We start from the raw sequence: 46,144 nt of genomic DNA on the forward strand, positions 1-46,144 counted from the left end.
TCTTGAAAATCAAGAAAGCATTCGTGATTTTCAAGATCAAGTAGGTTCTTTACGCGCAGACATTGGTGCGGGTATTAATGCAATACAAGCCAATATTAATTCATCTTTGCAAACTAGTATCAATACAAAAGAAGCCGAGTCTAATTTACAAAATAACGACTTAGCACAAAACATCAATGACTTTAACGCAAATTATCTTAAAGAAAATGCGGCTTTATTTGCAAATGCACATTCAAATATCATGCTACAAACTAAACTAGCAAGCTTACTTCAATAACAACAAAACTCCCACTGGGAGTTTTTCAAGGAAAAATATGCAAGATAATGCTTTGACAAAGCAAGTTTTAAAACACCCTTTATATGAAAAAATTCAAAAACTTAGCACAAAAATTCAAATTTCAAACTACCAAATCAATGATAGTTTTGATATATATTGTGACACAAATTTAACTAAAACCATCAAAGAAATCGCTTTAGATTTAAAACCTTGGCGTAAAGGTCCTTTTAAAATCAATGATTTATTTATCGATACAGAATGGCAAAGTTTTGTTAAATTTAATATTTTAAAAGAACATATGCCATGTATTGAAAACAAGGTTGTTGCCGATATTGGCTGCAATAACGGCTACTATATGTTTAAGATGCTTGAATTTAACCCTTTAAAACTAATAGGTTTTGATCCTTCGATTAAATATTATTTACAATTTTTATTACTTAATTCTATCGCAAAAACTCCTATACAATATGAACTTTTAGGGGTGGCTGATGTGCCAAATTATAGTATAAAATTTGATGTAATTTTTTGCCTGGGGGTGATTTATCATCGCAGCGATCCTATAGCAATGCTAAAGCAACTCAAACAGTCTTTAAATAAAGGTGGTGTAGTTTTTTTAGATACCATGTATATAGAAGATGAGAGAGAAATTGCACTCATTCCTGAAAAAACTTATTCAAAAATACCAAATATTTTTTTCATTCCGTCGATATTGGGTTTAAGAAATTGGTGTTATAGAGCTGGGTTTAGCGAATTTGAAGTCATAGCAACCAAACAAACTGATCTTTTAGAGCAAAGAAAAACAGAATGGATTGACTCTTATTCTTTGGATCAATTTTTGGATCAGCAAAATTCAAATTTAACCTGCGAAGGCTATGAAGCACCAAAAAGAGTTTATGTTAAATTAAAGGTGTAGAAATGGCAAGAACTGCAAGTGCTGTTAGTATAGAAGAATTAATAGACCCTGAAGAATTAAACCGTATTAAATCAGAACTTATCACTTGTCCTGGTATTAACAATACCCTAGCAGGAAGTATTTCACACATTGAAAAAAACTACGCTAAAGGCATTTTGATCACAACACATGAAATGGCAGTAGATGAGCTAGGCTTGGTGCATAGTGGTTTTGTTTTTAATGCGGCAAACTATATAGCTCAAGCAGCAATCAATAAAGAATTTAGCGTCTTAATAGGCTCAAGAAGCTTCTTTTATGCACCCTTGAAAGTTGGAGATATTTTAAACCTTGAAGCAAGTGCTTTGTTTAGCGATGACTCTAGAAAAAGAGAAGTAAAAGTAGCAGGTTTTGTTAATGAAATTAAAATCTTTGATGCTTCTTTTCAAGTTGTAACTACAGAAGATCATATATTTAAACTCAAGCAAACTCAAGCAGCAAATAGTCAAAACCAACAAGAGCCTGCTAAACAAGAAGCATCACAAGAGGAATTAAATGCTGTTTTAAAAGGAATCGGGGGTTAAGGGCAAATCCACCCAATTCTTTGGGCATTCTTTATGATAAGTCCCGCTTGCGTCATAGTATTCTTTGCAATCATCATAAAAGCGATTAGACACCCCTCTTTCATTTACAAAACATCCATTTAAAAACCAAAACACACAACCTAATAATAATACTTTTTTTAGCATTTTACACCTTATTTTAATCTAATTTGTTTTCGCCATTTATAAGGCTCTATAGGATCCTCATCCACCCATAAACCTTTTTTATGCTCTTTAGCATAATTTTGCTCATCTAGATACAAATCGCTATAATACTCATAAGCCCAAGCAAAGCCATTTTTAACCATAACCTGATTAATATCTTTGTCGTTTAAATATACAATTGCTAAAATTCTACCATATTTATCCTCATCTTTCACGCTTAAAGTAACCTCCTTTTTTAGCACAATAGCACTTAAAAACTGCGTTGCCATTTTTCCATAAGCTTGATCACTCTCAGGCGCATCTATACCAAAAAGTCTGATTTTAAGTTTTTCATCTTTATAAGTAGCTTCAAGTGTGTCTCCATCTATCACGCGCGTAATTTTGGCTTGAATATAAGCATTCTCATCATAGTTTAAAACATAAGCAAAAGCAATCAAAAAAAGTGCTATTAAAAATTTCTTTGGATCTTTTAAAAGCATTATTAGTAAGTCAATTTGCTTTTTAGAAATTTTCATTTAAACCTCATCTAATAAAAATATGCCATAATATATCAAAAAGGAGAAAGTATGCAAGAAATTATACAAAATTTTAAACAAATTACTCAAATACCGCATTGTAGTTTTAATACTCAAGCGCTGAAAAATTTTCTTGTTGATTTTGCCAAAGAACATAACTGCCATGTAAGTATCGATGAAGCGGGTAATATCCATGCATACAAAGGTAAGCCTAAAATTTGCCTACAAAGCCATTATGATATGGTTTGCATGGGAGAAGCACCTAATATACAAATGTACGAAGATAATGGATATTTAAAAGCTAAAAATTCAAGCCTAGGTGCAGATAATGGCATAGGAGTTTCTTTAATGATGCAAGCCTTAAAAGACTTTGATAATATCGAATGTCTTTTTACCAACGATGAAGAAGTGGGGCTTTGCGGTGCAAACAACCTCAAACATACTTTAATCGCAAACAAACTTTTAAATTTAGATCATGAAAGCGATAATGAAGTAGTTATAGGCTGTGCAGGTGGTGTTGATATTTTTGCGAGTTTTGATTTAGAAATAGATGAAAAAGAAGGAGAGTGCTACGAATTAGAAGCGATTAATTTCAAAGGTGGGCACTCAGGAATTGACATCATCAAAAACATCAAAACTTCCATCAAAGAAGCAGGATATTTTCTAGCTAAAAACAAAGCAACTATTTGTGAATTTAAAGCAGGAGAAAGGATTAACTCCATACCAAAACACGCAAAAATCATAGCTTTTTTTGACACTCCTCCAAAAGAAAATGAGCATTTTAAGATTAATTATTTAGGTAAAATCAAAAGAAAATACTATAAAAATTCTCAAAAAATTTTAGATCTTATCAATGCTTTTGCACAAGGCGTTAGAACTTTTAATCATCGGTTAAATTTAGTTCAAACAAGCATTAACCTTTCACTAGCTTATGAAAAAGATGAAAAATTTCATTTTGAACTTTTTGCAAGATCTAATGACTTACAAGAACTCCACCATATTGAACTTGAAACTTTAACCTATTTTAAAATGCAAAATTGCACTGTCTCTAGTGCAAATTTTTATCCACCGTGGGTGAATAAAGATACGCAATTTGGTGAAGAAATTTTAAGTTATTTTAAAAAAGAAAATCCAAATGCTAAACTTTACACTATACATGCAGGTTTAGAATGCGGTATCATCAGCGAAAAGCAACCTTTAGAATGCTGCTCCATAGGTCCAAATATACATAGCCCACATTCAACAGATGAAAAATGTGAAATAGCTTCTATTGAAAAAATTTCCACAATCTTGTTTAATATTTTAAAAAAATACCAATAAACTTCGACCAATATTTTAATTTATTAAAAATATTGGTAAATATTTATTTAAAAAACTAAATAATTTATTTATTATTAATATACTTTAGATTATACTCTCATGATTTGACTATAAAGGAGAAAATCATGGAGGTATTAACAAACCTTAGCGAAGGCATTCAATTTAGCATTCAGCTTATTGTTGTTCTCGTTTGTCTTTTTTATGGAGCTAAAAAAGGCGGAATAGCCTTAGGTTTGCTAGGTGGTATAGGTTTATTGGTTTTAAGTTTTGGTTTTAACGTAGCGCCTGGAAAACCATCTATTGATGTAATGCTAACCATTTTGGCAGTAGTTATTGCTAGCGCAACCTTGCAAGCAAGTGGCGGCTTAGATGTAATGTTACAAGTTGCAGAAAAAATTCTGAGAAAAAATCCTAAATTTTTAACCATTTTAGCGCCTTTTGTCACCTGTATTCTTACTATGTTGTGCGGAACTGGTCATGTTGTTTATACTATGATGCCTATTATTTATGATATTGCGATCAAAAATGGTATTCGCCCTGAAAGACCTATGGCAGCTTCTAGCGTTTCATCTCAACTTGGCATTATCGCAAGCCCTGTTTCAGTTGCTGTTGTAAGCTTAACCGCACTACTTCTTAACCCAGAAATCAACAAACACCCTTTAGCAGGATTTGATGGTTATGTTGATTTGCTTGCTATTACCATACCTTCTACTTTAGTAGGTGTTTTAGCTATAGGTATTTTTTCTTGGTTTAGAGGAAAAGATCTTGATAAAGATGCGGACTTCCAAACTAAGATCAAAGACCTAGAGCAAAAAGAATACATCTATGGTGATAGCAAAACCCTTCTTGGACAAACACTTCCAACCATACAATGGGTGGCGATGTGGATTTTCTTAGGTGCTATTGCTATAGTAGCTATACTAGGAGCTTTTCCTGAACTTAGACCGCAATTTACCTCCAAAGGTGTTAGCAAACCTATGAATATGGTAGCAACAATACAAATTTTTATGCTTTTAGCAGGTGCTGCGTTAATCATCTTTACCAAACTTGATACAAGCAAAATAGCCAAAAACGAAATTTTTAAATCGGGTATGATCGCTTTGGTGGCCGTTTTTGGAATTTCTTGGATGGCAGATACTATGTTTGCAGTACATACTCCTATGATGAAAACATTTTTAGGTGACATCGTAAAAGAACACCCTTGGACTTACGCACTCATGTTGCTTTTAATCTCTAAATTTGTCAATTCTCAAGCAGCAGCAATCGCGGCTTTTGTGCCACTTGCTTTAGGTATTGGGGTTGAACCAGGTATCATCATTGCTTTTGCAGCAGCTTGCTATGGATATTATATTTTACCAACTTATCCAAGCGATCTTGCTACTATACAATTTGATAGATCAGGCACAACAAAAATAGGCAAATTTATCATCAACCACAGTTTTATTTTGCCAGGTTTAATTGGTGTTATTGTTTCTTGTATTGTGGGATATTTTTTAGCCTTAAATGCAGGTTATCTGTAAGTAACAAAAAAGGGCTTAAAGCCCTTTTTTTCACCAAAATGCTTTTATAAGATCAATAGGCATAGCCTGATACCCTGTACTTGCTCCACTAAAACGAATTTGCACAGAAGGTTCTTTAGCTCCCCATTTAAACTCATCAATTTCAGGTTTAGGCTCGCCTATTGCAATTCCTTTATTAAGATCAAAAGTCATTCCTGCATTTGCGCTATACACCACAATGGAATTTTTATCTTTGTGATATTCAGTTAAAGAAGTAACAGGTGAAAACCATTCATTACCTCTTTGTTTTCCATACTCCCAAATTTGCTCTACGGTTTTATTTTTTTGGTCTATTTTGTATACCACTGCTCTTGAGTATTTCATCGAAGCAAAAACAGGTTGCTCTATACCCCTTGCATCGCCATTATCAAAAGCTGTGATGTAAACATATCTTTTATCAGATTTTTCATCTATTCTAAAAGCAGTGTGTTGTGTCCATGTGAAGTCAAATCCACCTTCATCATTTTTATAGCCTGGACATTTACTATACTCGTCTTCACAAACTATCTTTTTGCCATTTTTATCAATAGGTTGTAAAAGTGCTTTTTTATATTTTTCCATCCATCCTTTGTGCGCTCCTAGTATCCATTTTACTTTTTTATCACGTCCTATTTTTATAATAGCACTTTGATGGCGACTTGAAATGATGATACTATCATCACTTGGATCATAATCTACACTATTTACATGCGCCCAGTTGCGACCTACTCCAGTACCTGCTATATCGCCAAAAGAATCACTCACATCCATTTTAGCCAAATCCTCATTACTCAAAGTAACCCCTGCTTTACTCGCATCTATATTTAAACAAACTGCACCTTGATCTAAAGCTTTTATAATATTTGATCTGTATGGATCTAAAATTTCAAACAATCTCCACTCATCTACTACATTGCCATTTTTATCAACTTCCACTATCACATCACGCACCGAGCGTACATTTTTACCATCAGGGCGTTTTACATTAGCAGAAGCCACCCTTAAAAGATAGTTTCCATTTTGCATATCATCCATAGAGTGTGAGTAGTCAATATAAGAAGAAGGTAAAATACGGTTAAAAATTTCTCTACCCATTAAGTCATATTTTACATATCTTTGTCCAAAACCCCAAGTTAAAGCCCCATCATCATTTTGATGAAAACCCATCATAATCCCGCGGTTATAAATGTTATTCCAATCCATTAATTTATCGCTATCTAAATACCAACGAATTTCACCCTTAGTATCAATGATAAATGCATTTGAATTCTCATCCCACTCCATTGCACCTCCGGCAGGGTTGTTCCATACAGCTTGTGAACCTTTTCCACTTTGTCTTCCTGGTGCATTGTTTACTAAGTATAGCCTATCTTCAAAACCCTTATCTACTTTAAGCACTTCTACCTTTTCAAAAGGCACACCTCTTTGCATAAGACTTCCGCTAGCTTCTATATTTACTCCACCGGTTGCTATTTTATATACCTCATCTACTACTTTTTCACTTTTACCAAAAGTCGTTTTAGTGTAACTAACTTTTACTGTATTTAAATATGATGGATAAAGTCCAAAAATAGGAATTCCTCCATAAGTTTTTACTTTGCTAGGACTAACCTTATAAGATATAATCTGCCCGTTTGGCTTTGGCACTATCATCACGCTAACATCACTTAGCTTATATCCACCATCCATGATCACCGCACTAAGTGGAGATAAGCCATAAGGATTTATCTTAATAGCTCCTATCTTTCCCTGAATTTCCCAATCGATCTTTGCACCACTAGGTCCGCCCATAGCCAAAGAAACACTAGGCACTATCACAACCACGCTACTAGCAAGCAAAACACTGCTTACAATTTTACTTATTTTCATCATTTTCCTTTTAAAAACCTAAAACTTATTTAGCAGAAAGTTCCTTAACTATACGGATTAAGTCTTCTAAAGAAGTGATATACTCAGGGTTGATTTGATATTTTCCATTTACTACAAAAGCAGGTGTGCCGTAATTTCTTGAAATTTCATTAGCTACATCATAAGCAGCTAAAAGCTCTTTAGCTTCCTTAGTTTGTAAAAATTTTTGCAACTCTTCTTTGCTAGCACCGATAGCATTTAAACCTATTTTGTAAAACAAATCAAGATTATTCAAATTTAACTTTTGTTCAAAATGACTTACAAAATACACATCAGCAAGCTTATAAGTAAGACTTTTTTCACTAGTTACATCTAGCCCCAATGCCTTTTGCTTAAACGAAGCTAACGCAAACATTTCATTTAAAGCCCCGCCATACTCTAACATAGAACTTACCGAAAAAAGATCATATTTTAAATTTGGCAAAGCCTCTTTAACCTTTGCTAAAGTGTGAAATTGATGATGGTTATAACAATGAATACAACGATAAGAAAAAATTTCTATCAGTGAATTTTGTGCATTTGGGATGGGTGTTTTTAAGGTGATATACTCTTTACCCTCACTTAACGCATTGGCATTTACACTAAAAACAAAAGCTACAATAGCTAACAATTTAAACATTTTTTGCAACACTTGCATGATTTTCCTTTTTTAATGATTTAAAATACAATTTTAACATAAGATATAAAATCAAGAATGTTTTATGCTTTTCTTATAGCATTTTAGATAAAATTTATATTTTATTAGATACACAAAACAAGGCAAAATAAATGCAAAAGATTCTAGAATCTTATGGTATATTAGCACAGGAAAACATCAAAGATATAAATGTAAAAATAAATGTAAATACAATAACTATTCGCAACTCTAACATTAGTGAAATTGATTTAAACATTCTAAAACAAGAAAAAATAAATAAAATCGCTATAATAAACTGCGAAATCGACTATATTTATTTTGCAAATGATAATAATATAGAATTATTTTTTTCAGACTGTGTTTTTAAAAATCAAATCATTGCTAGAGGATTTAGCTTTCATAGAAAAGTTAGTTTTGAACAATGTGTTTTTGAAAAAAGAATTGACTTTACAACTGCGATTTTTAATAGTCAAGTTGATTTTAATTTAACAAAATTTGAAAATGAAGTTAGATTTATACAAACAAAATTCTTAGCTGAGTATACAAATCAAGAAATCATAGAAAATAATTTTAGAGAAGCGGTTTTTAAAGGTAAAACTTCTTTCACTAGAGCAAAATTTAAAGCTAGGGCGAGTTTTAATATAGCACGCTTTGAAGGTGAAGCTAGATTTATACAAACAAAATTCTTAGCTGAGTATACAAATCAAGAAATCATAGAAAATAATTTTAGAGAAGCGGTTTTTAAAGGTAAAACTTCTTTCACTAGAGCAAAATTTAAAGCTAAGATTGATTTTAATGTAGCACGCTTTGAAGGTGAAGCTAGATTTACAAACACTTCTTTTTTTAAAAATACAATCAAATTTAGTGGAGTAGAATTTAATAATGTTAAATTTATTTCCAGTAAAAAACGTAATACAACTAATACCAATGATACAACAAAACAAATATACCATTTTCAAGATATTACTTTTAAAAGCATTGTCAATTTTGAAAACATACATATAGAGTATTTAAATTTTAAAAATGTAATATTTAACAATATCGTAGTTTTTGACAATGGCACTTTAGATAACAAACCAAAATTCATAAATTGTACTTTTTCTAATCAGTTTAACATAGAGCATGATTACATACAATACAACCATGAAGAATTAGAAGAAGAAATAGAAAAAAATCATTATGATGAATTTTTAAATTTAAGAGATTTATTTAGAAAATTAAAAAGCAACCGCATAGCTCATCACAATCTAATCGATGCTTCAGAGCTTAGAGCGCAAGAACTTTATGCTAGAGAATTGGAACTAACACACAAAGAAAATAAAAATTTAAAAGATATTATCGAGCAATGGCAACTTTTCTTTTATCGCAAACTTTGCGATCATCATACAGATTTAGTTTTAAATGCAAAATGGCTAGCTACAACCATAACGGTTTTTTTATGTCTATATTTTTTGTCAAAATATGGTTTAAATTTTCAGCACTTTATAAATGAATATAATAACAATAGCATAATAAAATATATAAATATAAATTTTATATATAAATTTGAAAACTATAATGGCTTTATTTTTATTTTTTACACATATATACTTATTTTTATGCTTTGGAATGTTTTTAGAATATTTTTTTCATTTGCTGTTATTCTTTGTTGTATTATAAATCAACCAAAACTAATCTTTGGTATAGCAAATCTCATCGGAGATAACAACTATAATGCTTTTGAAAATCTTTTAATCACACTCTATACACTAATAGCAGGTTTAATCATCTTTTCCTTGCAAAAAACAGCAAGAAAAAACACTATCATACCAAATTAAAGGAGTTTAAATGCAAATGCGAATTTATTATGAAGATACCGATGCGGGTGGAGTGGTATACCATAGCAACTACTTAAAATTTTGCGAAAGAGCAAGAAGTGAGATTTTTTTTCAAAAAAACGCAAAAATTTTTGACAAAAACACAGGACATTTCCTACTTACTAAAGCAAATTGTAACTTTTTAAAACCCGCTAAACTTGGGGATCTTATAGAAGTAAAAACATATATCACAAAACTTAAAAAAGCTTCGGTTTGCATAAAACAAGAAATTTACAAAGAAAACACCAAGCTTTTTGAGGCTGATTTTACCCTAGCTTTTTTAAAAAATGAAAAAGTAGCCCCTATAGATGAGGCTATAGCTAGAGTTTTTACTGATCTTGCAAAGGAGTAAAACCTAAGCCTTGCGAGCGAATGATTTTAACCTTATAGTCAAATTGATTATCATTTAAACTCTCATCGAAAATTCTTTGAGAGTCTTTGTCTAAGTATTGTGTATAAAAATAATCAAGCCCCACGCTAGTTGCATACGCTATCCAATTATAGTTGATATTTTGCGAAAAAAGCTCGTTAAGATAGCTTAAAGTTTGATCCTCATTAGAAATGGAATTTGCTAGTAAAAGTTTTTTTCTATCGTTAATTTGCGTTAAACTTAGCAAGATAGGATTATAATTAATCTGAGTCGATAATAACACAAAAGGTTCTATATCATAAGTTCTTATTTGTGAGCTTATCAAAGCTGTTTTAATCAACGAAGTATTTAAAATGATACTAGAATCTTGAAAACTTCTATTTTGATTTAAAATACTTCTAAAATCAAACTTAGAACTATTAATGGTATAAATTTTCTCACTACCATTACCTGCATTTAAAACATTTTCATCTAAGCGATTAGCCAAGGCTGTTCCATCTGAAAAAATGATGTTTTTGCCATTGGAGTACTCTAAAAGTTTTTGAATTTGTTTTTGATAATCTATACTCCCAAAATACACATTTTCATTTTGTGTATCAAAATTTCTTTTATGCGCAGTAGGAATAAAAACTTTAACATTAGTTTCAAGTTTTTCCTTGAGTAATTTTTTAACACCTTTTTCTGTAAAACCTGCAATGATATAGTTAAATTTCTCATTTTCTGCTTGTTTAAGCGCTTTGCTTATTTTACTTTCATCTTCAGTGCCTATCAAAAACACCTTTACTTTTATCTGCGCTCTTTGTCTTAGTAAATATGCTATGCTTGAATTGATGATGGTGTTAGAATAACTTTTAATCGTTTGCTCAGGTATAATAATAGCTAGTTTTATACTCGCATTTTTTTGAATTCTTTTTTCAAAATCTACAATGGAATTTAAAAGCTTAGTATAGATGTTAACTAAAAGTTCATTTGCATTATCACTACTAAATCTTGCTAAAAAATTAAAATAAAGTCCTGTTTCTAACAAAGTAAACAAACACTCATTGTCACAGTTTTGAAACTCTAAGTTAGGATAAAAAGCATCACTTGGTTCTATGGGCGATGGTTTTTGTTCTTTAGCAAAGATGTTTAAAACCAAAACAAAACTCACCATCATACAAACTAAACTTTTTTTCATAAATAACCTTTTATTTTTTTAATATCTTCTAAAAATTCAGCATAAAAGCTAGGATTTTTGCTTAAAAAATTCAAATCATAACTTGGCATAAGCAAACAGTGATTAAAATGCAAACACTGTCCTTTATACCTTTGAAAATCCTTAAAGCCTAAACCAAAAAATGCTTCTTTACCAAGACATAAAATCATCTTTGTTTTTACAAAATCTAATTCATTGTAAAAATACGGCAAACAAAGCCTCATAGCCTGCTCATCAAATTTAAAATTACTAAAACATTTAAACATATATGAAAAATATATTTCATTTTCAGTTAAATTTAAAAGCTCTTTACAAAGCTTTAAAAGCTCTTGCTTATTTTTAGAAGCAAAAAACTTTCCACTTTCATTTTCTTCTTTATCTATAAATGCTTGATAAATTAAAATTTTAGCATTTTTGACTTCTTTTTCCATTAAAGTGTATTTTCTTAACTTAGAAAAATGACAAAGTCTGCAGTTTTTAACCCTCTCATTTAACTCACTAAAGCTTAAATTCAAATGTCTAATTTTTCTTTGTTCATTAAAATATTCAAAGCCAAAAGCTTTTAAATAGTGCAAACTACGCTTATTCATCACACCAACGCTTCTAAATTTTCACCTTCTAAACGATAAGTTCTCCATTCATTCATATGTCTTGCTTGAAGTTTAGTGTAAAATTCTATACCCAAATCATTATCATTTAAGCAAACCCATTCTAAACGCTTGAGATTTTTTTCTTTACAAATTTGTGCTAAGTACTTAAAAACTGCTTTTGCATAACCTTTTTTTCTATATTGTGGCTGTATGTAAATATCTTCTAAATATAACCCACCTAAACCCCAAAAAGATGAAAAAGTATAATAATACATAGCATAACCTACAATCACACCATCTTCTTTTAAACTCAATGCCTTTGCATACTGATGTGTAAAAAAAGACTCTTCAAGCTCTTTAGTGCTACATTTAACATCATCAAGCATATCTTCATGGATAGCAAGTTCTTTAATCAAACCCAAAATAATCTCTAAGTCTTCTTTTTTGCTTTCGCAAATTTCAAACCCCATATTTTTCCTTTAGATTTCAAAAGTAAAATCAAAATTTAGCAAAAACTTTTAAAATAACTCTTAATTAAAAGCAGATTTAAGTAAGAATTTGTTAACATACACGCTTATTATTTTGTTTTTTATTTTAAGTTAAGGAAAAAATATGAAAAGAACATACCAACCACATAAAACTCCTAAAAAAAGAACTCACGGTTTTCGTGTACGTATGAAAAGCAAAAATGGTCGCAAAGTGATCAACGCTAGACGTGCTAAAGGTAGAAAAAGATTAGCGGTATAAAAGACTTTCTAAGTATTAAAGACTTAGGAGAATTTGCAGCAATTTACAAAGAAGGTAAAAAATGGCACTGCGAAGGCGTGATCATCTTTTACACCTTAAGTGATGAAAAAAAATTTGCTGTCGTTGCTAGTAAAAAAGTTGGAAAAGCTGTCATAAGAAATAGAGTCAAAAGGCTCTTAAGATCAGCTTTTTTTCAGGTTAAAAATCAAGTTGAAAACGGAAAATACATACTTGTAGCTAAATCAAGTATTACTGAAATTCCTTTTTTAAAATTAGAAAAAAACTTGAAATGGGGTTTGAAAAAAATAGGATGCATAAAATAGCTTGTCTAAAACTTATCAGATTTTATCAACTCTTTATCAGCCCTTTTAAGCCACAATGCTGTAGATATTATCCAAGTTGCTCCGAATACGCTTTATGGCAATTTAAAAAAAATAATATTCTTAAAGCATTTGTTGCTGTTTTTTTAAGAATTTTAAAATGCAATCCGTTTTTTAGAGGTGGTATTGATTATCCTAAAATACGCAAGAATAATCTAAACTCAGGTATATGTTTTAAACCTAGTTTTAATGCTTTAAAACAACTCAACTATCTTTATATCCCTTGCAACGATAATCAATTTTTTTTAATTAAGATTATATTTCCAAAGGACAATCCGTGTCAGAAAATTTATCCCAGCAAAAACGCATACTAATTGCCGTTGTTTTATCATTCTTATTTTTTGTAGTTTATGATTATTTTTTTATCCCAAAAGCTCCACAAGTTGAGCAAAACATCACTCAAATAGAACAAAACAATTCAGCTCCACAAGCCACTGCAAATACCAACACTCAGGCTCCAAAAACTGAACTAAGTGTTAACCAAAAAGAAGAAATAGCAGTTGTTAAAAGTGAACATTTTGAAGCACATATTGACTCTTTAGGTAGAATTGCTAAATTTTATTTAAGCGATGCAAAATACAAGGATGAAAATGGCAAAAGCATCAACTTAGTAGATACTTCTTTATCGCCTATGCCATTAGAATTAAGATTTAGCGATGCAAAAATCAACCAAGAAGCATTTAACACAACATACACTGCAAGTCAAAAAACCCTTGAGGTAAATGATGATAACACCACACTAATTCTTACGCAAAATCTAAACGATCTTGTTGTGACCAAAAAAATCACATTCTATCCATACGGTAATTATGACCTAGAAGTTAGTTTAAGTAAAGATGCAGCTTACTTTATCACTCCAGGTTATCGTCCTAATATAGCAGTTGATAGCTACACAGTACATGGAGTTTTGATCTTAGATAAAGATGATAAAATCACTATGCTAGAAGATGGTGATGTAGAACATGATGAAAGCTTTTCAAATGTCACTCTTATGGCTGCTTCAGATCGCTACTACAGTGCTTTCTTTTACAACTTTGAAAATCCACTTAATGCGGTAGTTACAAAAGATAGTCATGAAAATTCCATCGTTTTTGCTAGCGCTAATAATATCTTCAAAGCAAGTGGTTATTTAGGATCAAAAGAGCATGAAATTTTAAGATCTATTCACGCTGACTTAGATGATGTAGTAGAATATGGCTGGTTTACTTTTATCGCTAAACCGATGTTTGAGTTTTTAAATTTCTTACATGGATACTTAGGCAACTGGGGTTGGGCTATTGTTGTTATGACATTAATTGTGCGTATTATCCTTTTCCCGCTTACTTATAAATCAATGATTTCTATGAACAAACTTAAAGACTTAGCACCTAAAATGAAAGAGATTAGAGAACGCTATAAAGGCGATCCTCAAAAAATGAATCTTCATATGATGGAGCTTTATAAAAAACACGGTGCAAATCCTATGAGTGGTTGTTTGCCTATACTCATTCAAATTCCTATCTTCTTTGCAATCTATAGAGTTTTACTCAATGCAATAGAACTCAAAGCTGCACCTTGGGCATTTTGGATCACAGACTTATCTGTAATGGATCCTTGGTTTATCTTACCTATATTTATGGGCCTAACTATGTTTATCCAACAACTTATCACACCAATGGCCATACAAGATCCTATGCAAGAAAAAATCATGAAATTCTTACCTTTGATTTTCACATTCTTTTTCTTGACCTTCCCGGCAGGTTTAACCCTATATTGGTGCGTTAACAATATATGCTCACTTATCCAACAAGTGATTGTTAATAAACTTTTCAAAAATCACAAAAAAGAGGAAGTAGCTAAACATGAACATAGAAGCTAAAGACTTACAAACTGCACTCATAGAAGCCTCAAAGCAACTTGAGTGCTCTGTGGTTGACTTAGAATACGAAGTCATTCAACATGCAAAAACAGGTTTTTTGGGTTTGTTTAGAAAAAATGCTATCATTTGCATTAAAGGACATAAAAAACCTCAAAAACCTCATTATGAAAAAGTAAAAAAATATCAAAATGAAAAATTAAATAAACACACCACAAAAAACTATGAAAAATACGAACCAAAAAAAGAATACAAAGAAAATCATTCATTTCAAAAACCTCTAGAAAACAACACATCAAGAGAACACTATAAAGTCAAAAATGATGCAATTTTTGATTCATTCCACAAAGAATCTCCAGAAGAGATCAATATCGCTTCTTATATTGATGAAATTCATTATTCATTAGAAAAACTACTTGCGACTTTTGATTTTGATATTAAGGTTATACAAGTGAGTGTTTGGGATGAAAATTGTGTTTTAATCAAACTTGATGGCGAAGATGCAGCCTTGCTTATAGGAAAAGAAGCACATAGATACAAGGCTTTTTCGTATTTGCTTTATAATTGGCTTAATGCTAAATATAAAATTCAACCTAGATTAGAAATCGCACAATTTTTAGAAAATCAAACCCAAGCTATTGAAAGTTATCTAAAAATTCTTATAGAAAAAGTAGAAAGCACAGGAAGAGTTCAAACAAAACCATTAGATGGAATTTGGCTAAAACTTGCCTTAGAAAAACTAAGAGAACGCTTTCCAGATAAATACGTCGCCATCAAGCAAAACGATGATCAAAGATACATCGTTGTAAATGATTTTTTGAAGAAAAATGAATGAATGATACTATAGCTGCTATTGCTACAGCCCATGGAGTGGGCTCTATAAGTATTATTAGAGTAAGTGGAGTTAAAGCTTTAGAGCTTGCACTAAAAATTACTCGCAAAAAAGAACTAAAACCTCGCTATGCACACTTATGCAAATTATACAAAAACAACAACGATTTTTTAGATGAAGCTTTAGTGATTTATTTCAAAGCACCTTTTTCTTTCACAGGAGAAGATATAGTAGAATTTCAACTCCATGGAGGCTTTTCTTTGAGTGAAATTTTACTCGATGAACTTATTTTAGCAGGTGCACGCCTTGCCAACCCTGGAGAATTTAGTAAACGGGCTTGTCTTAATGGTAAAATGGATCTTCTAAAAGCCTTAAGCATACAAGATGCTATTATGTCAAAATCAACAAGTGCTGCAAATATTATTGCTAAAAACATTAAAGGTGATTTAAGTAAATTTTTAAATACCATTCGAATTGATCTTGTTCAAACACTTGCTTTTGTAGAAACTAGTATAGACTATGCAGATGATGATCTACCGCAAGATCTACTTGATCAAATCATCACTATGTGTGAAAAAAATTCAAAACTTTTGCGTGACATCGTAGATATTTCTTTAAGTAAAAAAGGCTTGATAGAAGGCTTTAAAGTTGCAATTATCGGCAAACCAAATGCAGGAAAAAGCTCACTACTAAACTCACTTTTAGCATTTGATAGAGCCATTGTATCTAATGTCGCAGGCACAACAAGGGATCGTATCGAAGAAAATTTAAAAATAGGTTCACACTTAATTAAGATCATTGATACAGCAGGTATAAGAAATGCAGATGATGAAATAGAAAAAATCGGGGTTCATTTAAGTTATGAAAGCATTAAAGAAGCAGATATTATCATAGCTGTTTTTGACGGTTCTAGAGAATTTGATGAAGAAGATGCGCGTATTTTACAAGCTTTAGAAAATTGCAACAAAAAAATTCTTTATGTCTTAAACAAAAGCGATTTAACCACTAGATTTCAACACGAAATAAGCAACTCTTGTATACGCATTTGCGCACAAGAAAATACCCAAGCTATCAAAGAAAATTTAAGCGAATACCTTAACACCCTTGATGGCGATGGAATGCTAATTAGCAATACCTTAATACTCAATGCTTGCAAAAATGCTAGCGAAGCCATTTTACGCGCAAGAGATTTATTAAAAGAAAGCTCATTAGAGCTTTTTGCCTTTGAATTAAATTTAGCCATAGGAGAGATAGCCCAATTTACAAAAGATTTTGAAAGAGATGAAATTTTAGATGCAATGTTTAGTAATTTTTGTTTAGGTAAATAACAAGGAGGGAAAATGGATAAAGAAATTATAAAACAACACAAAATCAGCGATGAGGAATATCAAGAAATTTTAAACATACTAGGCAGAGAGCCTAATCTATTGGAGCTTGGAGTTATTTCTGCTATGTGGAGTGAACACTGTTCGTATAAATCAAGCAGAAAATACCTCAATGGCTTTCCAACCAAAGCTCCTTGGGTTATCCAAGGACCTGGTGAAAATGCTGGAGTAATCGATATAGGCAAAGGAATGGCTGCTGTATTTAAAGTAGAAAGCCACAATCACCCAAGTTTTATAGAACCATTTGCAGGTGCTGCAACCGGTGTAGGTGGAATTTTACGTGATGTTTTTACTATGGGCGCAAGAGTAGTTGCTGGCATGAATTCTTTAAAATTTGGTAACATTCATGATGAAAAAATAGGTAAACACCAAAAATACCTAGTTAAAGGTGTTGTAAGCGGAATTTCGCACTATGGTAATTGCATGGGTGTGCCTACCATAGGTGGAGAGTGTGCTTTTGATGAATGTTTCAATGGAAACATCTTAGTAAATGCTTTTGCACTTGGAACTTGTAAAATTGAAGATATTTTTTATGCAAAAGCTGAAGGTATAGGAAATCCTGTTATTTACGTAGGCTCAAAAACCGGTCGCGATGGACTTGGTGGAGCTGTAATGGCAAGTGATAGCTTTAATGAATCTAGCAAAAGCTTAAGACCAACTGTGCAAATTGGAGATCCATTTGCTGAAAAACTACTAATGGAAGCTTGCTTAGAGCTTTTTAAAACAGATTATATTGTAGGTATTCAAGATATGGGTGCAGCTGGACTTACCTCAAGTTCTTTTGAAATGGCAGGACGTAGTGGTAGCGGAATGAAGCTTTATCTTGATAAAACCCCTATGAGAGAAGAAGGCATGACTCCTTATGAGTTAATGCTAAGCGAATCACAAGAAAGAATGCTAATTTGCGCTAAAAAAGGTTATGAAGAAAAAGTAATCGAGATTTTCAATAAATGGGGGCTTGATGCAGCGATTATAGGTGAAGTTACCGATACTGGTAAAATGGAACTATTTTGGCATGATGAGTTAGTTGGTTTAATCCCTATTGAACCACTAAGCGAAAAAGCACCTATGCTTGATAGACCCGTAGCTAAGCCAGCATATTTAGATGAAATAAAAAACTATCAATTTAAACTCAATATTTCCACCCAAGAAGCATTCGAGAAACTCCTTGCAAATGAAAATGTAAGCAACAAAGCTTATATTTACGAACAATTTGATTCAAGCGTACAAACCAATACTTTAAAAAGCGATGGAGCTTTAGGAGCAAACAGCATTCGAATCAAAGAAAACAATTGCTTACTTTCTATGGCAATTGAATGCAACTCAAGATTAAACTATATTGATCCAAAAATAGGTGCAGCAGCAGCTGTTGCAAGTGCAGGTAGAAAAATAGCATGCTCAGGCGCTAGACCATTAGCAATTAGCGACTGTTTAAATTATGGTAATCCACAAAATCCTGAGGTAATGTGGCAATTTGCTCAAGGCTGCGAAGGTATCAAACTAGCTTGTAAAGAACTCAACACTCCTGTGGTAAGTGGCAATGTTTCCCTATATAATGAAACCGATGGAGTGAGTATTTTTCCAAGTCCAACCATCGCATGTGTTGGAGTCAATGAAAGCGCAGAAAATGTTTTAAAATCATACTTTAGTAAAAATACACAAGCTATTTATTTACTTGGAGAAAGCAAAGGTGCTTTTGGTGGATCTTTAGTTGCTAAAGTTTTAGATCAAAAAGTTGCAGGAGAACTTGAAGATATAGATTTTAACGCGGAATTAAAACTATGGGATTTCTTACTAAAAGCCAATGAAGCAAAATTACTTGACTGTGCAAATAGTATAGGTATTGGTGGTCTTGCTATCACTCTAGCAAAAATGAGCGCAAAGGCAAATTTAGGCATTGAAGTAAAAACTAATTTTGAAGATAAAAGTTTTATTTTTGAAGAAAGCCCAACAAGAGTTATAGTAGGTGTTAAAGATGAAGAAAAATTTATTAAATTTGTAAATAAAATGGGAATTAAATTTACAAAACTTGGAAATTTAAATGAAAAAGATTTCATTTTAGATGAAATTAAGATATCTTTAGCAAAACTACAAGCAATTTATTTTGATAAATTTAATGAATATTTAGGATAAAAATGCTTTTTGTTTTATTAATATTAGCAATTTTGGCATTTTATTGGTATTATAAAACATGGGGAAAAGATGATCTTTTGGGCTCTTTTAAAAAAGGAGCCAAAAGCTTTTCTCAAGGCTTTAAACAAGGCTACCATGAAGAAAGAATTGATGGTTTTAAAAGAAGACTAAACTACTATGTTATAGCACTTTTAGCAAAAATCGCAAAAAGCGATGGCAGGGTAAGTGAAAACGAAGCCAATATGATTTCACAAATTCTTGATTATAATGCCAAAGATTCAAAAGAAAGAGAATTTTTAAAACAGTGCTTCAATGAACACAAAAACACTTTAAATGATACTTATGAAGTAGCCAAAGAACTTATCAAAGAAGTGCCTTTACCACAGCAAGAACGAATTAATATTTTTAATGTTTTAGTTGCAATGGCTTTAATAGATGGAGAAGTCAATCATGCAAAAAAAGAAGTTTTAATGTCTATCATACGAGCTTTTGGACTAGATGCAAATTTACTTGATAAGCTTTTAAATTCCATGAAAAATCAAAATTCAAACATGAGTTTACAAAAAGCATGTAAAATTTTAGGAGTAAATGAAAATATAACATTACAAGAACTGAAAAAACGTTATAGAGAACTTGCTAAAAAATACCATCCTGATATTTTAAACGCTAATCACAGCGATGAAGCTAAAATAAAAGAAGGTGTAAAAAAATTTCAAGAAGTTAACGAATCTTATGAATTTTTAAAACAATACATAGAAAGGAAAAACTAAATGAAAGCACTCATTAGTGTAAGCGATAAAGAAGGTGTTGTAGAATTTGCAAGCGAACTTGCAAAGCTAGGTTTTGAACTTTTATCTACTGGTGGTACATATAAACTTTTAAAAGAAAACAACCTACAAGTGCAAGAAGTAAGTGATTTTACTCAAAGCCCAGAAATGTTTGAAGGGCGTGTAAAAACCTTACATCCAAAAATTCATGGTGGAATTTTATATAAAAGAGAAGATGAAAATCATCAAAAACAAGCCAAAGAACATCACATCGAAAGTATTGATTTGCTGTGCGTAAATTTATATCCTTTTAAAAAAACAACCATTATGACACAAGATTTTGATGAGATTGTTGAAAATATTGACATTGGCGGCCCAGCAATGATACGTAGTGGTGCAAAAAACTTTAAAAATGTCATTGTTGTTTGTGATATTTTAGATTATGACAAAATCATTCAAGCTTTAAAAGAAAATACCTTAGATCTTGATTTTAGAAGATCTTTAATGATCAAAGCATACGAGCATACTGCAAATTATGATGCATATATAGCAAACTACATGAATGAGCGCTTCAATGGTGGCTTTGGGGCAAGTAAATTTATCGTAGGACAGAAAGTTTTTGATACAAAATACGGAGAAAATCCTCATCAAAAAGGTGCTTTGTATGAATTTGATGACTTTTTCACACATAATTTTACAACCTTAAAAGGCGAAGCAAGTTTTAACAACCTAACCGATATCAATGCGGCTTTAAACTTAGCAAGCGCTTTTGATAAAGCCCCTGCAGTGGCGATTGTAAAACACGCCAATGCCTGTGGTTTTGCTATAAAAGAAAATCTACTTCAAAGTTACATCCACGCATTAAAATGTGACACTTTAAGTGCTTATGGCGGAGTTGTTGCGATCAATGGAACCTTAGATAAAGAATTAGCACAAAAAATTAATGAAATTTATATCGAAGTAATCATTGCTGCAAATGTAGATGATGAAGCATTGGAAGTATTTAAAGATAAAAAACGTATTAAAATTTTCACACAAAAAGCACCATTTTTAACTAGAGCTTACGACAAATACGACTTCAAGCATATTGATGGTGGCTTCGTATATCAAGATAGTGACGAAGTTAAAGAAGATGAGCTAAAAAATGCGGTTTTAAAAAGCGAAAGAAAAGCGAGCGAAGAAGAATTAAAAGACCTTGAAATAGCTATGAAAATTGCCGCATTCACCAAGTCAAACAATGTAGTATATGTAAAAAATGGCGCTATGGTAGCTATTGGCATGGGTATGACAAGTCGTATTGATGCGGCTAAAGCAGCTATTAGCAAGGCAAAAGAAATGGGGCTTGATTTACAAGGTTGTGTTTTAGCAAGTGAAGCATTTTTTCCTTTTAGAGATAGCATTGATGAGGCCAGCAAAATCGGGGTAAAAGCCATTATCGAGCCAGGTGGAAGCATAAGAGATGAGGATATTATCCAAGCAGCTAATGAATATGGCATTGCATTATATTTTAGCGGTGTAAGACACTTTTTACATTAAAAAAGGGAGATTAAAATGTTTAAAAGCATCGGTGCAAAGATATCTTTAGCAATGATTTCCACATTGCTTATTAGTTTTATTATTATGCAAATTATTTTGCAAAACGACTCTCAGCAAACAACCGATAGAATCAGTCGCGCTAATTTAGATACTCTAAGTGCTTCTGTTTTTCAAACATTAAGAATGGCGATGAACCTAGGCGATCCTGCTATCATAGAACAAGCTATTAAAGAAGCTGGAGAGATTGAAGGTATTAAAGATATTAAAATTTATCCCTCACAAAGCACCATTGAGCTTTTTGAAATGCAAAAATTTACAAAAAGCGATGATAGACTCATCAACGAACAATTTAGTAAACCTCAAGTTAGAGCGGTCGAAATCAACAATGAACAAGGGCATTATTTAAGATTAATACGTCCATTAATCGCCAATGAAACCTGTCTTGCATGCCATGCCAATGCTCAAAAAGGCGATGTATTGGGCGTAATGGATATGTACAATGACTTAAAACATATTGATGATGATCTAGCAGACTCTGCAAGAACTTATATTGTAATCTTTAGCGTTGCTTTACTTTTTACTGTATTTGCCGTGCTTTATATTTTAAAAATTGTTGTAGGAAATCCTGTCTTAGATCTTTTAAAACATGCTAAAGAATTAGCTAGTGGAGATGGGGATTTACGTGCAAGAATTAGCGTAAAAAGCAATGATGAAATAGGCAAAGCTTGTGTTTATATTAATCAATTTATCGAAAAAATTCAAAATACCGTTATTTCTACCAATGAAAGCTCTCAAATGGTAGACAAGCAATCAAAACTTCTAAATGCCAATGCACTTGATCTGGCTAATAGAACCAAAGAAGGTCACACTAAAACAGATGAATCTTACCAACTAAGTGAACAAATTCACACAGAATTACAAGATCTAGCTGTGCTTTCAAATAATGCAAACAAAGCAAATACAAAATCATTCGAAGTATTAAATGCTATGCTTGATTCGCTAGGTCAGGTAGTGGATAAAGTGAGAGTTGTTGCAGAAAATGAAGATGTTTTATCTCAAAAAGTAGAAATCATGGAAAAGCAAGCAGAGGAAATCAAAAAAGCCTCTGAAATGATGGGAGAAATTGCTGATAAAACTAATCTTTTATCTCTAAATGCAGGGATAGAAGCAGCACGTGCAGGAGAGTTTGGGCGCGGATTTTCAGTAATTGCTGAAGATGTGCGAAATCTTGCTCAAAACTCGGAAGAATTTTTGAAAAATATTGCTATAGTAACCAAGCAACTAGTAGATAGCATCAATGAAGTTTCTAAAGAATTAAAACACAATGCAAAAGAAATTAATTCACTAAATCAAGATGCAAAAGATCTAGTAGAAGGAACCAATGAAGTAAAAGTTTGCAATGAGAATGCAAGAGATTTAGCTAATGCGTGTATGCAAAAAATTTCAAGTACACAAGAGACTTTGCAATCTTTACTAGATAAAATGCAAGAAACCGTCAAACTCAGTGATAAAAACGAAGAAATTTCAAAAATTTTACTTGATGTTGCACATGAGTTAAATGTAGTCTGTCAAAATTTAGAAGATGAATTAAAACATTTCAATGTATAAAATAAAGGAGTATAAAAATGAAAAAATTACTAGCATTTGGCGCTGCAAGCGTAGCTATTTTTAGTGGGTGCTCGGTGGCGAATTTAAGTGTTGATGATTTACAAAATAAAGAATTTACTATCAGTTCTTATGAAACTAATGGAAAAACTTTTGAATCCAATACAATAAAAACTAGCATTAGCTTTGATAATAAAGACAAAAGAGTATTTGGAGTGTCAGGGTGTAATAGATTTTTTGGAAACTATAAAGATCAAGGAGATAGCATTAAAATAGAAGACAATCTTGCCTCTACTAAAATGCTTTGTGATCAAGAATCTATGAAATTTGAAGATAATTTCTTGAGATATTTTAATGGAGATTTTCAAATCACTAGTGATGATAATGGTATCATACTAGAAAATAAGAAAATGAAAGTATATTTAAAATAAGCCTTTTGGGCTTATTTTAAATGCTCTAATATATCCTCACAAACCTTTCTAGGTTCTTTTGCTTTATAAATAGGTCTTCCTACTACAATAAAATCTGAAAGATTTTCTTTCGCACATTGGATATCAGCCACTCTTTTTTGATCATCTGATTTTTCTTTAAAAGGGCGAATTCCAGGCGTCAAGGTGATAAATTTTGAATCTGTGTTTTCTTTTATTAGTAAGCTTTCATACACCGAACACACCATACCATCAAGACCACTTTCATAGCTTATTTTAGAAAATTCTTTCACCGCTTGTTTAATATCTTGGCGATATAAGCTAAAAAATTCTTGCTCATCAAAACTTGTCAATGCTGAAACAGCCAATACTAATGGTCTTTTTTCTAGAGCACTCAAGCGATCCATGATTGTACACATAGCGCTTTTTCCAGCACTTGCATGAATATTAAACATATCTACATTAAGTTTTGCAAGTTCTTCACAAGCATCGGCCATAGTATTTGGAATATCATAAAGCTTTAAGTCTAAAAAAATTTTAAAATCATCTATTTTTTTAATCGCCTCTAAAAGCTTTACACCATCTCTTAAATAAGACCTAAGCCCTACTTTTATCCATATATCTAAACCCTTTAGTTCTTTAGCCAAATGAAGACAATCATCATAACTTGCCACATCAAAAGCCACACAAAGCTTCATTGTTTTTCCTTGTTGATTTTATCTAATACTCCATTGATAAATTTAGGAGCATTATCACCTGCCATTTCCTTAGCAAGCTCTATAGCTTCGTTAATGATAATCGCTTTTTGAGTAGAAGTAAATAAAATCTCATAAGCACCTAAACGTAAAATAGCTTTTTCTATATTAGCCACCCCATCTAATTTATGCTCTTTTAAACATTCATTGATTTTTTCATCAAGAAAAGCAAGCTGCTCATTGATACCGTTGTATAAGTCTAATGTAAATTTTCTTTGATCGTTGCGAATTTTTTTCTCATCTAAAAATTCATTGATAAAGTCTTTATTTTCCTGATTAAGCTGTGCTGCATAAAGCAAGGAAACGATACTTTGTCTTACTTGATGTCTAGTAGCCATTTTAAGCCTTAATTTTTTGAATTAAATTAAGCATTTCAACTACGGTAAGCATAGCTTCAAAGCCTTTGTTTCCTGCCTTACTACCTGCTCTTTCTATAGCTTGTTCTAAAGTATCAGTTGTTAAAACTCCAAAACCTACAGGCACATTCGCCCCAAGTCCTACACTTGCGATCCCTTTAGTTGTTTCAGCTGCAACATAATCAAAATGCGGAGTGCTGCCACGTATTACCGCTCCAACACAACAAATTCCATCAAATTTTTTACTCTCTATAGCTTGTTTTAATGCAAAAGGAATTTCAAAAGCACCGGGTACTAAAATAAGATTTAAATTTTCTTCTTTACCCCCATGTCTTAAAAAAGCATCTTTAGCACCTTCAACCAAACGATCGGTGATGATGTGGTTAAATCTTGCATTAATGATTGCGATTTTCTCATCACCTTTTAAACTTAAGTTTCCTTCTATTATCTTCATATGTTTCCTTTTTAAATGATTTCTTGAATTTTTAAAAGCGTATCAACGCAATTTTTAAGTCTTGAAAGATCAAGCATATTTGGACCATCACACAAAGCCTCACAAGGATTAATATGCGTTTCAAAGAAAAATCCATCTACACCAACACTAGCAGCGGCTCTTGCTAAAGGTTCAACAAATTCGCTCTTGCCGCCACTGCTTCCTCCATTTGCCCCTGGCATTTGGACACTATGGGTAGCATCAAAAATAACTGGAGCGTATTTTCTCATAATAACCAAACTTCGCATATCTACCACTAAATTCCCATAACCAAAACTCGAACCTCTTTCAGCTACAAAAACACCATTTTCTTTTGCAACTTCAAACCCCTCTTCATCAATGCCTCTAGTTTGTAAAATTTTAGCTACACTGTATTTAATATCATCAGGATTTAAAAATTGTCCTTTTTTTACATTAACTTTTGCTTTTGTTTTAGCAGCTGCCACTAAAAGGTCGGTCTGTCTGCACAAAAACGCAGGGATTTGCAAAACATCTACAACCTCAGCCGCAATGCTTGCTTGAGAACTTTCATGAATATCGGTGAGAATTTGCATACCAAATTTATCTTTTACTTTTTGCAAAACCTCCAGACCCTTTTCAATGCCTGGTCCTCTGAAGCTATTAATACTTGTGCGATTTGCCTTATCAAAGCTTGATTTAAAATAAAAATCAATTCTATCATCTTTTAAAAAGCACTCTAGTTCTTGCGCAACCTTAAAAACAAGCTCTTCGCTTTCTATCACACAAGGACCTGCAATTAATATCATTTTTTTCATCTATTTTTCCTTGTTTTATTATTTTACTTTATTTTTTGTATTTTCTTCAAGTGGAAAAACAAAATTTAAAATAATCGCTGTAATTCCTCCTGCTGCAATCCCTGAAGAAAATAAAGTCTTAAACCATAAAGGCATAAAATTTAAAATATCAGGATTATTTGAAACACCAAGTCCTATACCCAAACTCATCGCAATGATAATAATAGAACGACGGTTTAAATTTTCTTTTGAAATAATCCTAACCCCCGTTGCAGCTATCGTACCAAACATCACTAAAGTTGCCCCACCCAAAACAGGCTCTGGAATTTGCAATGTAATATCTGCTACAATAGGAAATAATCCTAAAATCATCAGCATAAAAGCAACTATAAAGCCCACATAGCGACTTGCAACACCCGTTAAAGCTATAACGCCATTGTTTTGACCAAAACACGAATTAGGGAAGGTATTGAAAAAAGCCGAAACAAAAGAGTTAAGACCATTAGCCAAAACCCCTCCTTTTAACCTTTTAGCATAAAGCTCACCTTTAACAGGTTGGTTTGAAACTTCACTTGTTGCACTAATATCACCAATAGTCTCTAAAGAAGTTACCATAAAAACCAAAATCAAAGGTAAAATCAAATTATAATCAATACTTAAGCCATAATGCAAAGGATCGGGTAAAAAGATCAAAGGTAAATTTTCATTAAAGCTAAAGCTAAAGTTTTCAAAAGTCATAGCCACCAAAAGCCCTATAATCATAGCGATAAATAAAGATGAAATTCTTATATATACATTATCAAAACGATTTAAAATAACAATACTTAAAATCACCACTGCAGCAAGCAATAAATTTTGCAATGAACCAAATTCCCCGCTTGCTTTAGCAGCAAAACCACCTCCAGCACTTATCAAACCTACATTGATCAAACTAAGACCTATAATCATCACAACAATGCCTGAAACCAAAGGCGAAATAATTCTCCTAACAAAAGGAAGAATTTGAGAAATAATCATCTCTGTGGTAGAACAAAGCATTAAAGTCCCAAAAATCGCTCCAAGCATCGCTTCTTGACTCAAACCATTATCTTTTAAAACTAGTCCACCCAAAATAATAGGCGTAACAAAATTAAAACTTGTTCCTTGAATAGACAAAAGACCACTTCCCACAGGACCCCAAGTCTTAATTTGCAAAAGCGAAGCTACGCCTGAAGCAAAAAGCGACATACAAATGATTCTAGCCGTATTGCTATCATCTACCCCAAGTCCTTTACAAATCAACAAAGCAGGCGTAATAACAGCCACAAACATTGCCATCAAATGCACTAACGCAGCAAAAAAAGCCTTAGCAAATGGTGGCTTGTCTTCTAAGCCATAAATTAAGTCTGTTTTATTTTCCATCTTTCTTTCCTTTTGTTTGTTTACTTACCAAAATAATTCCTCCTATAACAATGCTGAAAATTCCTATAAAAACCATCAAACTAGGAAAATCATCTCCTAGCAATATACCCAAAAATAAAGTAAAAACTACATCTATATAACTAACCCCTGCAACCACTCCTGCTTTTTTTGCTACACCATAAGCCTTGGTAACATGAATTTGATACATAGCACCAAAAATACCCATTAAAATAATAAAAATCCAAGCTTTAAAACTAGGCATAACAAAAGGTGCGATTAAAAAGTCCAATTCTTTTGCCTCGTAAAATGAACCTATGATCATAGAAACCAAAGGCATTAAAGTACCAATCAAAACAAAAGATAAGGCTATAAAAGGCGCTGGGTATGATTTTCTAAGTTCTCTTACGCTAGTTAGCGCCAAAGCTGCAAAAAAACCACTTAAAATTCCCAGAATGCTATTTTTTAAATCAAAACCCGAATGCGTGCTACTATCTGCAAAAGGCTGACAAACCAATAACACCCCAATAAAAGCGATCAAAATTCCAAAACACGCTTTTAACCCTAACCTCTCTTTAAAAAACAAAAAGGCAATTAAAGCTATAAAAATAGGTGCTGTTTTTTGAAATGCAAAAGCACCTCCTAGGGAAATATTAGAAACATTATAAAAGAAAAGATATAAAGCAACTGTTCCTATAATACCTCTAAAAATAAGCAGTCCAAGATGTCCACCACTTTTATGAAAATTTAATTTTGAAAGTGCATAGAGCATGAAAGCGGTGCCTATGATATTTCTAAAAAACATAATTTCAATTGATGATAATTCTTCGCTTAAAATTTTTGCACAAGCACCCACAAGTGCAAACTCTATCGAAGCAATAATCATAAAATATACACCTAAATTTTTTTTGACAATTCTTAACATATTAATTCCACATAAAAATTCCCGTTATTTTAGTCTTTTTTGCTTAATTTTAAGGCAATTTTTATATAATCACAAATAAAAATTTAAAAAATGGGTATCAATGCAAAGTATTATTTTAATAGGAAAACCTAATGTTGGCAAATCAAGTCTTTTTAATAGACTTGCAAGAAAACGTATAGCTATCACTAGTGATATTAGCGGAACCACAAGAGATACAAACAAAATCGAAGTAGAGATTGATGGTAAAAAAGCTTTGTTAATAGACAGCGGTGGGCTTGATGAGAGCAACGAGCTTTTTAAAAATGTCAAAGCAAATTCTCTCAAAGCTGCTAAAAATAGCGATATTATCTTTTATATGGTTGATGGTAAATTCCTACCTGATGATGAAGATAAAGCATTTTTTTATGAAATGAAAAAACTCAACAAACCCATAGCTTTAGTAATCAATAAAGTTGATAATAAAAAAGATGAAGAAAGATCTTGGGAATTTTCAAATTTTGGTGTTAAAGAAGTTTTTAACATCTCGGTTACACATAATATAGGCATCGATGAGCTTTGCATGTGGGCTGGTAAATTCTTAAATGAAAGCTTTTTAAATGCAGATGAAGAAGAAGATTTTGAAAGTTATTTAGAAAATTTTGATGAAAATAGTGGAGATTTTAAACTAAAAACCATCAATGAAAACCACATTAAAGTGGGGATTATTGGTAGAGTGAATGTAGGAAAATCAAGTCTTTTAAATGCCTTAGTAAAAGAAGAACGTAGTGTGGTAAGCGATATAGCAGGTACTACCATTGATCCTGTTAATGAAAGCATTATGCATAAAGATAAAATCATCGAATTTGTAGACACTGCAGGGATTAGAAAACGTGGAAAAATACAAGGCTTAGAGCGCTATGCACTCAATAGAACCGAATATGCTCTAGCTAATGCCCAAATTGCGCTTTTAGTTCTAGATGCAGCTGAGGGTTTTAACGAGTTAGATGAGCGTATCGCAGGACTTGCTGCCAAACATTGTTTGGGTGTGATTATTGTTTTAAATAAATGGGATAAAAGCGAGCTTGATTTTGACAAAACTTTAAAAGAATTAAAACTAGATCGTTTTAAATTTCTAGCTTATGCACCTGTTGTAAGCGTATCGGCTTTAAGTGGAAAAAGAGTGCACGTGCTTTTAGATAAAATCTTAGAAGTTTTTGCAAATTTCACACAAAAAATTCCAACAGCAAAATTAAATGCTTTAGTAGAAGAGGCCACAAGAGCACACCCATTGCCTCATGATTATGGAAAACTAGTTAAGATATACTATGCCGTGCAGTATGACTTAGCACCTCCAAAAATAGCTCTAATCATGAATCGTCCTAAAGCCTTGCATTTTAGTTATAAACGCTATTTGCAAAATCAAATCAGAAAACATTTTAATTTTGAAGGCGTGCCTTTGATTTTAGCTTCAAGAAAAAAAGGTAGCAAAGATGAGCAAGAAGGATAGCCTCCTTTTTGTAGGTTTTATGGGTTGTGGTAAAACGACTATTGCAAGAGCTTATGCAGAAAAATATGATAAATTTTTTTTAGATACAGACTGCTTGATTAAAGATAAATTTAATCTTGAAATTAGTGAATTTTTCAAAATATACGGGGAGAAAAAATTTCGTAAAGAAGAAAAAAAATTGCTTACTTTTCTTGCTAACACTCAAAATTGTTCCATTGCAAGTGGTGGTGGCTTTATACAACAAAAAGGGTTAAAAAATATTGGTAAAATTGTTTATCTACAAGCAAGTTTTGAATACATCATACAAAGATTAAAGCAAAAGGAATTATCTGCAAGACCTTTACTGGCTAATCCAAACAATGCCAAAATGCTTTTTAAGCAAAGAATAAAAAAATATGAAAAAAAAGCAGATATTATAATTAACATTGAAAACAAAAGCATTAAAAAAATTATCAAAGAGATTAAAAAAGAGGTAAAATGAGAGTTATTACAGGTTTACAACCAAGCGGGGATTTACATATAGGAAACTATTTTGGATCAATCAAACAAATGCTAAACATGCAAGAAGAAAGTCAAATGTATATGTTTATAGCAAACTACCATGCTATGACTTCAAGTTTTGATGGGGAAAAACTTAGACAAAACTCACTTAAAGCTGGTGCGGCTTTTTTAAGCTTAGGAATTGATCCGCAAAAAAGTGTTTTTTGGTTACAAAGCGATGTCAAAGAAGTAATGGAGCTTTACTGGATCCTTTCTCAATTTACTCCTATGGGGCTTTTAGAAAGAGCACATAGCTACAAAGATAAAATCGCCAAAGGCTTAAACGCCAACCACGGGCTTTTTTCTTATCCTGTTTTAATGGCTGCAGATATTTTACTTTTTAACGCACAAGTGGTTCCAGTCGGCAAAGATCAAATTCAACACGTTGAAATTGCAAGAGATATTGCCCTAAAAGTCAACAACGAATGGGGAGAAATCTTCACCCTACCTCAAGCAAAAGTTAACGATGAAGTTGCGGTAGTACCAGGTACTGATGGAGCTAAAATGAGTAAATCATATCAAAACACTATTGATATTTTCAATACTCCTAAAGCCATCAAAAAGCAAATTTCTTCTATCGTTACAGACAGTACAGCTTTAGAAGATCCAAAAGATCACACCCAATGTAATGTCTTTAACATTGCAAAACTATTCTTAAACACTCAAGAACAAGAAGCCTTAATCGCGAGATATCAAAAAGGTGGCGAAGGATATGGGCATTTTAAAATGTATTTAAACGAAATTATTAGTGAGTATTTTGCTCCAGCCAAAGAAGAGTATGAGAAACTACTAGCTAATCCTTCTAAAATCGAAGAAATTTTAGAATTTGGCGCAAACAAAGCAAAAAAACAAGCTCAAGAAACAATGGAAAAAATTTATGCTAAAATAGGACTATAATAAGGAGTTATAATGTTAGATCTAAAACTTTTACAAAATAATTTTGATGAAATCGCACAAAAATTAAAAGCTAAAAAAGTCGATGAAAATTTACTTAAAGAACTCAGTGAATTATTTGTCAATTTAAAAAAAGAAAAAGCACTTTTGGAAGAATTTCAAGCTTTTCAAAATAAATTTAGCAAAGAACTTGCAACTGCACAAGATAAAGAAAGTTTAAAAACACAGCTAAGCCAAAATAAAGAAAAAATCAACACTCAATCAAAAATCGTTAGTACACTAGAAGAAAAACTAGAACAAATTGCTCTTGCGGTGCCAAATATACCAGATGATTGTGTACCTTTGGGGGAAGATGAGGATGAAAACGTCGAACTTAAAAAAATACTTACTCCGCCTAGTTTTGATTTTGAAATCAAAGAACACCATGATTTAGGTGAAAAATTAAACTGGCTTGACTTTACAAGAGGAGTTAAAATCTCACAAAGTCGTTTTTGTGTACTCAAAAATGAAGGGGCTTTGCTAAGTAGAGCTTTAGTAAATTATATGATAGATTTTAATAGAAGTAGAGGTTTTGAGCTAGTTAATGTGCCATTTTTAGTCAATAGCGCAACTATGTATGGCACCGGACAGCTTCCAAAATTTAAAGATGATATGTATAAAGTAGAAAATGATGATTTATACCTCATCTCAACTTCTGAAATTCCTGTGACCAATCTTTATTCTAATGAAATTTTAACCCAAGAAGAATTGCCTTTAAAAATGACTTGTTATAGTGCTTGCTTTAGACAAGAAGCAGGAAGCGCGGGAAGAGACACTAGAGGCATTATCAGACAACATCAATTTGAAAAAGTAGAGCTTGTTAGCATATGTAAACCTGAACAAAGCGAAATGATGTTTGAAGAAATGCTAACTTGTGCAAGCGATTTGCTTAGTTCTTTAGGATTGGCTCATAGACATTTAATGCTTTGCACCGGAGATTTAGGTTTTTCAGCTGCTAAAACAGTAGATTTAGAAGTATGGCTTCCATCTCAAAATAAATACCGTGAAATTAGTTCGGTTTCCAACTGCAAAGATTTTCAGGCAAGAAGAGCCAAAATCCGTTTTAAAAACGACAAAGGCAAAAACGAATTAGTACACACACTTAATGGTTCTTCACTAGCCGTTGGTAGAACTTTGGTTGCTATTATGGAAAATTATCAAGAAAAAGATGGAAGCATAAGAATTCCTGATGTGTTAAGAAAATACTTTTAAGAGGAAACATGGCTGAAGAAGTAACACTTAAAGAAGAAAATAACCAAGAAAAAGCCTTTTCAGATATTGATGAAAATCCTGGAGTGGAAGAACAAACCATTCCTCCAGGTATGATACCACCTGAACTAGAGGATGAAGAAAGTACTTTTCAAAGAGTAGAAGAAGAACCCCCTGCTCCTCAACCCCAAGAAGAAAAAAAACTTTTTGACAAAAAATTTCTTATTTTAATTTCAGCGCTTGGAGGACTCGCGCTTGTTTTATTGATTGTTTTAATTATACTCATCTTTTCTAAAGATGAACAAAAACCTACTATACAAAATTTCGCAGATGATAATTCAAGCACAAATATCACCAGAGTAAAACAATCAGCGCTTGATTTAGTTGTACAAAAAGCAAATTTACTATATGAAAAAGGTGATATAGAAAGCGCTTTAGAGCTTTACAATAATATCAATATTTTCAACCAATCTCTATCTAGCTACAATCTTGGAGTGGCTCAGATGAAGCAAAAAGATTACACCAGTGCGATAGAAAATTTTAAACAATCTCTTGATCTCGGTGAACATAAAGTAGCAGCTAGTATCAATCTTGCTGTGTGTTATTATAATCTAGGCAATAGAGCAAAATTCAATCACTATATCGACTTAGCTAAAGCTTATCTTCCGCAAGATTCAAAGTCTTCTTTGTATTATTATTATCAAGGTTTGATTAATTACTACCAAGGTTTTTACCCAGAAGCATTGCAAATGTTTTCAAAAGTAGACAATCCATCTTACAAAGATGAGTCATACTACATTAGTGGCAAAATTTACTCTCTTTTACAATCAGAAAAAAATGCTATCAATTTCTTACAAAAACAAGAAGAATACAACGTAGATCTTCCACTAGGTTTATTATATGCAAAGATCGGCCAGTACGCCAAAGCAAAAGAACACCTTGAAAAATCAAGTAAAAGTGACTTACACAAACAAAGAAGTCAAATTGCCCTAGCCTTGGTTGACTTAAAACTAGGACAATACGCCAATGGCTCTGAAATCTTAAAAGCTTTATATATTAAAGACAGAGATATCGGAACGAAATACTATAAAATCAAAACTAGATTAAAACGCAATTTGTCTAATATAGATATTGCTCAACAAAATTTCGCAAAAAGACTGATCACCGGAAAACAACAAATTTATGATTTACTGTTTTATTTTTCCCCTTACCGTGTTTTTGATGTCAAACAAAGTATGGAGCTTATCACTAAGGCTGATTTGGGAAATTTCATACAAGGTTATGAATATGAAAATGAACTGCTAGTTAAAAGCAAAGCCTTATCAGGCGTTAATGTGGAATTATCCCATGCAATCAACCTTGCTTTTAACTTTCACTTAAGAGAAGCAAATCAAGAATTTAAAAACATTAGTGAAATTTATCATGCGCATGATGTTATTCACTATAATCTTGCTCTTACTTATGCCCAACTGCAAGATTATCACAATGCTTATAGGCATTTTTCAACCGCATATCATCTAAATCCTAAAAACTACATTGCAGGAATTTTTGCTATTTTCTGCATGGATTTAGTAAAAAAAGACTATACAAAATTAACCAATGAGTTGCTAGAAAACTTACAAGCAGATCCAACAATTGATCAAAACCATAATATTTACAAATATCTCATTCATTTATCAAGAAACGACTTTACAGCGATGATACCTTATTTAGATAATCTTTCAGGCAAAGAAAACTCACCATTAGAATTAATGTTTTCTATCATAGCTGCCAATGGAAATAATCTTGAAAATTTAAGAAATGAAAAAATTAAGGAACTTAAAGATTTGCTAAAAGAAGATATTATTAGTAATATCTTATATTTTAATTCAGAAAATACCAATCTAGATATAAAAGAGTATGCTAAAAAAGCTCAAATATACTTTTTAACCACTAAACTTGATTATAATTCATTATTTGGTGGCGCAGGCATTGTAAAAGATAGCTATGTAACACTTATGCAGATTACGGGTTTGCTTAATCATGTTAGAAATGACATTAAAAAAAGACTTTCTACTAGCAACAAAAACTCCATTGGGCTGATCTTTGCTTTAGCATATGTAGATATCTTTGCAAAAGAATACCAAGAAGCATACACGCTTTATAATATTTTGATCGATGATTATAAAATCAAAGATGCTCAAACACTCTTTTTGGCAGCAGTAGCTGCAATAGGCTCAAATAACCCAAATTCAGCTATCGCCTTGCTTGAGCTTGCAAGATTAGAAAATGAAGAAACTCTAGAAGCTAGACTTGCATTAGGTCTTTTATATCACGAAGTGCAAAATTTAGAACCTGCAATGTTTCAGTATGAAAAAGTGGGAAATAACTTCAAAAGCAAATTCTTTACCTTTGATATCAAACATTAGTATTTTCTATTTTATATAGAAAATACTAAACATATAAATAAATTTAACTTTAGTTAGAGCAGATGGCTCAACAGAAACTGTTTAAATACAAGATAAATTTTATGATGATAGTAAAATTAAATAATATTACATGAGATTATATAACAAAAGAAGTGGCTCCGGATGTAGGATTCGAACCTACGACCAATCGGTTAACAGCCGACTACTCTACCGCTGAGCTAATCCGGAACATCAATAAACAAGAAATGGTATTATATAAGAAAAAAATACTTTTGTCAAGAGTTTTTTACAAAAAATTATATTTTTTTATAAAATTTTACCCCTGCTAAGTTTTTTACAGTAATTTGGCCTTGTTCAACTAGTTGTTTTAGCAGTTCTTTGCTGTTTTGGCTAAATTTATTTTCTACGTCAAATTCACTCTGCGCTCTAAGCTGTACCATTTTCAAAAGCTCAAAAGCGTTAAAATCTATCTTATCGCCTTTATAATAATGCTTAGCAAGCACCACAGGCACAGCAGTAATACACGCGCTTAATTCCTCAAGTTTTTCCGTAGATACACCCTTAACTGGATAAGCTGGTGGTCTATCAATCGTGCTTAAATCAACCCTTAAAGGCTTAATTCTTGCAAAAACATCATTTAAAGCATGCATTTCTTCTTTACTATCATTTAAACCTTGTACGATTAAGACCTCCATCACAAGATCACCTAAGAATTTTTCCCTAAAAGTTATCATTTTTTCAACCATAGCTTCAAGTCTAATTTGCTTTAAAGCTCTATCGATTCTATAAAATGTTTTTTCTATTGCGCTATCAAGGCTAAATTTCACAACATCAATTCCAAGCAGCGCATTAAAAGAATTAGGGTTTAAAACCCCACTACCATTACTTAAAATCAAAAGCTTTTTATCTTGTTTTATTTTTTTTAACTCATTAACTAGTTTCTCTAAATGAGGATATAAACTTGGTTCGCCATTTGCGGTCAATGTTAAAAAATCAAATTGCACATTACTTTCTAATGCTTTTTGCACTTCATGGATAATATCTTGAACTTCAGGATAGATTAAAGCCCTTTCTAAGGGTTTTGCAGCTTGTAACTCACAATATACACAGTCAAAATTGCATTGTTTTTGATTTGGACTTAAATCAATACCTAATGAAAGTCCAAATCTTCTTGAGCTTATAGGTCCAAAGGTAATTTTACTCACTTTTGTGATTTCTCTTGAACTAACTTAATAAAATATTTTGCATTTTCCACTGGAATATCTGGTAAAATCCCATGACCTAAATTAAAAATATGCGCACTACCTTGCATGATATTTAAAATTTTCTCCACTCCTACTTCGATCGCTTTTTTATCATACAACCTGCAAGGTTCCATATTGCCTTGTAAAGTATATTTAGCACCTAGTTTTTCTTTTGCAAGCTCTAAAGGCGTACTCCAATCTACACCAAAAACATCAAAATTTCCATCGATATCATCTAAAAAGCCACTCACGCCTTTAGGAAATAAAATCACAGGAATATCAGGATATTTTTCTTTTATAAAATTTGCGATCTCAAGCATATAGTTAAAAGAAAATTCAAAAAACTTTTCCTTCTCCAAAGCGCTTGCCCAGCTATCAAAAATTTGAATAGCATTTGCACCTGCTTTGATTTGCTCTTGAATGTAATACTTCAATGCTAAAGTAAGTTTAGATAAAATCTGATGTAAAAATTCAGGATTTTGATAAACTAATTTTTTGCATTTTGCATAATTTTTACTACCACCACCCTCTATCATATAAGTAGCAATAGTCCAAGGGCTTCCACAAAAACCAATCAATGCCTTATCTTGAGAAAGTTTTTCTCTAGTAAGTGCTAAGGCATCATATACATAAGAAAGATTTTTAATGCTTTTTTCCACATCTAAATTTTCTAAATCATCTTTTGTTTTCAACGGGTTTGAAAATACCGGTCCTTCTCCTTTTTCAAATTTCAAATCCATACCCATTTCTAAAGGCACCACTAAAATATCTGAAAAAATAATAGCCGCATCAACCCCTAAAATATCAATAGGCTGCAAAGTAACTTCGCTTGCTTTTTTATAGTCTTTACAAAGAGATAAAAAATCTCCAGCTTTTGCTCTAACTTCCATATACTCAGGCAAATATCTTCCTGCTTGACGCATCATCCAAACAGGAGTATAAGGAGTTGGTTTTTTTAAACACGCATCAATAAAAATCATTTTTATTCCTTATATTAGTGATCGCTTTTATGTAAAAAATAAAGACCTATACAAAGAGCTAAAATAGAACCTGCAAGATAGGTCATATCTAAGACAGTGTTTAACTGCATTTGTAAAATTCTTTGGAAGAAATTTACCACCAAAACCATAATGATGACCTTTGCTAGTTTATCCTTGAGTTGATCTAAGCTATGCACTTCTAACACTTTAGATTGTTTTGTTTTTTTAAACTCTTGTATTTCACTAATAAAAAGCTCATAAATTCCAAAAGAAAAAATAAATAAAACCAAAGCCATTAGGTATAAATCCACAGCACCTATAATCAAACCCACAATATCCTCATGCAAATCTACTGTTGAATTAGAAACCATAAAGTATTCAAAAACATATTTTAAAACTTTAATTACATCGTAACTAGCTATAAAAAACAAAACAAAAGCACCAACAAGACCAAAAATAACCGGTAAAATAGTAACCAAACGACTTTTAACTAATAAATTTTCAAAAAATTTTCCTAGCATTTTTCCCCTTTATTAAACCAATTCTAACCATTTTTTTGCAATACGGACAGCATTAGTAGCCGCCCCAACACGAATTTGATCCGCTACACACCATAAATGCACAATATTCTTGTGATTTATATCGCGTCTAATTCTACCCACATAAGTTTCATTTGTATCACTTGTAAAAAGTGGCATTGGGTATTTTTTATTTCCTACATCATCCATTACAACAACACTTGGAGCCTTAGAAAGAATTTCTCTTACTTGAGCAATATCCACTTCTTTTTCAAAATGCATTGTAATGGCCTCACTATGGCTTCTAAGCACAGGAACTCTTACACAAGTTGCAGAGATATCTAGCTTCTTATGAAGTATTTTTTGGGTTTCGTTGATCATTTTTAACTCTTCTTTAGTGTATCCATTATCACTAAAAACGTCAATTTGCGGAATTAAATTTAAAGCCAAAGGATAAGGAAAGGTTTTTGCTTCAAATTCATCTAATTCAAACGCAAAAAAACTTTGCATACCTTGAACCAACTCTTCCATACCTTCTTTACCTGCACCGCTTGCAGCCTGATAAGTGCTTACATCTACTCTTTTTAAATTAAATACATCATCTAGTGGTTTTAACACATGTACCATTTGTATAGTAGAGCAATTTGGATTTGCGATAATCCCTGTTTTTTCCCAATTTTCAATATCTTCACTATTGCATTCAGGCACCACCAAAGGAACATTCTCATCCATTCTAAAATGACTTGTATTATCAATCACAACAGCACCACATTCAACTGCGTATTTTGCATACTCAGCGCTTATATTTCCACCTGCACTAAAAAAGGCGATGTCTACAGGATTTTCCTTAAAAACACTTGGAGTTAATTCTTTAACTTTGTAGCTTTTGCCTCTAAATTCTACTTCACTGCCTGCGCTTTTTGCGCTTGCTAGCGGCAAAATACTTTCAACTGGAAAATCAAGCTCATCTAAAACATTCAAAAGCTCTTCACCAACAGCTCCAGTTGCGCCCACAATAGCAATTTTTTTCATTATCCTTCCTTTTTAAGTAATATTATATTTTTTCATTTTTTCATGAAAAATTTTTTCACTCATACCTATAAGCTTAGCCGCCTCGCTTGTATCTTGTGAATTTCTTAAGGCTTCTAAAATCAATTCCTTTTCAAGATTTTTTATATCCTTGCTTTTTCTACTTTCTAAGAACAAATCTTGAGCACTAATCTCATCACTTTCACTTAAAATACAAGCCCTTTGTATAATAGAAATTAATTCTCTAATATTTCCTGGAAAATCATAAGACAATAAAGCATCTTGTGCCTCTTGACTTAATTTTTTTTCTTTAAAGTCATACTCTTTGCAAGTATCAAGCAAAACTTTTTGCGCTATTTGCAAAATTTCCTCTTGACGCTCTCTTAGTGGTGGTATATTAATCGGTATAGTATTAAGTCTATAGTATAAATCTTGCCTAAATTCATTATTGGCTATCTTTTTTTCTATATCGGCATTGGTTGCACTAATAATTCTAACATCAATCTTGATGCTTTTAGTACTTCCCAATCTTGTGATTTCTTTTTCTTGTAAAGCCCTTAGTAGCTTTGCTTGAATTTCATAAGGCATTTCCCCTATTTCATCTAAAAACAAAGTTCCTTCATTAGCAAGCTCAAAAAGCCCTATTTTAGTTGTATTAGCATCAGTAAAAGCACCTTTTTCAAATCCAAAAAGTTCACTTTCAATCAAATTAGATGGAATTGCTGCCATATTAATCGCCACAAAAGGCTTTTGCGCTCTTTTTGAATTTTTATGTACAAAGTTTGCAAAAACTTCTTTTCCTACTCCACTTTCACCAAAAAGAACAACACTTGCATCAGTTTTTGCTGCTCTTGTTGCTAAACCAAGGCATGCCTCTAATGCCTTAGAATTACCATAAAAATCTTGATTTTCTTCATTTTTACTGGATTTTTTACTAGATTTTTTGGAAGTTTTTTCTTGAATTATTTTCGCACGTTTGATAGCAGTTACCAAAGTGTTAATATCAAATGGCTTTACTAAAAAATCTTTAACACCCAATCTCACCGCTTCAATCGCACGATTTAAAGTTGCATTGCCTGTGATAATGATAAAATCATACTTATTTTCACAAGCTTGCACAAATTCAATACCATCCATACCTGGCATATTGATATCTGTAATAATCAAATCAACATCATCATTGATTTTTTTCAAAGCTTCGGTAGCTGATTTATAAGATTTGATAGTAAATTCTTCATACTCACTCAAGGCTATCTCGAGTGATTTTCTCATATTGATATCATCTTCAACTATAACCAAATTCATCATTCAACCTTAAGCTAAAATACCTTTTTTAGGGCCACTTTTTCCATGACACTCTTTGTATTTTTTACCACTACCACAAGGACAAGGAGAATTTCTAGGTACTTTTGCAACTTGTGCTTGTGCATTTTCATCTACACCAATTTCTGTTGTATTTGCTAAAAACTGCTCGTTTTGCTCTTGAGTTTTTTCTTCGAAATTTTGTGCTTCTTTTTGAGTAAACACTACATTAAATAGTAGTTTTAAACTATCAAATTTTACACGCTCTACAAGTTCCATAAAGAGATTATAACTTTCTTTTTTGTATTCCACCAAAGGATCTTTTTGGTTGTAACTTCTCAAGCCTATACCTGTTTTTAAAATATCCATTTGGTATAAATGTTCTCTCCATAAATTATCTAAAATTTGAAGATATAAAATTCTTTCGATTCTTCTTGCTTCACTTTCTTCAATAATATTCATTTTTTCTTTATAAGCTTGTTCTAAAATTTCAGTCAGTTTATTTTCTACTTCTACTACACCTAGGTCTTTAAAGTCTTCCTCTTTAAGTTCTAAGTTGCACTCATAGCTTACTTTTTGCTTTAAGTTATCAAAATGTTTTATATCATCTTCTAATTCAGCATTTAAATAAATTTGACTTACTAAAAAATTACTATATTCAGCAATATTTTTTAGAATTTTTTCTTGTAGATTAAATTCTTCATCTAGCAATTCATTTCTATAATTATAAATAGTTTTTCTTTGCTCATTAGCTACATCATCATATTCTAGCAAGTGTTTTCTACTTTCAAAATGCAAACTCTCTACTTTCTTTTGAGCATTTTCCACTGCACGAGTTACAATACGACTTTCTATATGCTCACCTTCTTCTATACCCAATCTCTCCATGATATTTTTAATACGATCGCCACCAAAAATTCTCAAAAGATTATCTTCTAAACTCAAATAAAACCTACTCACTCCAGGATCGCCTTGTCTTCCCGCGCGACCACGAAGCTGATTGTCTATTCTTCTACTTTCATGACGTTCTGTTCCGATGATATAAAGTCCACCCAAAGCTCTTACTTCATCATCGATTTTTATATCCACACCGCGCCCTGCCATATTTGTAGCTATGGTTACTGCACCTTTTTTTCCCGCATCTTGGATAATCAAAGCTTCTTGCTCGTGATTTTTAGCATTAAGTACATGATGAGGAATACGTTCTTTAACAAGCATATTATGAAACACTTCACTTCTTTCAATACTTGCAGTTCCTACCAATACCGGCTGACCTTTTGCATTAGCTTGTTTTATTTCCTCAATCACTGCTTTAAATTTTTCTTCTTGTGTTTTATAGATCAAGTCGTCTTTATCCAACCTTGCAATTGGAATATTAGTAGGTATAGAGATAACATCTAAACTATAAATTTGAGAAAATTCTGTTGCCTCAGTTTGTGCAGTTCCTGTCATACCTGCTAACTTGCTATACATTCTAAAATAATTTTGGAAAGTAATATCTGCTAGAGTTTGACTTTCTTCTTGAATTTTCACTCCTTCTTTTGCCTCTAAGGCTTGGTGTAAACCATCGCTAAAACGTCTTCCTTCGCTCAATCTTCCTGTAAATTCATCAACTATTACAACCTGCTTATCTCTTAAAACATAATGCACATCTTTTTCAAATAAATTATGTGCTTTTAAAGCTTGATCAAGCTGATGAGCTAAAATTGCATTATCAAGACTATATAAATTTTCCACTCCGAATAATTTTTCAGCTTTAGAAATTCCAACCTCTGTGATCATAATTGTTCTATTTTTCTCATCAACAACAAAATCACCATCTGGAGTTTGTGGAGGAAGCACCGCTTCACCCCTTTGCATTTGCTTAGCAACTTCATTCGCTTTGATATAGCCATCTAAAGTTCTATTTGTAGGACCACTTATAATTAGAGGAGTTCTTGCCTCATCAATCAAAATACTATCTACTTCATCTACGATAACAAAATTATGCTCTCTTTGTACTTTTTCATGTTTTGAAAATTTCATATTATCGCGTAAATAGTCAAAACCAAATTCATTATTTGTACCATAAGTTATATCGCATTCATAAGCTTTTTTGTGTGCTTCATCGCTATTTTGTTCTGAAAGTATTACCCCTACACTAAAACCTAAAAAATTATAAATCGCGCTCATTTGTTCTGCATCTCTTTTAGCTAGGTAATCATTCACAGTAACTACATGTACGCCTTTACCGCTCATAGCATTCAATACAACAGGTAAAGTTGCAACCAAGGTTTTACCCTCTCCTGTTTTCATTTCAGCTATTTTACCTTCATGCAAAACCATACCACCGATTAACTGCACATCAAAATGGCGCATATTAAGCGTTCTTTTACCCACTTCCCTTACTATTGCGAAAACTTCATTTAAAATTTGATCTAAGGTTTTTTCATGATTTTGAATTTGACTTTTAAAATCTAAAAAAATTTGTTTTAATTCATCATCGCTAAGATTTTGGTATTTTGATTCTAAAGCATTAATTTGTGCAACTCTTTTTAAGTATTTCTTCACTTCTCGATCATTTTTTGTGCCAAATACTGCTTTAAATAAATTAGAAAACATTTTTTTACCTTTATTTATAAAAATATATGCTAAATTATATCTTAGTTTTAATTAGAACTATATAAAAAGTTTTGTTTGGTTAATTTTTATATAATCAAAAAAACAAAAAAAGGACATAAATGAGAATTTTTTTATCTTTATTTTTTTTATTATATAATAGCTTTGCATTTGATATTAACTTTCAAAATTTTAGTAGTGATTTTGAACAAAAAGTTACAAGCAACAATGCAACACTAAACTATAAGGGTAATTTTATCATTACGCAAAATAAAGCTTTTTGGAACTATACCCAACCCAATCAAAAACAAATTTACATCAACCATAAAGAAGTTGTGATCATAGAGCCTGAACTAGAGCAAGTCATTTATACGCATTTGCAAAATTTACCAAATCTTCAAGAAATTTTCAAACAAGCAAAGCAAATATCAAAAGAAAAATATGAAGCAAAATACGAAAACATCACTTATTTTATTCAACTAAAAAATGACAAATTAAATGATATCTCCTACAAAGATGAGCTAGAAAATTCTGTTAGTATTCATTTTTTTAATCAAAAATTTGATCAAAAAATAAACGATGAAGTTTTTTTACCAAAAATTCCAAGTCATTTTGATATTATCCAATAATCAAAATGGTATCTCTTTAAATAAATCTTGCTGATCTTTACTTGGTGCTAACATTTGCATTTGCGCATCTTGCATTGTTTTTAATATCATATCTATTGCTTCTTTGCTTGTATTAGCATCTTGAGTTGAGCTTGAATTATTGTCATTTGCAACATCATTTATCACTTGAGTAGCATTGAGATCTTTTGTTGAATTTTGCTCTTGTTTTTTTATAACTTTTGGGGTATTGATTATTTCTTTTGTAAGTTCTTTTTTATCATCATCTTCTAAGTCTTTAACATAACGCTTAAATTCCTCCAAATCAAATGGTGCAACTGAATTGATTTTTAAAATATAAATATTGCTAATTTGTGTTTTGTACTTTTTATTGCTAAATTTCAATAAAGTTTCTTTGAAATTATTTTTTCCTATTTCTGTGAACAAGTCTTCATAAAAATAACTAGATATGATCGTATTTAACGCATCTGTGATTTTATTATAATCTAAATTTTCTCCTTCAAAATCTAAACTTAGCTCGATTTTTTTTAAAGTGTTTGCTCCGGTTTTGGAATATAAATCTGTTCTAAAATCTTCTATACTTAAAGTATTTGCAAAGACACCAAAGTACGCACATAATAAAAATGCAATCAATCTCATCTCATTCCTCGTTTTCTTCTAAATCAATAAATTTTTCCTTTGAGTAAAACTGTTTCACTTCTTTGTCAGTTTTTAAAACACTTAAAAAATAATTCTCAAAAGGCATTTTATAATTATATACGATTTTCAAATGACAAGGATTAACAGCCCTAGAAAGACACACATATAATTGTCCTTTTTCAAAAATTCCATCAATATCACATATTAACTTATCTATACTCATACCTTGAGACTTATGAATTGTAATGGCATAAGCTAGCTTTATTGGATATTGAATAAATTTCGCCTTGATTTTAGCCTCCAATCGATCATTTTTATCCAATTCGTATTCTTCCAAAATATATTCGTAAACTTTTAATTTTAATCTTTCTTTATTGTTTTTCTCTATTAAAATAAATTCTTGCTCTTCATCTTTTATGAAGTCTATTATAACTCCTTGCTCGCCATTATAATAATTTTCTTCTTTATTATTAATACAAAAAATAATCTTAGCACCTATTTTTAACTTTAACTCCTCTAATGAATTTAAACCATTGATCCACTGTTGATAACTTTTATCATCCAAATTTTGATCAATCTTCTCACTAAAAGCCTTAAAAATTCTTTCTTCACCTTGCAGTAAATTTAATTTTTTTGTATTGATATCGTTAGTTTTTTTATTTGTTGCGCACAATAGCGTGTATTCATCCATGTAGATAAGCAAATCTTTTGGAAGTATAAGCATTTTTTTAAAAAAATCTAGTATTTGCTGATTAACCTCACCCATTCTAATAAAAAATAAATATTCATAAAAAAGCTTATCCATAGTTCTTTTTGTAATGGTAAGTTTTAAATTGGTAAATTTTAAATCAACCCATGCTTGAGAAGAAAAGGCGTACAAAGAGTGATTAAACAAACTATTATGCACTTGAGAATTTTTAAAATTTACCACAGGAGGAAGTTGAAAAAAATCTCCAACTAGCAAGATTTTACCACCAAATTCACTTCTTGATAGTCTATAGTATATCATCTCCATTAAAGAGGCACTAATCATGGATATTTCATCGATAACCAACAAATCACATTGTTTTAAAATTCTTCTAATTTTTTCTAATTTATCTTTTTGCTTTCTATCTTCATAATATAACTCTTCATAGTTTGCACATCTACCAAAACCAAAAAAACTATGTAAGGTTACCCCGCCTATATTAAACGCACTTAATGCTGTAGAACCTAATACAATTGCGATTTTTCCCTGTTTTCTATATGATTTAATAAGTTCTATAGTTAAAAATGACTTCCCAACTCCTGCTCCACCGCTTAAGAAAACATGTCCATCTTCTAAAAAATATCTTATTCTCTCTAAAATCATTTTAAAATTATAGTATCTTTTCTATAACAACCCCCCCCCCAAAAAAAAACAACCTAAAAACTATAAAAGATAATTAACCCACATCCACCATACACCCTAAAAAGCCATAATTACACCAACAAGCTTACCAAAGCTACTTTCTTATATTAATCAATAATCCTAAGCCTATTAATGATAAAAAACAATATCTTATTAAATAAAAACATCTATAATAATCTAAGCAAATAAGCAAGCAATCTATCAATTATAAATAATACACACCTAAGAACATAAAACTACAATTTCATCTAAAAAACCCATAAAAGCAAATTTAATAAAGCAATAAAAAAGATATACACAATTAAAAATTAAAACAAGCCACCATAAATTATCAGAATAATTTAATACAATCTACAAAGCACCACCAACTAAAAAAGTAAAAAAGTAATTTACCAAACTTACTATAAGCATTTTAGAGCTAAAACAACTAAACCTTCAAACCAACTAGCCAACTATCAGAATAATTCAATCACAATAACACAACTTAAAAGCTATAGCAACCAAATAAACCAACTCTATACAAAAACGCTACGCCCACCCCCCCCCACACAAACTACACAAACTACACAAACTACACAAACTACACAAACTACACAAACTACACAAACTACACAAACTACACAAACTACACAAACTACACAAACTACACAAACTACACAAACTAATCTACCACAAGCAATAAAAAGCTATAAATAATTCATGATCACACCATAAAAGAAATAAAAGAAATAAAAGAAACCTACTTTTTTACAACTATCTCTAAAGCTCTTTATTATAATTAATCACTTTCCTAGAAAGATATTTATTATAAAAAACCATAAAAGAAATAAATTATAAAACAATAAAAACTATCTCTAATAAAAAAAACAAAGAATAAACTAATTAAGGATTTAACTAAGTAATAAGTAAGAATAATAAGAGAATTAACAAGTCCGCAATGAGCTACTTTCCCCCTGCCAGTAAGGCGTAGTATCATCACCCACGATGTGCTTAGCTTCTTGGTTCGGGATGGAGCAAGGCGTCTCCACAT

General features: G+C 31.7%; 45 protein-coding genes and 1 tRNA gene (1 of these 46 running past the window's edge). 24 read left to right on the forward strand and 22 right to left on the reverse strand.

Translation table 11 applies throughout. From position 1 onward, the window contains the following. The 3 genes in view from CKA54_RS01825 to CKA54_RS01835 are tightly spaced (at most 37 nt apart) and all read left to right on the forward strand, a layout consistent with a single transcriptional unit that may run on beyond the window. Positions 1-277, forward strand: partial view of a flagellin gene (locus tag CKA54_RS01825; RefSeq protein WP_120759485.1) — the final stretch only. The gene continues 473 nt to the left of window position 1, outside the view; 277 of the gene's 750 nt are visible here — the last part of the coding sequence; its start codon lies off the left edge, out of view; it ends in the stop codon at positions 275-277. Positions 278-314: 37 nt separating this feature from the next. Further along, positions 315-1,190, forward strand: a complete 876-nt coding sequence (gene cmoB, locus CKA54_RS01830; RefSeq protein ID WP_120759487.1) for a tRNA 5-methoxyuridine(34)/uridine 5-oxyacetic acid(34) synthase CmoB — start codon at positions 315-317, stop codon at positions 1,188-1,190. Between the two features lie 2 nt (positions 1,191-1,192). Then, entirely contained in the window at positions 1,193-1,750 is a 558-nt protein-coding gene (locus tag CKA54_RS01835) for a hypothetical protein (RefSeq protein ID WP_120759488.1), read from the forward strand. On the opposite strand, the gene CKA54_RS01840 is transcribed toward CKA54_RS01835, so the two are convergent. Both CKA54_RS01840 and CKA54_RS01845 read right to left on the reverse strand, forming a co-directional pair. Continuing rightward, the gene (locus CKA54_RS01840; protein ID WP_120759490.1) at positions 1,730-1,915 is read right to left on the reverse strand and encodes a hypothetical protein; all 186 of its coding nucleotides are present in this window, start codon (positions 1,913-1,915) and stop codon (positions 1,730-1,732) included. The genes CKA54_RS01835 and CKA54_RS01840 overlap by 21 nt on opposite strands. Positions 1,916-1,923: 8 nt before the next feature. Further along, positions 1,924-2,448, reverse strand: a complete 525-nt coding sequence (locus tag CKA54_RS01845) for a thermonuclease family protein (protein WP_232087570.1) — start codon at positions 2,446-2,448, stop codon at positions 1,924-1,926. A gap of 51 nt (positions 2,449-2,499) precedes the next feature. On the opposite strand from CKA54_RS01845, the gene CKA54_RS01850 reads away from it, so the two are divergent. Beyond that, a complete protein-coding gene (locus tag CKA54_RS01850) occupies positions 2,500-3,768 on the forward strand; it encodes a M20/M25/M40 family metallo-hydrolase (protein ID WP_120759492.1) in 1,269 nt (422 codons plus the stop codon). 125 nt (positions 3,769-3,893) lie between these two features. Further along, positions 3,894-5,288, forward strand: coding sequence for an anaerobic C4-dicarboxylate transporter (locus CKA54_RS01855; RefSeq protein ID WP_120759494.1), 1,395 nt, complete (start codon positions 3,894-3,896; stop codon positions 5,286-5,288). A 30-nt stretch (positions 5,289-5,318) separates the two neighbouring features. On the opposite strand, the gene CKA54_RS01860 is transcribed toward CKA54_RS01855, so the two are convergent. Together CKA54_RS01860 and CKA54_RS01865 are read right to left on the reverse strand one after the other, a co-directional pair. Further along, positions 5,319-7,175: an aryl-sulfate sulfotransferase gene (locus CKA54_RS01860; protein ID WP_172586655.1), complete on the reverse strand. Its 1,857-nt coding sequence runs from the start codon at positions 7,173-7,175 to the stop codon at positions 5,319-5,321. Positions 7,176-7,200: 25 nt separating this feature from the next. Then, positions 7,201-7,851 (reverse strand): thiol:disulfide interchange protein DsbA/DsbL, encoded by a 651-nt coding sequence (locus tag CKA54_RS01865; RefSeq protein ID WP_120759496.1) that lies wholly within the window; start codon positions 7,849-7,851, stop codon positions 7,201-7,203. Positions 7,852-7,982: 131 nt separating this feature from the next. Between CKA54_RS01865 and CKA54_RS01870 the strand changes: the two genes are divergently transcribed. Together CKA54_RS01870 and CKA54_RS01875 are read left to right on the forward strand one after the other, a co-directional pair. Beyond that, positions 7,983-9,668, forward strand: a complete 1,686-nt coding sequence (locus tag CKA54_RS01870) for a pentapeptide repeat-containing protein (RefSeq protein WP_120759497.1) — start codon at positions 7,983-7,985, stop codon at positions 9,666-9,668. A 10-nt stretch (positions 9,669-9,678) separates the two neighbouring features. Then, positions 9,679-10,059, forward strand: coding sequence for a YbgC/FadM family acyl-CoA thioesterase (locus CKA54_RS01875; protein ID WP_120759499.1), 381 nt, complete (start codon positions 9,679-9,681; stop codon positions 10,057-10,059). On the opposite strand, the gene CKA54_RS01880 is transcribed toward CKA54_RS01875, so the two are convergent. From CKA54_RS01880 to CKA54_RS01890, 3 genes are read right to left on the reverse strand one after another with little or no spacing between them, the layout of a single operon-like run. Beyond that, on the reverse strand, positions 10,037-11,254 hold the full coding sequence (locus CKA54_RS01880; protein ID WP_120759501.1) for a hypothetical protein: 1,218 nt from the start codon (positions 11,252-11,254) through the stop codon (positions 10,037-10,039). The two genes, CKA54_RS01875 and CKA54_RS01880, sit on opposite strands and share 23 nt — an antisense overlap. Next, positions 11,251-11,862: a uracil-DNA glycosylase family protein gene (locus tag CKA54_RS01885; protein WP_120759503.1), complete on the reverse strand. Its 612-nt coding sequence runs from the start codon at positions 11,860-11,862 to the stop codon at positions 11,251-11,253. The genes CKA54_RS01880 and CKA54_RS01885 overlap by 4 nt, the downstream gene beginning before the upstream one ends. Then, entirely contained in the window at positions 11,862-12,332 is a 471-nt protein-coding gene (locus CKA54_RS01890; RefSeq protein WP_120759505.1) for a GNAT family N-acetyltransferase, read from the reverse strand. Before CKA54_RS01890 ends, CKA54_RS01885 begins: the two co-directional genes overlap by 1 nt. A gap of 142 nt (positions 12,333-12,474) precedes the next feature. Between CKA54_RS01890 and rpmH the strand changes: the two genes are divergently transcribed. The 11 genes from rpmH to CKA54_RS01945 are packed head-to-tail and all read left to right on the forward strand — an operon-like array spanning position 12,475 to position 23,533. After that, positions 12,475-12,609: a 50S ribosomal protein L34 gene (rpmH, locus tag CKA54_RS01895; protein ID WP_012661270.1), complete on the forward strand. Its 135-nt coding sequence runs from the start codon at positions 12,475-12,477 to the stop codon at positions 12,607-12,609. After that, positions 12,606-12,932, forward strand: coding sequence for a ribonuclease P protein component (gene rnpA / locus CKA54_RS01900; RefSeq protein ID WP_172586657.1), 327 nt, complete (start codon positions 12,606-12,608; stop codon positions 12,930-12,932). Before rpmH ends, rnpA begins: the two co-directional genes overlap by 4 nt. After that, on the forward strand, positions 12,920-13,303 hold the full coding sequence (gene yidD, locus CKA54_RS01905; protein ID WP_120759509.1) for a membrane protein insertion efficiency factor YidD: 384 nt from the start codon (positions 12,920-12,922) through the stop codon (positions 13,301-13,303). The genes rnpA and yidD overlap by 13 nt, the downstream gene beginning before the upstream one ends. Beyond that, positions 13,267-14,847, forward strand: a complete 1,581-nt coding sequence (yidC, locus tag CKA54_RS01910; RefSeq protein WP_120759511.1) for a membrane protein insertase YidC — start codon at positions 13,267-13,269, stop codon at positions 14,845-14,847. The genes yidD and yidC overlap by 37 nt, the downstream gene beginning before the upstream one ends. Continuing rightward, entirely contained in the window at positions 14,831-15,679 is an 849-nt protein-coding gene (locus CKA54_RS01915) for a Jag N-terminal domain-containing protein (protein ID WP_120759512.1), read from the forward strand. Before yidC ends, CKA54_RS01915 begins: the two co-directional genes overlap by 17 nt. Continuing rightward, positions 15,676-17,004: a tRNA uridine-5-carboxymethylaminomethyl(34) synthesis GTPase MnmE gene (gene mnmE / locus CKA54_RS01920; protein ID WP_120759514.1), complete on the forward strand. Its 1,329-nt coding sequence runs from the start codon at positions 15,676-15,678 to the stop codon at positions 17,002-17,004. Before CKA54_RS01915 ends, mnmE begins: the two co-directional genes overlap by 4 nt. A gap of 12 nt (positions 17,005-17,016) precedes the next feature. Next, complete coding sequence (gene purL, locus CKA54_RS01925) at positions 17,017-19,194, forward strand: phosphoribosylformylglycinamidine synthase subunit PurL (RefSeq protein ID WP_120759516.1); 2,178 nt, start codon at positions 17,017-17,019, stop codon at positions 19,192-19,194. Between the two features lie 2 nt (positions 19,195-19,196). Further along, positions 19,197-19,964 (forward strand): DnaJ domain-containing protein, encoded by a 768-nt coding sequence (locus tag CKA54_RS01930; RefSeq protein WP_120759518.1) that lies wholly within the window; start codon positions 19,197-19,199, stop codon positions 19,962-19,964. Then, a complete protein-coding gene (gene purH, locus CKA54_RS01935; protein ID WP_120759520.1) occupies positions 19,965-21,497 on the forward strand; it encodes a bifunctional phosphoribosylaminoimidazolecarboxamide formyltransferase/IMP cyclohydrolase in 1,533 nt (510 codons plus the stop codon). Between the two features lie 15 nt (positions 21,498-21,512). Continuing rightward, positions 21,513-23,105, forward strand: a complete 1,593-nt coding sequence (locus tag CKA54_RS01940; protein WP_120759522.1) for a methyl-accepting chemotaxis protein — start codon at positions 21,513-21,515, stop codon at positions 23,103-23,105. Between the two features lie 17 nt (positions 23,106-23,122). Then, on the forward strand, positions 23,123-23,533 hold the full coding sequence (locus CKA54_RS01945; protein ID WP_120759524.1) for an META domain-containing protein: 411 nt from the start codon (positions 23,123-23,125) through the stop codon (positions 23,531-23,533). An 11-nt stretch (positions 23,534-23,544) separates the two neighbouring features. Here CKA54_RS01945 and pyrF read toward each other — a convergent pair whose 3' ends face one another. The 6 genes from pyrF to CKA54_RS01975 are packed head-to-tail and all read right to left on the reverse strand — an operon-like array spanning position 23,545 to position 28,212. Then, complete coding sequence (gene pyrF / locus CKA54_RS01950; protein ID WP_120759526.1) at positions 23,545-24,228, reverse strand: orotidine-5'-phosphate decarboxylase; 684 nt, start codon at positions 24,226-24,228, stop codon at positions 23,545-23,547. Then, complete coding sequence (gene nusB, locus CKA54_RS01955; protein ID WP_043019541.1) at positions 24,225-24,623, reverse strand: transcription antitermination factor NusB; 399 nt, start codon at positions 24,621-24,623, stop codon at positions 24,225-24,227. The genes pyrF and nusB overlap by 4 nt, the downstream gene beginning before the upstream one ends. 1 nt (position 24,624) lies before the next feature. After that, positions 24,625-25,095 (reverse strand): 6,7-dimethyl-8-ribityllumazine synthase, encoded by a 471-nt coding sequence (gene ribE, locus CKA54_RS01960; protein ID WP_120759528.1) that lies wholly within the window; start codon positions 25,093-25,095, stop codon positions 24,625-24,627. An 11-nt stretch (positions 25,096-25,106) separates the two neighbouring features. Continuing rightward, entirely contained in the window at positions 25,107-25,910 is an 804-nt protein-coding gene (gene kdsA / locus CKA54_RS01965) for a 3-deoxy-8-phosphooctulonate synthase (protein ID WP_120759529.1), read from the reverse strand. Between the two features lie 18 nt (positions 25,911-25,928). After that, positions 25,929-27,290: a uracil-xanthine permease family protein gene (locus tag CKA54_RS01970; RefSeq protein ID WP_120759531.1), complete on the reverse strand. Its 1,362-nt coding sequence runs from the start codon at positions 27,288-27,290 to the stop codon at positions 25,929-25,931. After that, on the reverse strand, positions 27,280-28,212 hold the full coding sequence (locus CKA54_RS01975; protein WP_120759533.1) for a DMT family transporter: 933 nt from the start codon (positions 28,210-28,212) through the stop codon (positions 27,280-27,282). The genes CKA54_RS01970 and CKA54_RS01975 overlap by 11 nt, the downstream gene beginning before the upstream one ends. A 100-nt stretch (positions 28,213-28,312) precedes the next feature. Between CKA54_RS01975 and der the strand changes: the two genes are divergently transcribed. The 5 genes from der to CKA54_RS02000 are packed head-to-tail and all read left to right on the forward strand — an operon-like array spanning position 28,313 to position 34,788. Continuing rightward, positions 28,313-29,698 carry a ribosome biogenesis GTPase Der gene (gene der, locus CKA54_RS01980; RefSeq protein ID WP_043019536.1) on the forward strand — a complete coding sequence of 462 codons (1,386 nt, stop codon included), beginning with the start codon at positions 28,313-28,315 and terminating at the stop codon, positions 29,696-29,698. Next, complete coding sequence (locus CKA54_RS01985; RefSeq protein ID WP_120759535.1) at positions 29,682-30,179, forward strand: shikimate kinase; 498 nt, start codon at positions 29,682-29,684, stop codon at positions 30,177-30,179. The genes der and CKA54_RS01985 overlap by 17 nt, the downstream gene beginning before the upstream one ends. Beyond that, positions 30,176-31,135 carry a tryptophan--tRNA ligase gene (gene trpS / locus CKA54_RS01990; RefSeq protein WP_120759536.1) on the forward strand — a complete coding sequence of 320 codons (960 nt, stop codon included), beginning with the start codon at positions 30,176-30,178 and terminating at the stop codon, positions 31,133-31,135. Before CKA54_RS01985 ends, trpS begins: the two co-directional genes overlap by 4 nt. A gap of 12 nt (positions 31,136-31,147) precedes the next feature. Continuing rightward, complete coding sequence (serS, locus tag CKA54_RS01995; RefSeq protein WP_120759538.1) at positions 31,148-32,383, forward strand: serine--tRNA ligase; 1,236 nt, start codon at positions 31,148-31,150, stop codon at positions 32,381-32,383. An 8-nt stretch (positions 32,384-32,391) separates the two neighbouring features. Then, a complete protein-coding gene (locus CKA54_RS02000) occupies positions 32,392-34,788 on the forward strand; it encodes a tetratricopeptide repeat protein (RefSeq protein ID WP_120759540.1) in 2,397 nt (798 codons plus the stop codon). 153 nt (positions 34,789-34,941) lie between these two features. On the opposite strand, the gene CKA54_RS02005 is transcribed toward CKA54_RS02000, so the two are convergent. The 7 genes from CKA54_RS02005 to secA all read right to left on the reverse strand — a co-directional run bounded on the left by CKA54_RS02005 (position 34,942) and on the right by secA (position 42,462). Further along, positions 34,942-35,016 (reverse strand) — tRNA-Asn (locus tag CKA54_RS02005). A gap of 68 nt (positions 35,017-35,084) precedes the next feature. Beyond that, positions 35,085-35,993 carry a radical SAM protein gene (locus CKA54_RS02010; RefSeq protein ID WP_120759542.1) on the reverse strand — a complete coding sequence of 303 codons (909 nt, stop codon included), beginning with the start codon at positions 35,991-35,993 and terminating at the stop codon, positions 35,085-35,087. Then, complete coding sequence (gene hemE, locus CKA54_RS02015; protein ID WP_120759544.1) at positions 35,990-37,012, reverse strand: uroporphyrinogen decarboxylase; 1,023 nt, start codon at positions 37,010-37,012, stop codon at positions 35,990-35,992. The genes CKA54_RS02010 and hemE overlap by 4 nt, the downstream gene beginning before the upstream one ends. A 14-nt stretch (positions 37,013-37,026) precedes the next feature. Then, entirely contained in the window at positions 37,027-37,533 is a 507-nt protein-coding gene (locus CKA54_RS02020) for a YqhA family protein (protein ID WP_039663187.1), read from the reverse strand. Positions 37,534-37,545: 12 nt separating this feature from the next. After that, entirely contained in the window at positions 37,546-38,562 is a 1,017-nt protein-coding gene (locus CKA54_RS02025; RefSeq protein WP_120759546.1) for an aspartate-semialdehyde dehydrogenase, read from the reverse strand. A 12-nt stretch (positions 38,563-38,574) separates the two neighbouring features. Then, positions 38,575-39,864 carry a sigma-54 dependent transcriptional regulator gene (locus CKA54_RS02030; RefSeq protein ID WP_120759548.1) on the reverse strand — a complete coding sequence of 430 codons (1,290 nt, stop codon included), beginning with the start codon at positions 39,862-39,864 and terminating at the stop codon, positions 38,575-38,577. 9 nt (positions 39,865-39,873) lie between these two features. After that, a complete protein-coding gene (secA, locus tag CKA54_RS02035; protein ID WP_120759549.1) occupies positions 39,874-42,462 on the reverse strand; it encodes a preprotein translocase subunit SecA in 2,589 nt (862 codons plus the stop codon). 119 nt (positions 42,463-42,581) lie between these two features. Between secA and lolA the strand changes: the two genes are divergently transcribed. After that, positions 42,582-43,088 (forward strand): LolA-like outer membrane lipoprotein chaperone, encoded by a 507-nt coding sequence (gene lolA / locus CKA54_RS02040; protein WP_120759551.1) that lies wholly within the window; start codon positions 42,582-42,584, stop codon positions 43,086-43,088. On the opposite strand, the gene CKA54_RS07850 is transcribed toward lolA, so the two are convergent. Both CKA54_RS07850 and CKA54_RS02050 read right to left on the reverse strand, forming a co-directional pair. After that, on the reverse strand, positions 43,089-43,724 hold the full coding sequence (locus CKA54_RS07850) for a flagellar basal body-associated FliL family protein (RefSeq protein ID WP_120759553.1): 636 nt from the start codon (positions 43,722-43,724) through the stop codon (positions 43,089-43,091). A gap of 1 nt (position 43,725) precedes the next feature. Then, positions 43,726-45,072, reverse strand: coding sequence for an ATP-dependent RecD-like DNA helicase (locus CKA54_RS02050; protein WP_301182152.1), 1,347 nt, complete (start codon positions 45,070-45,072; stop codon positions 43,726-43,728). Between the last annotated feature and the right edge of the window lie 1,072 nt (positions 45,073-46,144).

It is taken from the genome of Campylobacter sp. P255 (assembly GCF_003627915.1).
In the GTDB taxonomy this organism is placed as follows: domain Bacteria; phylum Campylobacterota; class Campylobacteria; order Campylobacterales; family Campylobacteraceae; genus Campylobacter_D.

Coding starts and splice junctions, on each gene's coding strand:
- CKA54_RS01860 (WP_172586655.1), bottom strand. CDS start 7,175: ATGAAAATAAGTAAAATTGTAAGCAGTGTTTTGCTTGCTAGTAGCGTG.
- hemE (WP_120759544.1), bottom strand. CDS start 37,012: ATGATTTTTATTGATGCGTGTTTAAAAAAACCAACTCCTTATACTCCT.
- CKA54_RS01970 (WP_120759531.1), bottom strand. CDS start 27,290: ATGGAAAATAAAACAGACTTAATTTATGGCTTAGAAGACAAGCCACCA.
- pyrF (WP_120759526.1), bottom strand. CDS start 24,228: ATGAAGCTTTGTGTGGCTTTTGATGTGGCAAGTTATGATGATTGTCTT.
- purL (WP_120759516.1), top strand. CDS start 17,017: ATGGATAAAGAAATTATAAAACAACACAAAATCAGCGATGAGGAATAT.
- CKA54_RS01930 (WP_120759518.1), top strand. CDS start 19,197: ATGCTTTTTGTTTTATTAATATTAGCAATTTTGGCATTTTATTGGTAT.
- yidD (WP_120759509.1), top strand. CDS start 12,920: ATGCATAAAATAGCTTGTCTAAAACTTATCAGATTTTATCAACTCTTT.
- CKA54_RS01875 (WP_120759499.1), top strand. CDS start 9,679: ATGCAAATGCGAATTTATTATGAAGATACCGATGCGGGTGGAGTGGTA.
- purH (WP_120759520.1), top strand. CDS start 19,965: ATGAAAGCACTCATTAGTGTAAGCGATAAAGAAGGTGTTGTAGAATTT.
- rpmH (WP_012661270.1), top strand. CDS start 12,475: ATGAAAAGAACATACCAACCACATAAAACTCCTAAAAAAAGAACTCAC.
- CKA54_RS01855 (WP_120759494.1), top strand. CDS start 3,894: ATGGAGGTATTAACAAACCTTAGCGAAGGCATTCAATTTAGCATTCAG.
- ribE (WP_120759528.1), bottom strand. CDS start 25,095: ATGAAGATAATAGAAGGAAACTTAAGTTTAAAAGGTGATGAGAAAATC.
- CKA54_RS02000 (WP_120759540.1), top strand. CDS start 32,392: ATGGCTGAAGAAGTAACACTTAAAGAAGAAAATAACCAAGAAAAAGCC.
- CKA54_RS01850 (WP_120759492.1), top strand. CDS start 2,500: ATGCAAGAAATTATACAAAATTTTAAACAAATTACTCAAATACCGCAT.
- CKA54_RS01865 (WP_120759496.1), bottom strand. CDS start 7,851: ATGCAAGTGTTGCAAAAAATGTTTAAATTGTTAGCTATTGTAGCTTTT.
- CKA54_RS01975 (WP_120759533.1), bottom strand. CDS start 28,212: ATGTTAAGAATTGTCAAAAAAAATTTAGGTGTATATTTTATGATTATT.
- der (WP_043019536.1), top strand. CDS start 28,313: ATGCAAAGTATTATTTTAATAGGAAAACCTAATGTTGGCAAATCAAGT.
- secA (WP_120759549.1), bottom strand. CDS start 42,462: ATGTTTTCTAATTTATTTAAAGCAGTATTTGGCACAAAAAATGATCGA.
- CKA54_RS01985 (WP_120759535.1), top strand. CDS start 29,682: ATGAGCAAGAAGGATAGCCTCCTTTTTGTAGGTTTTATGGGTTGTGGT.
- CKA54_RS01940 (WP_120759522.1), top strand. CDS start 21,513: ATGTTTAAAAGCATCGGTGCAAAGATATCTTTAGCAATGATTTCCACA.
- CKA54_RS01915 (WP_120759512.1), top strand. CDS start 14,831: ATGAACATAGAAGCTAAAGACTTACAAACTGCACTCATAGAAGCCTCA.
- cmoB (WP_120759487.1), top strand. CDS start 315: ATGCAAGATAATGCTTTGACAAAGCAAGTTTTAAAACACCCTTTATAT.
- CKA54_RS01840 (WP_120759490.1), bottom strand. CDS start 1,915: ATGCTAAAAAAAGTATTATTATTAGGTTGTGTGTTTTGGTTTTTAAAT.
- CKA54_RS01885 (WP_120759503.1), bottom strand. CDS start 11,862: ATGAATAAGCGTAGTTTGCACTATTTAAAAGCTTTTGGCTTTGAATAT.
- trpS (WP_120759536.1), top strand. CDS start 30,176: ATGAGAGTTATTACAGGTTTACAACCAAGCGGGGATTTACATATAGGA.
- kdsA (WP_120759529.1), bottom strand. CDS start 25,910: ATGAAAAAAATGATATTAATTGCAGGTCCTTGTGTGATAGAAAGCGAA.
- mnmE (WP_120759514.1), top strand. CDS start 15,676: ATGAATGATACTATAGCTGCTATTGCTACAGCCCATGGAGTGGGCTCT.
- CKA54_RS02025 (WP_120759546.1), bottom strand. CDS start 38,562: ATGAAAAAAATTGCTATTGTGGGCGCAACTGGAGCTGTTGGTGAAGAG.
- CKA54_RS01870 (WP_120759497.1), top strand. CDS start 7,983: ATGCAAAAGATTCTAGAATCTTATGGTATATTAGCACAGGAAAACATC.
- CKA54_RS01835 (WP_120759488.1), top strand. CDS start 1,193: ATGGCAAGAACTGCAAGTGCTGTTAGTATAGAAGAATTAATAGACCCT.
- CKA54_RS07850 (WP_120759553.1), bottom strand. CDS start 43,724: ATGAGATTGATTGCATTTTTATTATGTGCGTACTTTGGTGTCTTTGCA.
- serS (WP_120759538.1), top strand. CDS start 31,148: ATGTTAGATCTAAAACTTTTACAAAATAATTTTGATGAAATCGCACAA.
- CKA54_RS01845 (WP_232087570.1), bottom strand. CDS start 2,448: ATGAAAATTTCTAAAAAGCAAATTGACTTACTAATAATGCTTTTAAAA.
- lolA (WP_120759551.1), top strand. CDS start 42,582: ATGAGAATTTTTTTATCTTTATTTTTTTTATTATATAATAGCTTTGCA.
- nusB (WP_043019541.1), bottom strand. CDS start 24,623: ATGGCTACTAGACATCAAGTAAGACAAAGTATCGTTTCCTTGCTTTAT.
- CKA54_RS01880 (WP_120759501.1), bottom strand. CDS start 11,254: ATGAAAAAAAGTTTAGTTTGTATGATGGTGAGTTTTGTTTTGGTTTTA.
- CKA54_RS02030 (WP_120759548.1), bottom strand. CDS start 39,864: ATGAATTTGGTTATAGTTGAAGATGATATCAATATGAGAAAATCACTC.
- CKA54_RS02020 (WP_039663187.1), bottom strand. CDS start 37,533: ATGCTAGGAAAATTTTTTGAAAATTTATTAGTTAAAAGTCGTTTGGTT.
- CKA54_RS01890 (WP_120759505.1), bottom strand. CDS start 12,332: ATGGGGTTTGAAATTTGCGAAAGCAAAAAAGAAGACTTAGAGATTATT.
- CKA54_RS01945 (WP_120759524.1), top strand. CDS start 23,123: ATGAAAAAATTACTAGCATTTGGCGCTGCAAGCGTAGCTATTTTTAGT.